This window comes from Nocardia grenadensis NBRC 108939, from assembly GCF_001613445.1.
Taxonomy (GTDB): domain Bacteria; phylum Actinomycetota; class Actinomycetes; order Mycobacteriales; family Mycobacteriaceae; genus Nocardia; species Nocardia grenadensis.
The window spans coordinates 57672-98756 of the sequence record NZ_BDCJ01000030.1 but is presented as its reverse complement, the minus strand read 5'-3'; the positions used below and the strand labels follow the sequence as shown (position 1 = coordinate 98756).

Genomic DNA, 41085 nt, shown 5'->3' with positions numbered 1-41085 from the left:
GCCGGCTGGGAAGTCGATGTCGCCGCCGACGGCACCCGTCCGGATTGGGCGAAGGCGCTGCCGGAGGAGATGCTGGGCGCTCCGGCCGATTCCAATATCGCGACACCGGTCTTCGACGGTGCGCGTGAGGAGGAACTGACCGGGCTGCTGGCGTCGACTCTGCCCAACCGTGATGGTGAGCGCATGGTCAACGACGACGGCAAGTCGATGCTGTTCGACGGTCGTTCGGGTGAGCCGTTCCCGTACCCGGTGGCGGTGGGCTACATGTACATCCTGAAGCTGCACCACCTGGTCGACGACAAGATCCACGCCCGCTCGACCGGCCCGTACTCGATGATCACCCAGCAGCCGCTCGGTGGTAAGGCGCAGTTCGGTGGTCAGCGCTTCGGTGAGATGGAGTGCTGGGCCATGCAGGCCTACGGCGCGGCCTACACGCTGCAGGAACTGCTGACCATCAAGTCCGACGATGTGGTGGGCCGGGTGAAGGTCTACGAGGCGATCGTCAAGGGCGAGAACATTCCGGAACCGGGCATCCCGGAATCGTTCAAGGTTCTGCTCAAGGAACTCCAGTCCCTGTGCCTCAATGTCGAGGTGCTGTCGTCGGACGGCGCCGCGATCGAGATGCGCGACGGCGACGACGAGGATCTCGAGCGGGCGGCGGCCAACCTGGGCATCAACCTGTCCAGGAACGAAGCGGCCACCGTCGACGATCTGGCGAACTAGGGCGTTGGCCGGGTGCCGTGACGAATTACGGCGCGGCACCCGGCCAACGCGTTCGAATCCAATAGAGAACTTTTGCTCGTATTCGACCCGCACAGGGGAAAGGAAGTTACGTGCTAGACGTCAACTTCTTCGATGAACTCCGGATCGGCCTGGCCACCGCCGACGACATCCGCCAGTGGTCCTACGGCGAGGTGAAGAAACCGGAGACCATCAACTACCGCACGCTCAAGCCGGAGAAGGACGGCTTGTTCTGCGAGAAGATCTTCGGTCCCACCCGGGACTGGGAGTGCTACTGCGGTAAGTACAAGCGCGTCCGCTTCAAGGGCATCATCTGTGAACGCTGCGGCGTCGAGGTGACCCGGGCGAAGGTGCGCCGTGAGCGGATGGGCCATATCGAGCTGGCTGCCCCCGTCACCCACATCTGGTACTTCAAGGGTGTGCCGAGCCGCCTCGGCTACCTGCTCGACCTGGCGCCGAAGGATCTGGAAAAGATCATCTACTTCGCCGCCTACGTCATCACCGCGGTCGACGACGAGATGCGGCACAACGAGCTGTCGACTCTCGAGGCCGAGATGGAGGTCGAGAAGAAGACCGTCGCCGATCAGCGCGACGCCGACCTCGAGGCCCGGGCCCAGAAGCTCGAGGCCGATCTGGCCGAGCTCGAGGCCGAGGGCGCGAAGTCCGATGTGCGCCGCAAGGTCAAGGACGGCGGCGAGCGGGAGATGAAGCAGCTCCGCGACCGGGCCCAGCGTGAGCTGGACCGGCTCGAGGAGATCTGGAACACCTTCACCAAGCTGGCTCCCAAGCAGCTGATCGTGGACGAGGTCCTCTACCGCGAGATCACCGATCGCTACGGCGAGTACTTCACCGGCGCGATGGGCGCGGAGTCCATCCAGAAGCTGATGGAGAACTTCGATATCGAGGCCGAGGCCGAGAGCCTGCGCGAGACCATCCGCAGCGGTAAGGGCCAGAAGAAGCTGCGTGCGCTCAAGCGGCTCAAGGTCGTCGCGGCATTCCAGACCAACGGCAACTCCCCGATGGGCATGGTGCTCGACGCCGTTCCGGTGATCCCGCCGGAGTTGCGGCCGATGGTCCAGCTCGACGGTGGCCGCTTCGCCACCTCCGACCTGAACGACCTCTACCGTCGCGTCATCAACCGCAACAACCGCCTCAAGCGACTGATCGACCTCGGTGCCCCCGAGATCATCGTCAACAACGAGAAGCGGATGCTGCAGGAATCCGTCGACGCGCTGTTCGACAACGGCCGTCGCGGCCGGCCGGTCACCGGCCCGGGTAACCGCCCGCTGAAGTCCCTGAGCGATCTGCTCAAGGGTAAGCAGGGTCGTTTCCGGCAGAACCTGCTCGGTAAGCGTGTCGACTACTCCGGCCGTTCGGTGATCGTCGTCGGCCCGCAGCTGAAACTGCACCAGTGCGGTCTGCCCAAGCTGATGGCGCTGGAGCTGTTCAAGCCGTTCGTGATGAAGCGGCTGGTCGACCTCAACCACGCGCAGAACATCAAATCCGCCAAGCGGATGGTCGAGCGGCAGCGGCCGCAGGTGTGGGACGTCCTCGAAGAGGTCATCGCCGAGCACCCGGTGCTGCTGAACCGTGCGCCCACCCTGCACCGCCTCGGTATCCAGGCCTTCGAGCCGCAGCTGGTCGAGGGTAAGGCCATCCAGCTGCACCCGCTGGTTTGTGAGGCGTTCAACGCCGACTTCGACGGTGACCAGATGGCCGTGCACCTGCCGCTGTCCGCGGAGGCGCAGGCCGAGGCCCGCATCCTGATGCTGTCCTCGAACAACATCCTGTCCCCGGCGTCGGGTCGCCCGCTGGCCATGCCGCGTCTGGACATGGTGACCGGTCTGTACTACCTGACCCGGCTCGACGAAGGCGCCAAGGGCGAGTACCGGCCCGCGACGGCCGACGGTCCGGAGCAGGGCGTGTACTCCTCGCCGGCCGAGGCGCAGATGGCGGTGGACCGCGGTGAGCTCACCGTGCGGTCGACCATCAAGGTGCGGCTGACCGATCAGCGTCCGCCCAGGGACGTCGAGGCGGAACTGTTCCCGGAGGGCTGGCGGCGCGGCGACGCGTGGACCACCCAGACCACCCTGGGCCGGGTACTGTTCAACGAGCTGCTCCCGGGTGACTACGCGTTCATCAACGAGCCGATGCCGAAGAAGCGGCAGGCGACGATCATCAACGATCTCGCCGAGCGCTACCCGATGATCGTGGTCGCGCAGACCGTCGACAAGCTCAAGGACGCCGGCTTCTACTGGGCCACGCGTTCGGGTGTCACCGTCTCCATGTCGGACGTGCTCGTTCCGCCGGAGAAGGCCGAGATCATGGAGCGCTACGAGGCGCAGTCCGATCAGATCGAGAAGAAGTACCAGCGTGGTGCGCTCGATCATCAGGAGCGCAACAACGCGCTGGTCAAGATCTGGCAGGAAGCGACCGAAGAGGTCGGTCGGGCGCTGCGCGCGCATTACCCGGCCGACAACCCGATCATCACGATCGTCGATTCGGGCGCCACGGGTAACTTCACCCAGACCCGTACCCTCGCGGGTATGAAGGGCCTGGTGACGAACCCGAAGGGTGAGTTCATCCCGCGGCCGATCAAGTCCTCCTTCCGTGAGGGCCTGACGGTGCTGGAGTACTTCATCAACACCCACGGTGCTCGTAAGGGTCTGGCCGACACCGCGCTGCGTACCGCCGACTCGGGTTACCTGACCCGTCGTCTGGTGGACGTCTCGCAGGACGTGATCGTGCGCGAGCACGACTGCGGCACCGAACGCGGTATCACCGTGCATATCGCGGAGAAGCAGCCGGACGGCCTGCTCATCCGTGACCCGCACGTGGAGACCTCGGCCTACGCCCGCACCCTGGCCGCGGACGCGCTCGACGAGAGCGGCAACGTCGTGGTCACCAAGGGCGCGGACCTGGGCGATCCCGCGATCGAGGCGCTGCTGGACGCCGGTATCACCGAGGTGAAGGTCCGCTCCGTGCTGACCTGCACCACCGGCACCGGAGTCTGCGCGACCTGCTACGGCCGCTCGATGGCCACCGGCAAGCTCGTCGATATCGGCGAGGCCGTCGGTATCGTCGCCGCCCAGTCCATCGGTGAGCCCGGTACCCAGCTGACCATGCGTACCTTCCACCAGGGTGGTGTCGCGGGTGACGACATCACCGGCGGTCTGCCCCGTGTGCAGGAGCTCTTCGAAGCTCGTGTGCCCAAGGGCAAGGCACCGATCGCGGAGGTCTCGGGTCGGGTACGGCTGGAGGACGACGACCGCTTCTACAAGATCACCATCATTCCCGACGACGGCGGGGACGATGTGGTCTACGACAAGCTGTCCAAGCGCCAGCGGCTGCGCGTGTTCAAGCACGACGACGGCACCGAGCGGCTGCTCTCCGACGGCGATCACGTCGAGGTCGGCCAGCAGCTGCTGGAGGGCGCGGCGGATCCGCACGAGGTGCTGCGCGTGATGGGCCCCCGGCAGGTTCAGATCCACCTGGTCCACGAGGTCCAGGAGGTCTACCGGAGCCAGGGTGTGTCCATCCACGACAAGCACATCGAGGTCATCGTTCGCCAGATGCTGCGCCGGGTGACGATCATCGATTCGGGTGCCACCGAGTTCCTGCCCGGTTCACTCACCGAGCGTTCGGAGTTCGAGGCATCCAACCGCCGCGTGGTCGCCGAGGGCAATGAGCCCGCGGCGGGACGTCCGGTGCTGATGGGTATCACCAAGGCGTCGCTGGCCACCGATTCGTGGCTGTCGGCGGCGTCCTTCCAGGAGACCACCCGAGTCCTGACGGACGCGGCGATCAACTGCCGCTCCGACCGGCTCATCGGCCTCAAGGAGAACGTGATCATCGGTAAGCTGATCCCGGCCGGTACCGGTATCAACCGGTACCGCAACATCCAGGTTCAGCCGACCGAGGAAGCGCGTGCCGCGGCGTACGCGGTGCCGTCCTACGACGACACCTACTACAGCCCGGAGGGCTTCGGCGCCACCACCGGTGCCGCGGTCCCGCTGGACGATTACGGGTTCAGCGACTACCGGTAATCGGTAGGTAGCAACAGCATTCGGCCCCGCACCGTTTCGGTGCGGGGCCGAAGTGCGTTCCGGGCCCGTTGTTCGCCGGCCGGGGCCGGGAGCTTTTCCGCAGGCCGTCCGGCAGCGCGGCCGGGCGGAATTCGAAACTGCTGTCGGGTGCGGCGTGGTATCCGGCCCCGGCCGCGGCCGGATCGGTTCAGCAGTGGGAATATGAACCGGGCATTTCGATCACATTGCGTACAAACGTCGTTGGGTCGAACAGTGGTGAATACCGTGGCAGCGCACTGTCTGCCGGAGTCGTCGAACAGTTGCCGAACCGACGACCGCCGGAGGGCCCATGACATTCCGAATCACCCAGCTCGTGCGCGGTACTCGGGCACGCGCCGGGCGTGCGCAGGATGCCGGTGTAAAGGTTACGAAGCCGGCACGTCGCCGCCGATGGTTCCGGCGGCTCGCGGTGCTCGGTTCAGTTCTGTTCGTGCTCCCCGCAATGCTCGGGGCGGCCGCGCTGGCCGCGGCCGGGGACACCGAATCGGTAGCGACCGCCGGTTTTCCGGCACTGAACTGGATGAACGTCCGCGATTCCAGCGGCGTCGAACTGACCCACTATCGGTTCGTCACCACACACGGCAGTCTGTTCGAGCCGTTGGAAACGGCCATCTCGGTGGTACTCGGACTCGAATTCGCCGGCTATATCGTCATTGTGACAGGTGCGATCTGGGTGATCGGCTACACGATGAGCTTTCACTGGCTGGATCCGTTCGGGGACGCGCTATCCGGAGTCGCCCGAAGCCTGCACGCGCAGATCGGTATCCCGATGGTGCTCATCGTCGCGGCTTCGCTCGGTGCGTTCATTGTGGCGTGGTTCGTGTTGCGCGGCCACTACGCGCGGGCGGCCACCCAGGCGGTGACCATGGTCGGGGTCGCCGTGATCGGGCCGGCCTTCATGGCCCAACCGCTCGAGGATGTCCTCTCTTCGCACGGGCTGATGTCGCAGGGGCGGGATCTCGGTATCGCGGTCGCGGCCGGGCTCACCGGGCATATGCACAGCGACCCGACCGGGCTGGTCGCGACGATGCAGGTGAATCTGGCCGATAATTTCGCCCGGCGGCAGGTCCAGGTGTGGAACTTCGGGCATGTGCTCGACGACCGGCCGGGCTGCGCGGCTGTCTGGTCGGCCGGAATGCGGTCGGGTTCGGATTCGGCCCTGGCCTCCGGGCTGCGTGCCTGCGGTGATGCGGCGGCGCACCAGGCCGCGCTGAACCCGACCATGGGACAGGTGGGCTCGGGGCTGGTCGTACTGATCTGCGCCGGTATTCTGCTCGCGTTCGGGACCTACCTCTCGATCAAGATCATCTGGTCGGCTCTCGATTCGATCTTCCACGGTTTCGCGGCGATATTCGGTTTCGCGGCGGGTGGTTTCGTCTACGGTCCCACGCAGACGTTCCTGGTCCGCAACCTCGTGGACAGCTTCTACGGTGCCGTGGTGATGGCGGCCTATGTCATTTATCTGGGTTTGTATGTACTGTTCCTCGGCAACCTGTTCGACCAGGCGGGCGATCAAGCGACCTTGGTCCTGATCCTCGGCGCGGTGGTGGAAATCGTCGGCCTGCTCCAGTTCCGGCGGTTCTCCGCCGCGCTGCGGCAGGGCAACGAGTGGATTGTCGATCGGTTCTCGCTCGCTCTACAGCAGGCGCCGGGCGGTGGTGCGGGCGGTGCCGGCGGCGGTTCGGCGCTCGGCATGGGTTCCAGCGGCCTGTCCAACTCCGGTGTTCCGGGACTCGGATTGATCGCCGGGGCCGCCGCGCTCAGTACGTTGAACAGCACCCCGGCGGCGGCATGGCTGTTCGACCGGGTCGCGCCGCTGGAACCGCATTCCCGGAAACGGCAGAGCGCCATGCTCGACCAGTGGGGTGCGTGGAACATGCGGTGGAACGACGAGAAGATCGGGGGCCCGGACGGTCTGTTCACGCACGCCTTCCTCGATCGGCTGCACCTCTCCCATGCCGCCAGGGACGCGACCGCAGTCGCCGATATGGCCGGCCGGGGCGGGGTGAACACGGTGCGGGGCGCGGCCGCCGCGGTCGACGGGGTGCTCGTCGGCGGTGGCGGATTCCTCGGGCAGGTCGCCGCATCGTTGCGCGGCGCCGGCTTCACCGACGAGAACATGATCCAGCGCGCGGTGGAGGCACGAGGTTATGTGGTGAAACACGGGGGCGATGTGTCGCTGGCCGATAAGAACCTGGCCGAAGTGGTCGCGGCCTCGAATTACGCTGCGGCGATGAACACTCCGGCGGCCCATGCGGAACTGGAGCGGGCTGTGCTCGCCTACTCTCTCGGACGGGAGGGGATCCAACTGCGCGGCGCGGCGCGGCGGGCCGGCGAAGAGTATCTGTCCGCGCCGGCCCGGGCGAAGCTGAACCGGATCCAGAGGGTGGCGACCGGCGAGGAGACGGCGGAGTACTCCGAGGAAGAGGCGGCCCGGATCCTGCGCTGGATCGGTGACGAACACGCGCAGCGGGTCTCCACTGCGATGACCGCCTTCGTCGTCGACCCGGCCGATATCGAGAATCGCCGCCGCTTCTTCGCGGCGCAGAACGCGGCCGTCGACACCGACTACTGGGCCGCCGAAGCGACCCGCGCGCCCGCGTCGGCCTTCGCCGCCGGCTGAGTCTCGGCATCCCTGGTGGCCACCGCGGAGTTGGTACCGGTGGTTTCGGTCGGCCGGGGTCGCGGCGTGGCGGTGCGCGCATGGGTGGCGTAGAGCGTCAGGCCGACGAAGGCGAGACCGCCCACCAGATTGCCGATCACCGTGGGGATCTCGTTCCAGATCAAATAGTCGCCGATCGAGAAGTCACCACCGAGCAGCAGGCCGGACGGGAAGAGGAACATATTGACGATCGAATGCTCGAATCCCATGTAGAAGAACAGCATGATGGGCATCCACATGGCGATGACCTTCCCGGACACCGAAGTCGACATCATCGCCGCGACCACCCCGGTGGAAACCATCCAATTGCAGAGCACACCGCGGATGAAAAGCGTGAGCATGCCCGCGGCACCGTGGTCGGCGTAACCGACCGTGCGGGAAACGCCGATTTCGCCGAGTTTCTGTCCGACTTCATTGGGATCCATCGAGAAACCCATCGTCACGATGACCGCCATCATGACCGCGACGGTGAACGCGCCGAGAAAGTTACCGGTGAACACCAGACCCCAGTTCCGCAGCAGGGCTCGCCAGGTCACGCCGGGGCGCCGGTCCAGCCAGGCCAGCGGTACCAGGGTGAATACGCCGGTGAGCAGGTCGAACCCGAGTAGGTAGAGCATGCAGAAACCCACCGGGAACAGGACCGCGCCGAGCAGCGCCTGGCCGGTCTGGACCGTGACGGTGACCGCGAAGGCTGCGGCGAGCGCCAGGATCGCCCCGGCCATATAGGCGCGGATCACGGTGTCGCGCGTGGACATGAATGCCTTCGCTTCGCCGGCGTCGATCATTTCTTTTACGAAGTCCGCTGGTTTGAGATAAGACATGGCACGCCCTTCGGTTGTGGTCTTCCGTGCCGAAGTGTGCGATGCCGAGATTTCCCGCCGGTATCGCGCCGAGCGCACCCGTGTTACCGAGCCCTCACCGGAGCCGCGCGGTGTGTGTGCCTCGCGCGTGACCTCGAGTGACGGCCACGCCGACCGTGATGTCTCGGAGGTAAACATTGTGATACCGATTCGGTTCGGCGCGTTCGGCGATGGGAGGCTTTCGATGTTTCCCGATGCTAGGAGTCTCGTATGGAACCGATCATGAGCAAGCGCGCGGCCGCCGACCTCGTTGTCACCGCCCGTATCCGCCAGGGCTTGTCCTGGGCCGATATCGCCGACGCTCTCGGTGCCCCGCTGGTGTGGACGACCGCGGCGTTGCTCGGGCAGCATCCGATGACGGCGGAGCAGGCGGGCACGGTATGTGGACTGCTCGGGCTGGACGATACGGTGGCCGAGAGCCTGGCCTTACAGCCGGCCCGCGGCGCCGATCCGGCACTGATGAGCGATCCGACGATCTATCGCTTCGTGGAGGCGCTCTCGGTGTACGGGCCCGCGTTGAAGGAACTCATCCACGAGGAGTTCGGTGACGGGATCATGAGTGCCATCAACTTCAAGGTCGACTTCGCCCGCCGTCCCGACCCCGACGGCGATCGCGTGGTCATCACTTTCGACGGGAAGTTCCTCGACTACCGGTGGTGATCCGGGACCGCCGCCCGACCGGTTCTCATTGGTTGTGCGGTAGTTCGTCGGCCAGCCGCTGGAGGTAGCCGGCGAACCGGCGGCGGTCGGCGGGGGACCAATCGCCGGTGAGCCGGTCGAATACCTGCCGTTGCCAATTGTGCGCGTCGGCCAGCAGGCGGGTACCTGCCGGGGTGAGGTGCAGGGCGGTGCGGCGCCGGTCCAGGTCGGATTCGCGGCGTGAGAGGTAACCGGCGGTGGTGGCGTCACGGACCATCCGGCTGGCTCCGGAATGATCGAGACCGAGCTGGTGGGCGACCGCGGTGATGGTCGCCTCGGCGGGGGCCTCGGCGGCACCTGCCACCGCCTCCACGACCTGGACGTGCTGGGCGTTGCCCAGCTCCGCGCCCTGTCCCCCGGCGGCGCGCTGTATCCAGCGCCGGGACCAGAACCGGACCAGGCGGAACAGGGCGGGCCCGCCGTCTGCGGGGGTGGAGCTGCCGCTCATATGGACCAATCTAACCTCTTCGAGAATTTATGTGTGATGTGCATGTAAATTATATGTGTAATACATGCAATTGAGGAGGAGGGGTCCCATGTCCGGCCCGAATAACACCCCACGCATCGTGCTCGACCACACCATCGTGCCCGTGTCGGATCGTGTGGCGGGGGCCACGTTCTTCGCCGAGCTCATGGGGTTGGCGGTGGGTGATCCGGCCGGACCGTTCGTGCCGGTTCGGGTGAACGAGGATCTGACCTTCGATTTCGACGATCGCGGCCGGGTCGAGCCGGGTCATTACGGCTTCCAGGTGGACGAGGTCACCTTCGACGCGGTGCTGCGAAGGCTGGCGCGATGGCCCGGGGTCGAGTACGGGTCCGGGCCCGAGAACGGCTGGGACCGGGAAATCAACCATCTGAGCGGCGGCCGCGGTATGTACGTCCGATCGCCGGAAGGGCACAGCTACGAAATATTCACCGTCGCCGGTTGGCAGGGCGCGCCGGGCGATCAATTCTGAACTAGATGGTTCAGTATGAGTCCATGGACGCTTCCTCCGGGGCGCTCGCGGACCCCACCCGGCGGGGCATCCTCGAGCTACTCGGCTGTGGCCCGGCCACCGTCAGCGAGCTGGCGCAGGACTTCTCGATGACCCTCACCGGCATCAAGAAGCATCCGGTTGCTAGAGGACGCGGGCATGGTGTCACGGGAAACAGGGCCGGATCCGGTACTGCCAGGTCGGGCCCGATGTTTTCCGACTGAGGTGGCCTGGCTGCAGGTCTACCGGCAGATGCTGGAGGCACGTATGGACCGTCTCGGCGAATTCCTGCAACGAACGGAGCACAAACCATGAGCACTGCCACCGGAGAAGCCGTTGTCACCGCGGCCGCGGATCGCGAGATCAGGATCGAGCGGGTTTTCGACGCCCCGCGCGAACGGGTGTGGGACGCCTACACCCGCCTTGAACAACTCACCCAATGGTGGGGCCGGGGCAATCGAATCGATGTCGAGCGCTGGGAGTTCCGGGTCGGCGGACACTGGCGGTTCGTCGAAGAGGCCGACGGGCAGTCGCACGGGTTCGAAGGACGGATCCGCGAGATCGTGCCGCAGGAGCGGATCGTGCAGTCCTTCGAATGGGACGGGATGCCGGCACACGTCGCCATCGACACCGCAACCTTCGAGGATCTGGGTGACGGGCGGACCCGGGTGGTCACGGTCAGCCAGTTCCATACTCCGGAGGAGCGGGACGGCATGCTGCAATCCGGGATGGCCGACGGGCTCAATGCCAGCTACCGGGCGCTGGACGCACTGCTGGCGAAATGAGTCCCTCGTCGCGGGCCCCGGCCGTCCGCCGGGGCCCGCGACGAGGCGTCTCGGCCAACCGATCCGGGTCGGGTGCCGGGGCTCCGCTCCGGCGTCGGCCGGTTGTTCGAGGTGAGGTGCTCTTGCCCGATCGGGTCCCTTTCCCGCTCGGCCGGGTTCAGCGCTCGCTGTCGAGTGCGCTCATCTGGGCCTCCGCGTACCGGCCACCCGCTACCGCCGCGGCCGGAGCCGCGGCCTCGATCGCGGCGACATCGGCCGCGGTGAGAGCTATATCGAGCGCGCCGAGGGCCTCCGACCAGCGGGTGCGGGTGCGCGCCCCGATCAGCGGAACGATATCGTCGCCGCGGCTCAGTACCCAGGAGATGGCCAGCTGGGCGGTGGAAACGCCCTTGTCCCGCGCCAGCGCGGCCAGCGCTCCGACCAGTTCCAGGTTCGCGGTGAGGTTGTCGCCCTGGAAACGCGGGGTGTGGGCGCGGTAATCGGCCGGACGGAAACCGGCGGTGCGGCCGGGCGCGGTATCGCTGAGCAGGCCCCGTGAGAGCACAGCGTAGGCGGTGATGCCGATGCCGAGTTCGCGGCAGACGGGCAGGATCTCGGTTTCGATTCCGCGGGAGAACAGCGAGTACTCGATCTGCAGGTCGGCGATCGGGTGTACCGCCGCCGCCCGGCGCAGGGTTTCGGCGCCCACCTCGGACAGGCCGATATACCGCACATACCCCGCGTCGACGAGTTCGGCGATGGCGCCCACGGTGTCCTCGATCGGTACCGCCGGGTCCAGCCGTGCCGGGCGGTAGATGTCGACATGCTCGACCCCGAGCCGGCGCAGACTGTAGCTCAGGAAGTTGCGCAGTGCCGCCGGACGGTTGTCGAACCCTTGCCAGCTGCCATCCGGTCCGATCATGCCGCCGAACTTCACGCTGAGGATCGTCTCCTCCCGCGGACGGTCGGCGATGGCCCGACCCACCATCAACTCGTTGTGGCCCATACCGTAGAAATCGCCGGTATCGACGAGTCGGGCGCCGGAATCGAGTGCGGCGTGCACGGTGGCCGTCGATTCGGTCTCGTCGGCGGGGCCGTAGGATCCCGACATTCCCATCGCGCCGAGACCGATCCGCCCGACCGTCGGCCCGGTGCTGCCGAGTTGTGCGACCGCGATCTGTGTATTCGTCATACCGACCACGGTGGTGGACGGGGCGCGCCCGTGGCAGAGACGCTTTATCGGGGGAGCGGCGATCCCTGGCCGACCGCGCGGCGGTGCGCGACAGTGGAGGTATGGATCGCAGCGAACTCGCCGATTTTCTCCGTCGCCGCCGGGAGCAGTTGACTCCCGAGTCGGTCGGCCTGCCGCCGGGAACCCGCCGCCGCACCCCGGGCCTGCGCCGTGACGAAGTGGCGCAGCTGGCCGGGATCTCCACCGACTACTACACGCGGCTGGAGCAGGCGCGCGGCCCCCGGCCATCGACCCAGGTGCTCGCCGCCCTGACCCGTGCGCTGCGCTGTACCGCCGACGAACGCGATCACATCTATCTCCTGTGCGAACACGCGCCGCCCGGCGGCAGCCGGACCGATAAGCACGTCGGGCCGGGACTGATGCACGTACTCGCGAAACTGGACGATATCCCGGCGGCGGTCATCACGGACCTCGGCGAATGCCTGGTGCAGAACCGGATGCACACTCTGCTGTTCGGCGACCAGGCCGAACAGCAGGGCTGGGGCCGGTTCTACGCCTGGCGGTGGTTCACCGAACCGGAAGCCCGCGCGCTCGCCCGGGTACAGGACACCGACGGGCTCGCCCGCCGGCAGGTGGCCGACCTGCGGGCGACCGCCGCGCGCCGGCCGAAGGATCCCGACGTCATCGAGTTCATCGGCGCGCTGCGCGCGAACAGTCCGGAGTTCGAGCGGCTATGGAACGAACACGAGGTGGCGGTCCGGCACTCCGACACCAAGAGCGCGGTGCACCCGGAGGTCGGCGTGATCGACATGTTCTGCGAGACCATGCTGACCCCCAGCGCCACCCAGCGGTTGCTCATCTACTGGCCGCTGCCGGGTACCGATGCCGCGGAGAAGATGGAACTGCTGCGCGTCATCGGCAACCAGCGGCTGGGGGAGCCGGAGCAGCCGTCCTACTCGCGACCGGCCGAGGTGAACGACATATCGGCGTAGCGCGGTCCGGCCACCTGCGCGGCGATCGGCTCCAGCCGATCCAGTTCCGCCGCGGTCAGGGTGACCGCGGCCGCGGCGGCGTTCTCTGCGAGCCGGGTCCGGCGGCGGGTGCCGGGAATGGGTACCACCGGCAGCCCGTGCACCTGTCCTCGCGACTGCACCCAGGCCAGCGCGATCTGGGCGGGCGTGAGTTCGCGCGCTTGCGCGATAGCGTGCAGCGGTGCGAGAAGGGCGGCGTTGTGCGCGGCATTGTCGCCGGTGAAACGCGGCATCTGTCGCCGGAAATCGCTGTCGCTCAGGTCGTCGGTGCCGGGCAGGGCGCCGGTGAGGAAACCCCGGCCCAGCGGTGAATAGGGCACGAAGGTGACACCCAGTTCGGCGGCGGCGGGAACCGCCGTGCGCTCGACGTCGCGGGAGAACAGCGACCACTCCGACTGCACCGCCGCGATCGGATGGACCGCGTGCGCGGCGCGCAGTTCCGCCCCGGTGACCTCGGACAGGCCGAGCGCGCGCACCTTGCCCACGCGCACCAGCTCCGCCATCGCCCCCACACTGTCCTCGATCGGTACCCCGGGATCGCGTCGGTGCATGTAGTACAGGTCGATGGTGTCGGTGCCGAGGCGGCGCAGGCTGGCGTCGACGGCCTGCCGGATGTAGTCGGGGGAGTTGTCGATGCCGCGATAGTGCGGGTCGTCGGCCCGGCGGACGATCGCGAACTTGGTGGCCAGCACGATCCGGTCCCGGTTCGCGCGGACGAAATCGCTCAGGAATTCCTCGTTGTCGCCGGAACCGTAGATATCGGCGGTGTCGAACAGGGTGATGCCGAGTTCGAGGGCGCGGTCCAGGGTCGCGCGGGATTCCGCGCGGTCGGTGGGGCCGTAGAACTCGCTCATACCCATGCAGCCCAGCCCTTGGACACCCACCCGGATTCCGGTGGTGCCCAGCGGGGCGGTCGGCAGTACTTCGGTCATGGTCTCGGATATCCCTTCACGATGCTGCGTTATCGGGTGACCGGGTGGCGTCGCCGGGGACGTGCTGCTCGTAGAGCGAGATCTTGTGATCCAGCACCGCCACGGTTTGTTCGAGTTCGGCGATACGTTCGAGGACGTCGGCGCGGGTCTTGCGGAACATCGCGAGCCGTTCGGGGATGGTGCTCGAGCCGGCGCGGACCAGTTCGGCGTAGCGGATCATGTCCGCCACCGTCATACCGGTGGTACGCAAACGGGTGATCAGCGTCAGCCAGTCCAGGTCGCGGTCGCTGAACCGGCGTTTGCCGGTGTGGTCGCGGCCGATATGCGCCAGTAGGCCGATGCGCTCGTACCAGCGCAGCGTGTCCTGGCTCAGGCCGCAGTGCCGGGCCGCCGCCCCGATCGAATGCCGGGGAAGTTCCCGAGCCGGATCGGTGAGGTTCGGGCCGGGGTCGGAGATACTCACGCCGCCTACTCTCCTTGCCGAAAATACTGCACCACAATGCTTTCCGTGTGGCGCTCGATATCCTCTCGTCGAACGAGGACAACGTTATCCACCTGGAGTGCACTCCAGGCAAGCATTGCTCGGCGGATCAGCTGCCGTGTGGTCGCCGGGCCCGGGGTTTCAACTGCCCACCGGGCATGGGTGGCGCAGGAATGCGCTGGTCCGGGGTATGGCCGGTGATATCACCGAAACGCTCGGTGTTGTGCGACTCCCAATCCGCGCGGGCCGCCACGATCTCCGCGTGCTCGCGCGCGACGAAGTTCCACCACATCACCAGTTCCTCCGCCAGCGGCTCCCCGCCGATCAAGGCGAACCGGCCGCCGGAGTCGCTGGACAGGTCGAGGCTGTCGCGGCCGGTGCCCAGATACAGCAGCGGGCCCGGCGTGAGCTCGCACCCGGCGGCGGTGAACGTGCCCTCGATCGCCAGCAGCGCGTACTCGTACTCCGGCTCCAGTGGCAGCGTGGCCGCGGTCGCGGGATCGATCTCGATATCGGCTCCCACCAAGGGGGTGTAGATCGTCGCCGGCGAGGTCACCCCGGCCAGCGAACCCAGCAGCACGGTCGCGCGTAGACCCGGGGCGGTGCGGACGGGTAGATCCCGATGCTGTTCGAAATGGGGCGCGATATCGCGGTGCCCCTCCGGCAGCGCGACCCACAACTGCAGCCCGCGCCCGGCGGGCGCCTCGGGCACCGTGTACTCCGAGTGGGCGATCCCGCGCCCGGAGGTCATCAGATTGAGCTGGCCGGGTTCGATGCGCACATCCGAGCGCACCGAATCCCGGTGCCGGATCATTCCCTCGAACGGCCAGGTGACGGTCTGCAGGCCGATATGCGGATGCGGATCGATATCCGGCGGCGCGTCGGTGACGGTCACCGTCGGAGCGCCGAAATAGTCCAGGAAGCACCAGGCCCCGACGGTCGGCAGCTCGCGCTGCGGCAGGGTCCGTTCCACATAGGTGCCGCGCACACCGCCCAGCGGCACTTCCCGGGCCGGATACAGCCGCGTTATCGGCCCCGGCCCGGTCCCCGGCTCGCACAGGGTCTCGGTGGGGTGCGGATCGAGGTCACTCACCGCCGACCACGTGCTCGTTGTACTGCGGATGCTTCTCCAGATAGCTCCGGATGAACGGGCACTCGGGCCGGATCTTGCGCCCGCGGTCCACGGTGTCGGAGATCGCGAACTCGGCCAGCCGGCTGCCCAGCCCCTTACCGCCGAACTCCGGCCCGATCTCGGTATGGGTGAAGACGGTTTCCCCGCCGCGCTCGGTGTACTCGGCGAACCCGGCCAGTTCGGCGCCGTACCACACCTCGTAACGGTTCTCGCCGGGGTTGCGCACCACCTTGCTCTGCTCGGTCGCTTCGGTCATCTCCGCGGCTCCTTTCCGTGTCGGGCTATCTGCGCATGGCGCCACGACGCGGGGCCGTACCGCCGAGCGCCAGCGTACTCAGCCGTCGAGACCCGACGCCGCGCTCCGACGGGCCACATGGCCGGGTTTGTCCAGGGGGTCACCGGCCGGAACACGCACGTGCCAGCGCATCCGGGGTTCGGCACGTAGCCTGGGAGTATGGCCAAGGAAATCGACCGGGTCCGGGCGCGTTCGGCGTGGGCCACGGTCCGGGAGAGCCCGGTGATCACCGCTATCGCGGTGGCGCCGGTCGTGGTGGTGTTCGGTCTGGTCTGGTGGCTGATCGGCGGCTGGGCGGCGTTCCTGCTGCTCGTCGTGCTCGGCGCCGGCGCGGTGTTCGGCGGTAAACTGCTGCGCTGAGTGTCAGCGCGGTACGTGGAAGCCCACCAGGTCGCCCGTACCCGGGCCGACCCGGTTCCATGCGCCGGGTATACGCAGCACCGCCAGCGCGGACGTGGGGAACTTGCGGCTCAACCGCACGGCGTCCTCGGTATCGCGCGCGGCGGCGAGTTCCCACGCCGTCCACGGCAGACCGGGTGCGTGCCCGATCACGAGCAGGGTGGAGACAGCGGGGTCGGTGAGCCCGACCAGTTCGATCAGATAGTCGGTCGTGGCCTCGTAGATCCCGGACTCGAACGCGACCGGCGCGGTGATACCGGTGGCGGTGAGCGTTTCCCGGGTACGGGTCGCGGTGGAACAACGCACCGCCTCGATCGGCGGCTGGTTCGCCCGCAGCCAGGTGCCCGCCAATGCCGCCTCTCGCTTCCCGCGCGGCGCCAGCGGGCGCTCGTGGTCCTCGATTCCGGCCGGGTACGCCGACTTCCCGTGCCGCATCAAGATCAGAGTCCGAACCATGGCTCCACCGTAGGCACCCTCGGTGCGGAGATCCACAACACACTCGAGGCAAACTGAAAGCGGCGTCACAATGGAGGGAGGCCCGGTGATCCCGGTCCATGCTCAGTCGTCACGCCCTGCCACCCGCGACCCGGACGGCACCAGTCCGCATATAAGTCTCGAGGATCTGCACAAATATGGCCTACGTAATCACGCAGCGTTGCTGTAACGACGCGAGCTGCGTTTCCGAGTGCCCGGTCGACTGCATCCGCCCGACTCCGGATCAGCCGGAATTCGCCACGACCGAAATGCTCTACATCGACCCCGACACCTGCATCGACTGCGGCGCCTGTGTCGACGCGTGCCCGGTGGAGGCCATCTTCTCCGAGGACGATCTGTCCGCGTCGCTGGCCCGCTTCCGGGAGATCAACGCGGCCTGGTTCGAGCGGCATCCGCTGGAGTCGAACCTGGATCCGATCGCGACCCCCGTGCGGCCGCCCAAGGATCTGGGTACGTTGCGGGTCGCCATCGTCGGCGCCGGCCCGGCGGCCGCCTACGCGGCCGACGAACTGTTGCGGCGCTGCGATGTCCAGGTGGAGATGTTCGACCGGCTGCCCACGCCGTGGGGCCTGGTCCGCGCCGGGGTGGCCCCCGACCATCCCGGCACCAAAACGGTCGCGGGCATGTTCGAATCGGCATTCCGGCGCGACACCCTGCAGTACTACCTGAACGTCGAGGTCGGCAAGCACATCACCCACGAGGAACTGCTGGCCCATCATCACGCGGTTCTCTACGCGGTGGGCGCGTCCTCGGATCGGCGCATGGGTATCCCGGGCGAAGATCTGCCGGGCAGCCATTCCGCGACCGAGTTCGTGGCCTGGTACAACGGGCATCCCGACTACGCCGACCGGGTCTTCGACCTCTCCGACGAACGGGCGGTCATCGTCGGCAACGGCAATGTCGCGCTCGATGTCGCCCGCGTGCTGACCGTGGATCCCGACGAGCTGGCGAAAACCGATATCGCCGACCACGCCCTGGCCGCCCTGCGCGGCAGCAATATTCGCGAGGTCGTGGTGCTGGGCCGGCGGGGTCCGCTGCAAGCCGCCTACACCTCACCGGAGTTCCTGGCGCTGGCGCACCTGTCCGGAGTCGATATCGTCATCGACCCGGCCGAACTGGAACTCGATCCGGCCTCGCAGGCGCTGCTCGACCACCCGGACGTCGAACCCTCGCTGAAACTGAAGTACGCGCTCGCCGAGGAATTCGCCGCGAAACCGCCGGCCGAGGGCAACAAGCGGATCGTGTTCAAGTACCTGGCCGCCCCCACGGCGCTCACCGGTACCGACAAGGTCGAAGCACTCGAGTACGCCCGCAACGAACTGGTGGAAGAGGACGGAATCCTCAACGCCCGCCCCACCGGTGAGGTCGGTAGCCTCCCGGCGTCGCTGGTGCTGCGGTCCATCGGCTACCGCGGACGGCCGGTCCCCGACCTGCCCTTCGATGACAAGCGCGCGGTGGTCCCCAACGAACACGGTCGCGTGATAGGCGCCGACGGTCGGCCTCTCACCGGGGTGTACGTGAGCGGCTGGATCAAACGCGGCCCGCGCGGTGTCATCGGCTCCAACCGGGTCGACTCCGAGGAAACGGTCGAGGGCCTGATCGCCGATTTCATCGCCGGCAAGCTGGCCGCTCCGACCGCCGACCGGGACGCATTGCGCGCCCTGGTCCGGGAACGCCAGCCGGACCTGGTGGACCGCGTCGGCTGGAAGGCCATCGACCAGGCCGAACGCGGCGCCGGCAAGGACGCCGGCCGGCCTCGGGTCAAATTCACCACCCTCGCCGACCTGCTCCAGGCGGCCAAGGGCGGTAGCTGACGGCGAGTCGCGGCGGCGGGCCGGTTACCGGGCCGCGCGGCGGAGTGGGTCCGTGCCCCCTCCCGGTCGTTCGCCGCGACCGAAAGGCTCGGGGTCGGACGCCCCGACCCCGAGCTTCCCGGTACACCGCCACCACCGCCGACTCCCGGCCGGTTCTCGTGGTCTACAGCGGCGCGATACGGACGATCGTGGTGGTGATCCCGTCCACCACGAACCACAGGCGCAGGGTCGGCCGGCCCGTGGTCCGGTCTCCGGGTTCGTATCGGCTGCGGATGCTGATGTGCTGCCGGGCCAGGACCGGCGCAACGTATTCGATGACCGCGCGGTGCGGGCCACTGACCAGTTTGGGGTAGTCGACCAGATACTGCTCGACGGCCTGCCAGTAGCAGGTGTTGTTCACATGGTTGTACTGGTCGATATCGGTGGCCCGCAGTGGGAACGGCAGGTCGGTGTCGGATTCGGGTGGCGCGGGGTCGGTGAGCCAGGGGCGCCAGCGGAGTCGTTGTTCGGCGGTGGTCCGGGCGAGGTAGGCCAGGCCCGCATCGCTGATCCGGGCGGGCATATTGTTCGACTCGTTGATATTGATCCAGAAACCTTCGGTTTCGATCAGACCGCCCCGGTCGCTGGTGATGCGCACTCGCATATTCGCCCAGCGGGTGGACATACTCGAACACCAGCGTCGCAGGTGGACGTGGTCGGGCCAAAAAACCGGGCGGACCACGTCGATGACCGTGCGCCGGATAATCCAGCTCGGGTCGCTCTGTTCCAGGATCGACTGCTGGAGGTCTTCCCAGGCGATGTCCTGGAGGTAGCGGGCGACACCGTCGAGGCGCACACGGTTGTACGGGTCCACGTCGCCGGCTCGCACCGGCCACGCTGTAGCGAACCCCGTGCCCTCCTGGGGAAGCGGGGCGAGCGGCTGATCGAGTGACACTTGTGCTCCTCGCGCGGCGGGTTGGGCCGCGGTACTTCTACGTGTTTCCTGTGAGACGACTTTACGGGGCCTGTGTCACCGCGCCACGCCGAGCCGTCGGTTCGCCGTGCTCGGCGGGTGGCGGCGGTCAGTATCCGACGTAGCCGGTGCCGTTGGACACGCCGACCACTCCTGGCACATTGCCGAGCGAACCGTACCGGTCGATGGCGTATCGCGTACCGGCGATGATGTTGTCCACCGGGTTCCAGATATCGCCGTGACCGGGCAGCGAATAGGAGTTGAAGGTCGGGTCGATGGTCTGCATGAGGCCCTTCGACGGGATACCGGCCGCGGCGTTGCTGTCCCACAGATTGATCGCGTTCGGATTGCCACCGGATTCGCGTTCGATGATCAGCGCGATGGTGGCGGCCTCGGAATCGTCGATGTCGTAGCCGTTCTCGCGCAGCACCCGGATGGCTTCCTCGATCCATTCGGCCCGGTCCCCGGTGGGCATGGTGGTGGGGGCGGTGCCGGAGGAGAGCGCGGGGCCGCCGCTGTCGGTGGCGGTGCCGCCCATCAGCGAACTCGTCGGCGAGCCGCTGGTGGTGGGGTATCCGGCGGCGGTCTGCGGATTGTCGCCTGTGGACGGCGGCGCAGTGGCGGCCGGGACCGTGGGCGCGGCGGTGGGTGGGGTGCCCGGTTCGCCCAGGGTGGCGTAGGCGTTCTCGAGTTCGGTGACGGCCTGCTGTACCTGGTTGGCGGCCCGCTCGGCGGTGTCCTCGGCGGTTTTCAGGGCGTTCACGAGATGCCATTGATGCGAGGCCGCCACGAGTCGCTGACCGAGTTCGGTGCGCTGCATCTCGGGGGAATCGGCGGTATCTCCGGCGGCTCGGCGCAGGTAGTCGATCCGGGCCTGGGCGCTGACGGTGCCGTCGTCGGCGACCTCGAATGCCGGTAGCGGTGGTTGTGCGGTATCGCGAGCGGTATCACGCCACCGCAGGACCTTGTTCCTGGCCTCGATCAGATTGGTCAGTTCGGCGCGCAGGGCGGTATCGAGTTTCAGCAGCGCCGCGCTCACCGCTCCGGTGCGGGTCCGTTCGGTGTCCATCCGAGTATTCGCGGCGGCCCCGGCGGGCCCGGCCCAGTCCATCGCCCGGGTGTCGGTGACCGCGCCGCCGGTGAGCTGGTCGAGCCGGCCGGCCAGGGTGGTCGCGTGGGTGGCGGCCGCGGTGAGGTGATCGGTCTGCCACTGTTCTACGTTGCCGAGGGTGAGGGTCATACCGAGGTCTCCATTCCCACGGTGGTGAGCGCCTCGGTGACCTCCGCTTCGGTCATCTCGTAGTCGCCCGCGCTGGTGCGCAGGGTGTCGGCGATGGTGGTGAGCCGGTCGCTCACCCGGCGCAGGCAGTCGGCGGCGAGGTCGGCGGCGCGTTGTGCGGGCGGGCCGAAACCGGTGCCGGGTAGTGCGGTGGCCGCCGCGGCGAACACCCCGGCGGCGTCGAGTGCGGTGACGGCGTCCGCCTCGGTGTCGAGCCGACCGGCGAAGCCGCGCAGCAGCCCGGGATCGACCCGGACCGTGGTACCGGGTGTGCTCGCCTCTTCGTTCATCTGTCCCCCAGGGATTCCCGCCCGTTGTTCGTGGCCGAGCCTAACAAAACGACGCTTTCCCCGAGGCGTGCTCGACCAGCGGTGATCGGTCGACGCCGTTGCTCGTACGCGCCGGCGCGGCCCGGCCCGGCCCGGGCGGGGATGGACTCGGGCCGGTGGCGCCGATTAAGTTGATGAGGACGGGCGGATTGGTACATATCGACTGGCGCGTATCTATAACCGCCGGTCGGCGAACAGAGAGGTCGGCATATGCGCGCAGCTCAGGTCAGCAAACTCGGGGGGCCGGAGGCAATCGAGATCGTCGACATCCCGGAACCGCAGCCGCTGCCCGGCGGTGTGGTGATCGATGTGCACGCCGCCGGGGTGGCCTTCCCCGACGTACTGATGACCCGCGGGCTCTACCAGATGAAACCCCAGCTGCCATTCGTGGTCGGTGGCGAGGTCGCGGGTGTGGTGCGCGAGGCGCCCGAGGGATCGCATGTGAAACCCGGCGACCGCGTCTGTGCCCTCACTATGCTCGGCGGCGCCATGGCCGAAGTCGCCAGTACCGCCGCCGAGATGGTTTTCAAACTCCCGGACAACATCTCCTTCGAGGCGGGCGCCGGAATCCTGTTCAACGATCTCACCGTGCACTTCTGCCTGCGCAACCGCGGCCGCCTCGCCGAAGGTGAATCCGTGCTGGTCCACGGCGCTGCCGGCGGGATCGGCACCTCCACCCTGCGGCTGGCGGGCGCACTGGGCGCCGGCCGGGTGATCGCGGTGGTGAGCACCGAGGAGAAGGCCGAGATCGCTCGTGCGCACGGCGCCACCGATGTCGTACTCACCGACGGCTGGCTGGACCGGGTCAAGGAACTCACCGACAACCGCGGGGTCGATATCGTGCTCGACCCGGTGGGCGGCGATCGCTTCACCGACAGCATCCGCTCGCTGGCCCGCGGCGGCCGGCTGCTGGTGGTCGGCTTCACCGGCGGCGATATCCCGACGGTGAAGGTGAACCGGCTGCTGCTGAAGAATGTCGAGGTCGTCGGCGCGGGCTGGGGTGAATGGATGCTTTCGCACCCGGGGTATCTGGCCGAGCAATGGGCCGAGGTGGAGCCGCTGTTCGCCGCCGGCGAGATCGCCGCGCCGCAGGCGGTGCTGTTCCCGCTGGAGCAGGCCGCGCAGGCGGTGGCCTCGCTGGAAAAGCGTGCCGCCACCGGCAAAGTCGTGGTCGCCGTTCGCTGAATACCTCCGGCCCGCGGTGCGAGCCGCGGGCCGGACCACCCGGCCGCAAACCATCGGCGACCTGCACCGCCGCCGGGAGCGATCTTTCGTCGGTATTGTGCACGGCATGCGGATCAGGTCGGCGATAGTCCTCGGGTTAACCGCGGCGTTTGCTCTGACGGGCTGCGGATCCGACCAGGGCTCCGAGGAAGCCGACGGGCCGCGCGGTCCGGCGCCGAAGGTGGCCGCGCTCGGTCCGTTCGTGGGGGAATGCGGACATGTCACCGACAACGAGGTGCGTGACCTGGGGGGCCTGCGGCAGATCGTCCAGTCGTACAAGAACGCGGTCGGCTGCAACTGGCAGTCGGGTGGACTGGGCGGTGCCTCGATCACCTTCGCCTCCTACCGCGGTAGCCCGCTGGAAAGAGAGAAGGCCTGGGTCACCACGCACGGCCGGCCGCCGGAACCGATCACCGTCGGCGGCCGGAACGGTTTCGCGGCACTCGATCCCACCGGCACCATCTGCGATCTCGCGGTCCAGTTGGACGACGATTTCTTCGAATGGTCGACCTCGCTGGGTTCGTTCGGTACCGACCGCGGCAATCCGTGCGATCGCAGCCGAGCGCTGGCCGAACTGACCATCGAGCGGCTGGGGTGAAGAGGATGCGACGTCTGCGAACCCGCCACCGGCGACTGCGCACCGCCGCCGCGGCACTGGCCCTGCCGGTGATCACGGTGCTCGGTGTCGGCTGCGGCACTACCGTGGAAGGGACCGCGCTACCGGTCGGTGGCGGCGAATCGGTCAATACCGACCACATCGACAAGCTGCTCCGTGAATGCGATGTGGTGACCGACCAGCAGATCATCGACGCGCTCGGCGGCAACACCTATATCAGCGACTCGTTCTTCGGGGCCGTCTGCATGTGGGATATCGGCGGTGGCTCGGGAATGCTCACGCTCAACTGGTACGAGAACGGGTCGTTGCGCACCGAACAGGCGACCAACGACAAACTCGGTTACACCAGCACCAAAACCACCGTGCAGGGGACGATCGCACTGGAGATCCGGCGGCCGAACGATCCGAGGTCGTGCGGGATGACCGCGAGTGCCGCCGATTCCGGGGTGATCGGCTGGTGGGTGAACTCCTCGGGCGGGACGGCCGACCCGTGCGCCGCCGCCAAGAAATTGCTCGAGCTGACGCTCAATATCGCCCGTTAGCTGCTCCGATGTGCGGCGCGGTACGCGCCCTGCGAATCCGGGCAGGTCGGGGAACAAGCGGCGGGTGTTCGGCGGTTGAGAAGGGATCGCGAGAATGCCCGGGGAGGGCCGAGAGCCGGAATCCGAGGGGCCGACAGCGGCCCGCCATATCACAACATCACCCCGGTTTTGACCCTATTCACCACGCCCGAGTACAGTGGACCGCTGTGCCCGGAAGGATACGGGCAAGTTCGAGCGTAGACGTAGGCCAGCGAGAGCGGCTGACGATTCCAGCGTGCCTGTAAATCGGGCGCTGAACTGCGCGCGACACGCCCGACCTCGGGACGCGAGAAACGTGGTTGGACGTGCGGGTGAAAGCTCGATGAACAGCCCTGACACCGCCATAACCGATAAAAGGAAAGCCGGTATATGCCAACCATCAACCAGCTGGTCCGCAAGGGTCGCCGCGACAAGGTCTCCAAGACCAAGACCGCGGCCCTCAAGGGGAGCCCGCAGCGTCGTGGCGTGTGCACCCGCGTGTACACCACCACCCCCAAGAAGCCGAACTCCGCGCTGCGGAAGGTCGCGCGTGTGAAGCTGACCAGCGCGGTCGAGGTCACGGCTTACATCCCCGGTGAAGGCCACAACCTGCAGGAGCACTCGATGGTGCTCGTGCGCGGCGGTCGTGTGAAGGACCTTCCGGGTGTGCGCTACAAGATCATCCGGGGCTCGCTCGATACCCAGGGTGTGAAGAACCGCAAGCAGGCCCGCAGCCGTTACGGCGCCAAGAAGGAGAAGAGCTGATATGCCTCGCAAGGGCCCCGCTCCCAAGCGTCCGCTGATCAACGACCCGGTCTACGGGTCGCCGCTGGTGACGCAGCTGGTCAACAAGATCCTGCTCGACGGCAAGAAGTCCACCGCCGAACGCATCGTCTACGGTGCGCTGGAGCAGGCGCGCGAGAAGACGGGCACCGATCCCGTCGTCACGCTCAAGCGCGCGCTGGACAACGTCAAGCCCGCCCTCGAGGTCAAGCCGCGCCGCGTCGGTGGCGCCACCTATCAGGTTCCGGTCGAGGTCCGTCCCGGACGGTCCAACACTCTCGCGCTGCGCTGGCTGGTCAACTACTCGCGGGCGCGCCGTGAGAAGACCATGATCGAGCGTCTGGCCAACGAACTGCTCGATGCCAGCAACGGTCTGGGCGCCTCGGTGAAGCGCCGTGAGGACACTCACAAGATGGCCGAATCCAACCGGGCCTTCGCGCACTATCGCTGGTGATGTCTGCCCGGCCCATCGCTCCGGGGTCGGGAGGCTTACGGAAGCTCTGCTTCCGCTTTGACGACATATGACGATCGCGAGGTCGTCTGCGAGAATCCCAACTAGCTACGAGCGGGGAAGATTTCCGTGGCACAGGACGTGCTCACCGACCTGAACAAGGTCCGCAACATCGGCATCATGGCCCACATCGATGCGGGCAAAACCACTACCACCGAACGCATCCTCTTCTACACCGGTGTGAACTACAAGATCGGCGAAACCCATGACGGGGCGTCGACCACCGACTGGATGGAGCAGGAGCAGGAGCGCGGTATCACCATCACCTCCGCGGCGGTGACCTGCTTCTGGAACCAGAATCAGATCAACATCATCGATACCCCGGGCCACGTGGACTTCACCGTCGAGGTGGAGCGCAGCCTGCGGGTTCTCGATGGCGCCGTGGCCGTCTTCGACGGCAAAGAGGGCGTGGAACCGCAGTCCGAGCAGGTGTGGCGGCAGGCGGACAAGTACGACGTGCCGCGGATCTGCTTCGTCAACAAGATGGACAAGCTCGGTGCCGACTTCTACTTCACCGTGCAGACCATCAAGGACCGCCTCGGCGCCAAGCCGCTGGTCATCCAGCTGCCGATCGGCGCGGAGGACTCCTTCGAGGGCATCGTCGACCTGGTCGAGATGAACGCGAAGGTCTGGACCGGCGAGACCAAGCTCGGTGAGAAGTACGAGGTCCAGGAAATCCCGGCCGACCTCGCCGAGAAGGCCGAGCAGTACCGCCAGGAACTGCTGGAGACGGTCGCCGAGTCCGACGAGGCCCTGCTGGAGAAGTTCTTCGGTGGCGAAGAGCTCTCGATCGACGAGATCAAGGGCGCCATCCGCAAGCTGACGGTCAATTCCGAGCTGTACCCGGTGCTGTGTGGTTCGGCGTTCAAGAACAAGGGCGTGCAGCCCATGCTCGACGCCGTGGTGGACTACCTGCCCTCGCCGCTGGATGTCGAATCCGTGCAGGGGCATGTGCCCGGCAAGGAAGACGAGGTCATCACCCGTAAGCCGAGCGCCGACGAGCCGTTCGCGGCACTGGCGTTCAAGATCGCGGTGCACCCGTTCTTCGGCAAGCTGACCTACGTCCGCGTCTACTCGGGCAAGGTCGACTCCGGTGCCCAGGTCATCAACGCGACCAAGGGCAAGAAAGAGCGGCTGGGCAAGCTGTTCCAGATGCACTCCAACAAGGAGAACCCGGTACCCCAGGTCGGCGCCGGCCACATCTACGCGGTCATCGGTCTGAAGGACACCACCACCGGTGACACCCTGTGCGATCCGAACAACCAGATCGTGCTGGAGTCCATGACCTTCCCGGACCCGGTCATCGAGGTCTCCATCGAGCCCAAGACCAAGTCCGACCAGGAGAAGCTGGGCACCGCGATCCAGAAGCTCGCCGAAGAGGACCCGACCTTCACGGTGAAGCTGGACCAGGAGACCGGCCAGACCGTCATCGGCGGTATGGGCGAGCTGCACCTGGACATCCTGGTCGACCGGATGAAGCGCGAATTCAAGGTCGAGGCGAACGTCGGCAAGCCGCAGGTGGCCTACCGCGAGACGATCACCAAGAAGGTGGAGAAGCTCGAATTCACCCATAAGAAGCAGACGGGTGGGTCGGGTCAGTTCGCGAAGGTCATCATCGCGCTGGAGCCGTTCGTCGGTGAAGACGGCGCCACCTACGAGTTCGAGAACAAGGTCACCGGTGGCCGCGTGCCGAAGGAATACATCCCCTCGGTCGACGCGGGCGCGCAGGACGCCATGCAGTACGGTGTGCTCGCCGGTTACCCGCTGGTCAATCTGAAGGTGAGCCTGCTCGACGGTGCGTACCACGACGTCGACTCCTCGGAGATGGCGTTCAAGATCGCCGGCGCGCAGGCCCTGAAGGAAGCGGCCCGTAAGGCCGGTCCGGTGATCCTCGAACCGCTGATGGCGGTCGAGGTCATCACGCCCGAGGACTACATGGGCGATGTGATCGGCGACCTGAACTCCCGCCGTGGCCAGATCCAGGCCATGGAGGAACGCAGTGGTGCCCGTGTCGTCAAGGCGCTGGTTCCGCTCTCGGAGATGTTCGGTTACATCGGTGACCTGCGGTCGAAGACCCAGGGCCGGGCGAACTACTCCATGGTGTTCGATTCGTACGCGGAGGTTCCGGCCAACGTGTCGAAGGAGATCATCGCCAAGGCGACCGGCGAGTAATATCGCCCGGTCGTCTGCACGACCCTTGTAAATCAATCCGCACTGCTGCAACTGCAAGCAACAACAAGTCCAGGAGGACACCACAGTGGCGAAGGCGAAGTTCGAGCGGACGAAGCCGCACGTCAACATCGGCACCATCGGTCACGTCGACCACGGCAAGACCACGCTGACCGCGGCGATCACCAAGGTGCTGGCGGAGAAGTATCCGGATCTGAACGAGAGCTTTGCCTTCGATCAGATCGACAAGGCGCCGGAGGAGAAGGCTCGTGGTATCACGATCAACATCTCCCACGTCGAGTACCAGACCGAGAAGCGTCACTACGCCCACGTAGACGCCCCCGGTCACGCCGACTACATCAAGAACATGATCACCGGTGCGGCGCAGATGGACGGCGCCATCCTGGTGGTCGCGGCCACCGACGGCCCGATGCCGCAGACCCGTGAGCACGTGCTGCTCGCCCGTCAGGTCGGCGTGCCCTACATCCTGGTCGCGCTGAACAAGTCGGACATGGTCGACGACGAGGAGATCCTCGAGCTCGTCGAGATGGAGGTCCGCGAGCTGCTGGCTTCGCAGGAATTCGACGAGGACGCCCCCGTGGTGCGCGTTTCCGGCCTGAAGGCGCTGGAAGGCGACGAGAAGTGGAGCGAATCCATCGTCGAGCTGATGAACGCGGTCGACGAGTCCATCCCGGACCCGGTGCGTGAGACCGACAAGCCGTTCCTGATGCCGATCGAGGACGTCTTCACCATCACCGGTCGTGGCACCGTCGTCACCGGTCGTGTGGAGCGCGGTGTGGTCAACCTCAACGAGGAAGTCGAGATCGTCGGCATCCGCCCGGAGAAGACCAAGACCACCATCACCGGTATCGAAATGTTCCGCAAGATGCTGGACACCGCGCAGGCCGGTGACAACGCGGGTCTGCTGATCCGTGGCATCAAGCGCGAGGACGTGGAGCGCGGCCAGGTCGTCATCAAGCCGGGCACCACCACCCCGCACACCGAGTTCGAGGGGCAGGCCTACATCCTGTCCAAGGACGAGGGTGGCCGTCACACCCCGTTCTTCAACAACTACCGTCCGCAGTTCTACTTCCGTACCACTGACGTGACGGGCGTTGTGACCCTGCCCGAGGGCACCGAAATGGTTATGCCCGGCGACAACACCGAGATGTCGGTGAAGCTGATCCAGCCGGTCGCCATGGACGAGGGTCTGCGCTTCGCGATCCGCGAGGGTGGCCGCACCGTCGGCGCCGGTCGCGTCACGAAGATCATCAAGTGATTCGCTGAATCGCTGCGAACGGCGTCGCTCCGAAAGGAGCGGCGCCGTTCTCGTTTCGCATGATGTGAACCGGGTTCGGAAGTAGCCCTACTCACGCAATTCTGATAATCATGAATCCATTGTGACCCTGTCCGCAGCCGAGGCGTCACGAAACTTCTCTGCTGTGCTCAGCCGTGCCGAGCACGGTGAGACGGTACGTATCGTCCGGCATGGGCGGGTCGTGGCGACCGTGACGCCGCCCGCGACGAGTACGGGCCGTTCGTCGCGGCTCGCGTTGGAGGAATCCGACGTACCACCGTTCGACGACGACTACGCAGCCGATATCGCGGCGGGGCTTGCCATGGTGTCCGACGATATGGAGGACTCGTGGGCAGGTGCTTGATTCTCGACACGGGTGTTCTGATCGCCTATGAGCGTGAAACGATCGACCGTACCGCTTACGACGACGACGATCTCGCGATAGCCGCGGCGACCGTCGCGGAGTTCCGGGTCGGCATCGAACTGGCCGACGCCGCCGAGCGTGCGGGTCAATGCTCCCGTCGACTCCCCTTGCTGCTGGCCGACCTCATAGCCTCGAGTACACCGACGCCACAGCCACTCGTCACGCCCAGCTCCTGGCACAGGTGCGGCGATCGGGTAGACCTCGCGGCGCACACGATCTGATCATCGCCGCGCATGCCGCGGAAACCGGTCGTGCCGTCGTTTCCCTCGGTACGAAGGCGAAGTTCGGCGATCTTGATGGCGTCACAGCGATAACGCCATGATGCTGTGCCGGCATGGGCGAGGGTCTGCGCTTCACGATCCGCGAGGGTGGCCGCACCGTCGGCGCCGGTCGCGTCACGAAGATCTCGAGTGATTCGCTGAATCGCCGCGAACGGTGTCGCTCCGAGAAGAGCGGCGCAGTACTCGTCTGGAATGCCGGTCACAGTTCACGCACCACGCACCACGCACCGGAAGCCGAGGTGGCAGGTGGCGGTGTCCTCGGTCTGCCCCTGCCGGGCGGCGGGCCGATAGCGCAGGCAGTAGTTCGCGGAGCACAGGTAGGAGCCGCCTTTTACGACGTGCCGGGGAAACCGCTGTGCGGTATCCGGATCGGGCCGGTCGAGGTGGGGATTGCCTGGGGCGCAGCAGGACGGCCGGGTGTGTGCGTTCCGGTAGCGGTCGCCGGTCCACTCCCAGACATTGCCGGCCATATCGGACAGGCCGTACCCGTTGGGCGCATAGGTGCCGACCGCGGTGGTGCTGGGGACAGGTTTCTGCCCGCGGCCGGGATAAAATTGCCAGGGGAATTCGCCGGTCCAGATATTGGCCATGCGCCGGCCGGTGGGTTCCGGTTCCTCGCCCCAGATGTAGGCGGCCGAGTCCAGCCCGCCACGGGCCGCGTACTCCCACTCTGCTTCCGTCGGCAGCTGTTTACCCGTCCAGGCCGCGTATGCCGCGGCATCGGCGTATGCCACCTGGGTCACGGGGTGCCGGTCGAGACCTTCCAGCGTGCTGCCGGGCCCCTGTGGCCGGCGCCAATTCGCGCCGGGAACATAACGCCACCAGCGTTGCCAGTTGTCCAGCGGCACAGGCCGCGAGGTAGGTCGGAACACCAATGCCCCGGCGACCAGGCTTCCGGGATCCGCCTCCGGATAGTCCTCGGCCGCCGGGGCGGTCTCCGCGACGGTCACGTACCCGGTCTGCTTGACGAAACGCCGGAACGCGGCGTTGGTCACCGGATGCGCGTCGATCCAGAAGGAATCCACCTGCACCCGATGGACGGGTCGCTCCTCGGGGAAGAAATCCGCGGATCCCATCGCGAACTCACCGCCGGGAATACGGAGCATCCCGCGGCGGGTTTCGGCACCGGGCCCGGCGGCCGGATCGTGGCTGCTCAATCGCGTGAGAATGCCGAGGCCACAATCATTTCCAGGTCCTGATACGGTTTTCCGCTCACATCCGCGACGACCTTGTGCACGATGCCACCGGTGAACGGAAACGGAGCCCGATAGCGTGTGGTCACCGACCGGCCGCCGTCCCGCCCGACGCGAACCCCCTCTCCGACACCGGAGAACACGGTGGGTTGAATGCGCATATCGGCGAACGAACCCACCGGCTCCTCGTCGATATAGAGAACGGCCTCGCCGGTGGGGGTGAAGTTGTCCGAGCGCGTTCCGCGCCGCTCGTAGCGCACTCCGAGAATGTGATCACCGGCCGGTACCGGACGATCGGCAATGATGACCTGGTCTTCTTCGCCGAGAAAGTTGTAGAGATAGTGGAGGATTCCGTTCTCCAGGAACAAAGTGTGCCCGCCGAGCCGCCCGCCGTGGGCGAACAGCACCCCCGCGGCTGCCGTGTCGGTGATCGTCGTCTCGGCGAGCAACGCGAACGACCGGCCACTGATCTCCAGGGCCGCCCCGGGTCCCACCTCTGCCGTGCCGGGGTAGTAGGCCACCTGGTCCCGTGCTTTGCCGTAGGTGGGGCGGTCACGCGTCATCATGGATACGACGTCGAGGTCGTTGAGCGGCATACCGTTGTACTTCTCCGCTTCGGCGAACCACAGCGCTTTCAACTCCGCCAGCTTCTCCGGGCGCTCTTCGGCGAGATCGCGCAGCTGGCTGCGATCGTTCTCGAGATGGAACAGCTCCCAGCGGTCGGTATCGAATTTCCCCCAACCGGACGGGCACGCCGCGTGCACGGTGTCGGCGAACCAGCCGCGATGCCAGATTCCGCGCGTGCCCAGCATCGAATAGAACTGCGTGTGCTTGCCGGTGTCGGCGTCCGGGTCGTCGAGCAGGGCCCGGAAGCTCACACCCTCGAGGGGACGCTGCGGTACGTTGCGGACCGTTTCCGGCGGGGTGATGCCGAGTAGCTCGTACACCGTCGGCGTGATATCGCAGACATTGAGGTACTGGTGGCGTAGTTCGCCCCGGGCCGATATTCCGGCGGGCCAGGACACCAGGCACGGGTCGGCGATACCGCCCTCGTGCGAGGCGTAGCGCTTGTACAGCTTGTACGGGGTGTTGAACGCCATCGCCCAGCCGATGCTGTAGTGGTTGTAGGTCGTCGGCGAGCCGAGTTCGTCGAGGCGCGCCAGGCTGTCGTCGGTGGTGTCGAGATAGCCGTTGAAGAACTTCATCTCGTTGGCCGAGCCGTTCGGGCCGCCTTCGCCGCTGGCCCCGTTGTCCGACAGGACGACAATGATCGTATTGTCCAGCTGACCGCTTTCCTCGAGGTAGTCCAACAACCGGCCGATCCGATCATCGGTGTAGGAGAGATACCCGGCGAATACCTCGGCCTGCCTCCGGAACAAGCGCTTCTCGTCCTCCGACAGCGAATCCCACGGTCGCACCGTGTCCAATGCCGGCCACGGTATGCCGTCCGCGCTCGTCGCGGACGAGTACGGATTCATGGGCGAGAGCTCGGTGTTCTCCGGCACCAGCCCCATACGCTTCTGGTTGTCCAGGACGGTTTCGCGGTATTTCTCGTAACCCATATCGAAGCGTCCGCGGTACCGGTCGGCCCATTCCGCGGGCGCGTGGTGTGGGGCATGGCCGCAGCCGGGACTCAGATAGAGAAACCAGGGCTTGGCGGGGGCGATCACCTTCGAATCGCGGATGAACCCGATGGATCTGTCCGCGAGATCCCTGGACAAGTGATAGCCGTCCTCCGGGGCGTAGGGCGGGGAGATCGGATGGTTGTCGTAGACGAGGCTCGGATACCACTGGTCGGCTTCGCCGCCGAGGAAACCGTAGAACCTCTCGAAACCGCGCCCCAGCGGCCAATTCCGCTTCGAGGCGGCGAGATTTTCTTCCTCCAGCGGAGTCAGATGCCATTTGCCGACCGCATAGGTGTTCCAGCCCCGCTCGGACAGGACCTCGGAGCACAGCGCCGTCTCTGCCGGAATCCGGCCGGACATACTGGGAAATCCGTCGGTGAATTCTTCGATGGTCGCCATACCCACCGATGTCGCGTTCCGGCCGGTGAGCAGCGAGGCCCGGCTCGGCGAGCACAGCGCGGTCGTGTGGAATTGCGTGAATTGGATTCCGCGGTCGGCGATCCGGCGCATATTCGGCATTTCGACCAGACCGCCGTAGCAGTCCCAGGTGCCGATGCCGATATCGTCCCACACCAGGTAGAGCACGTTGGGTGCGTCCTGCGGCGCGGTGGGCTCTACATATGGCGCCCAGTCGGCGACCGAATCACGGATATCGAGTGCGATACGTCCTCGGAACTGCTCGGACATGACGGCCTCCAAGACGGTGATGGGCCAACAGCGTGTACCACCGAGGTCCTCATGACCCGGGCGAATTATCGCGTCGATAGCAGATCTGCGCGGCTGTCCTCGGATACCGATAGACCCTGCGCAAGACTATCGGTCCCCCGCGCCCGGCTCAGGGCGCCGGGCCGAACAGTAGCCCGATATCGGCCGAACTGTGACCGGACCACAGCGAGGCAGGCTTGCGCTGACCCGAGGTATGAGTGGATCTTCCGCTGCCGGATTCACCCATTCGGCGTGCGGATCGACTCGAGGAAACTGCGGATCGCGGTATCCGCCGCGGCCCGGTCGTTCCCGTCGGTGAGCGCGAGCTCGAACAGCAGCCCACGCGCCATTGCGAGGGTCATCTGTGCCGACAGGGCCGCCTGTTCCGGATCGCGGCCGATCCGGGTGAACAGTATCGCGAGGGTGGTCTTCCATTCCATGATCCATTGCCCGAGTGGCGCGGCCCATGGCTTGTCCTGCATCGCCGCTGCGGCGACCTCGAAGAACAACGGCCCCAACTGCGCCGCTTGATCGGCCATTCGATCCCAGAGGGCGTAAGCGGCAGTGTAGGGATCTATGGGGGATTCGAGCAGGTCCGCCAGAGCGCGGTACTGCTGTCCCCACGTTGCGGTGACCACCGCCGTCAGCAGCCCCTCGCGAGAACCGAAATGATAGTTCAGCATTCGGTGGCTGGTACCGATACCGTCGGCGATCGTCCGCATGCTCGTATCACCCACGCCGTGTTCGGTGAACCAGGCGACGGCGCGGTCCAGGAGGGCTTCTCGTGCGCTGCTCATACCACTCGGTCGCCGCCGGTGAATCGCGCGAGGGCGCGGTGGACTTCGGTGAATTCGTTACCGCGATATGCCACGTGGCCGTCCGGGCGGACCAGGACGAACCCCCCGCCGCGCATCGAATACCGTTTTCGTGCCTCGCTCCGCGGATCTGTTTCGTCATCGATCGGTACCACGATCACCCGTTCGGTCGCGCCGGCGGCTTCCGGGAGTTCACCGGACTCCTCGATTCGGTTCCCGGAGCGGAAGTGCAGCAGCGTGAAATGCGTAACGGCCAGACGGTCGTGCACCGTTCCGTCTGCGAGGACGGCGTCGGGCGCGCGATCACCGATGGCCGGGCGGGGTGTGAACGGCCACCGTGACCGGTCGCCGTATCGCACCGTCAGTTGCGAGTTCTGCAGACTTGCCTGCCGGGCAGCCCCCGGAAACCCTGCCCCGAGCCGGAGTGCCGCGTCACGCAGGGAACGAACAACAGGATTGCGCAGAGCGTACATCCGCCGGCGCCTCTCGACGTCGCGAATGGTGGATACGGCTACCGGCCGACGCTCGGTTTCGTAGTCGTCCAGCAGATCCGGGGATGCGCCCGATTCCACCTGCGCCAGCCGCCATGCCAGATCGACCGCATCCTGAATACCCAGATTCATCCCCTGCCCGCCGAATGGGGGGAAGACGTGGGCGGCATCGCCTGCCAGGAAAACACGATTTCGCCGGTACTCATCGGCCAGGCACACCCGGGTACGGAAGATCGATGTCCACTCGACCTCGGTGATCCGCGTACCTCCGGTACCACGTTCGTCGACGAGACATTGCAACTCGGTGATGCCGGGCTCACGCAGTTCCGCTCGACGGGCTTGATCACTCATATCCGCGAATACCCGCCAGAGCCTGTCGCCACCGGGCAGACGCATCAGCATGAGCGGACCGGCCGGTCCGAGCCACATGGCACTGTCCTGAAAGGACATCTTCGATTCCAGGCGGATATCGCCGAGATAGTAGGTTTCACCGGTTGCGCCGCCGGTGAACGAGATGCCGAGCGCCTCGCGTACCGTGCTGCGAGCCCCGTCGGCGCCTACCAGCCACTCGCACTCGAGAAGACGTCCATCATCGAGGCGCACGCCTACACGCTCGTCGTCGTGGTCGAGGTACTGCACATCCGCGCCGTACTCGATCTCCACGCCGGCCGCGCGCAGTGCCTCGCGGAGTATGCTTTCGAGCCCGGGTTGCGGGAGAACATAGGTATAGGGGTAAGGGCTCCGCGGGGGTACCCACACCAACCGGGACAGTTCCGCGTCGCCCCGCATGATGGATGCTCCGCTGAGGCGATAGGCAACACGTTCGATCTCGTCGGCGAGGCCCAGCCCGGCGAGTAGCTCCATCGACCGGGCCTGCAACCCGAGTGCCCGGGAGCCGTCGCTCGGGCCGGTGCGCCGTTCCAGTACACGACACCGGATGCCGTTTGCAGCCAGCACGAGACCGGTCACCATACCGGTCGGGCCTGCCCCGACCACGAGAACGCTCATTGCACACTCCCACGGATACAACTGTCGACCACAGTGGAATACATCGACATGTACCAAATGGTACACCCGGGTGGGTGTGGGTGGACAGAATCGTAGGGCGCCGGTAAATCCTCGAGTCGGGCCTGTGGGTGAGCAGGCCCGACTCGATGGATCACCCGTGTCGCCGGACCCTGTCCCCTGTCCGGGCTTCTGCCGCCGGACGGTCGGCTCGGTGTCTGCGCCCGAGCCGATGGGCCGCGGCCAGCACCGGCGTCGCCGTCGCGGTGACAGCCGCGCCGAGCCGGGTATCGGTGGCTCGCATCCAGCGGACGGTCCGCATGGCCGCGACCAGGGTCTCGCTTCCGCGTATCCGCATCTCCGCCTCGAAACTGCTCACCGCCACCGGCAGCGTGGTCGTGCCGGACGCGACCGCGCGCAGGTTCGCGACCAGACTCGCGGCATCGCGAATGGCGGCTCCGGCTCCCATGCCCGCTGTGGGCGGGGTGGCATGGACGGCATCGCCGAGCGCTGTGACAGACCCGGCGGCCCATGGGGCCAGGTCCTGGGCCCGGGGCGATGCGGCGTTGAAGCGGAAGGCGGCGATACTGCTCGGCTCGGCTCGATCGATTACCTCGAGGGTGTGCCGACTCCAGCCGCGGTGTCCGAAAGCAGTGAGAAGCGCGGACCGCAATGCCGTGCCGCGGAGCGTGCGCATCGCATCGGTCGCGGAGGACTCGGGGAACATCGCGCCCCAGATATAGGTCGGCCCGGTCGTGATCGCCTCCCGGCCTGCGGGCGCGTCGAGCAGGGCATTACCCACCGGGTCGAGGAAACCGATGTACAGCGCTGTGGCGTGCGGGCCGATCGCCATCCCCGAACGGGCTCCGAGGCGCTGCCGCTCGGCCGCACTGAGGTGTTCGGCGCCGGTCCGCCCGGAGAATCCGATTATCCCGGTGGGTTCGTTGGTGGGGCCGCCTGCCAGATATCGGGCGACCATCGAGTGGGCACCGTCCGCGCCTACCAGGAGATCGCCTTGGTGCGCGGCCCCGTCTGCGAATACCGCCGACGGTGCGCCGTCCGCGGCGCGGGCGATCCCGGTGACCGTCCAACCCGGATGCAGGTCGGGTCCGACCGCGTCGGCGAGCACGGTCCGCAGGGTGATGCGGTCGATATCCACGCCGGGGTTGTCCTCGAGCCGCGGCCCAAATGCCAGCAGATGCCCGCGCCGGTCCCAGAGCGCGTCCCGGTCGCGCAGCCGCAACGCCGACGCCGATCGCAAGAGCCGTTCGAGGATCTCCGGTGCGACGAGTTCCCGGAGCGCCGCCTGTGCGCGGCCGTCGAGTGTGATGTGGTAACCCGCGGTCTCCGCGACATCGCGGTCGCGATCGAAAACCGATACCTCGAATCCGTGCCGGCGTAGTCCGGCGGCCAGCGCCAGACCGCCGATTCCGCCTCCGACGATGATGACATGCACTGTATTTCGGCCCCTCGAGCTGTTGTCGGATGATTGCCGGACCGACACTGCCATCGGTAGTGGCCGTCGAATGTCCACTACTTTGGTACGGTGGCCGATACCTCCCGGCGCGCACTGCGCCTACTGTCGCTGCTCGCCACTCGACGGAGCTGGTCGCTCGGCGCGCTCGCCGCCCGGCTGGGGGTCAGCGAGCGCACCACCCGGCGGGATATCGAAACACTGCGTTCGCTCGACTATCCGGTCGTCACGCTGCGCGGGCCGGCCGGGGGCTATCGGCTCGGGGCGGGCCACACACTGCCGCCGCTGCAATTCGACGAGGAGCAAGCACTCGCGGTCGCGGTAGCGCTACAGACCGCGCCGACCACGGTGTCCGGCCTCGCCGACGACGCCGAGCGGGCGCTGGAGTCCCTGGAACAGGTCATGCCGGTCAGGCTACGAGGGGCCGTGGCAGCGTTGCGGCTGACGAGTTTGCAGAACTACTGGGAGTTTCCGGCCCATCCCATCGATGCGGCCTCGTTGCCGGCCGCGGGCGGTGCCGTGCGCCGTCACGAGGTGCTCATCATCGAAATCCTCGGGCCCGACGGCGCCCGCCCCGACCCCGGTACCGCCGAGTTCGCCCCGGCCCGGCGCTTCGAACCCCATCACCTGGTGGTCTGGGCGGGCCGGTGGTACCTCGTCGGCTACGACCACGCCGATGCCGCCTGGCGCGTGCACCGATTGGACCGCCTCTACCTCCACCCGCCCACGGGTATCCGGTTCACTCCGCGCGAGCTGCCCGGCGGTGATATCGCCGCTCTGGTGATGAGCACCCACGATCGCGGGGACACTCCCGCCACGTGGGAATGCGTCGGAAGCGCGCGGCTGAATCTGCCGGCGAAGACGGTGGCGCGCTGGGCACCCGGCGGATCGGTTGTCGAGCACCTGGATTCCGACCATTGCCGGCTCACCCTCGGTGCCTGGTCCTGGGCTGGTGTCGCGGGTCTGCTCGCCACATTCGATACCGACCTGGCCGATGTCGAGCCCCCGGAACTGGTGGCCGCCTGCCGCCGGCTGGTGCGACGGTGGCAGGCCGTGGTCGGTGATGCCGAACCGGCGACGCACCCGTGATCGCGGGTACGCCGGAAAACCCGGCGCGCACCGTCGCCGGGACGTGGTAACTCCGGATCAGGTTTCGCGGGCGGCCTGGAGCAGGGCGTTGGCGAACTTCACCATCTGGGCCGGGCCGCCGTACCAGGCGGTGACCGCGGAGAGGACCGCGGCCCGGGCCTCGCGGGCCGCGCGGGCCACCTCCGCGGCCGACACCTCGCCGGTCTCCGCCTGTCCCGCCAGTACTTCGAGATCATCGCTCGCGGTCAGCAACCGCATGATGAGGTGGATATCTATGTCGGCGCCTTCCTCGCTGCGGCTGTGCCGGGATGTGGTGTCCTCCACGGGCGCCGGGCGCCGGGCTCCCGGCAGGGCCGATACAGGTTCCGGAGCGGGGCCCGGCAGTGCCGCCTCAGCGTGGTCGGGGACCGCGGAACCGGCGGCCTCGGCCTCGGCCGCCTCACGTGCCCGCCGGGAGCGGCGCGTTTCCAGCGGCGGCCGGGAATCGGCGCCCTCACCCGAGTCCGGGGCCTCACCCGCGGCGTCGGGTACGAGAGTCAGCGGCGATACGGCCGTGGCGGGGACTTCCGGCGCCTCCTCGGCCGGTTCGTCGGATCCGGCGGGCCGGGAATCCTCGGACTCCAGGATCCGGGTGAGCAATTCGGCCACCGGCGCGCCGGATTCGTCGTCGGAGTCGATACCGTGCGCGGGTTCGGAATCCAGCAGCCGGTCGAGGATCGGGGTGCCGTCCGGTGGGGACAGCCGCGGCGGAGCGGTATGCGCGCCGGTCTCGCCGGTCAGGGCCGCCTCTTCGGGCTGCGCCGCGAGCCGCAGCGCGGGTTGCTGGTCATCGCGGGTACCGGTTGGCTCGTCGTCGGTGTTGTACCGGGCCGCGGACCGCGGCAGCCGGCGCGGCGCCGGCAGTTCGCTGTCCGCGGCGGCGGCCGGTGCCGGCTCCGGCAGGCCCACGGAGTTCGCCGGAGGCGCCTCCTGTGCGGCGGGAGCCACCGTGTTCGTCTCCTCGGCGGGGGCGTGCCGGGCCGCGGACCGCGGCAGGCGCCGGGCCGGCAGTGCGGGCGCGGCGGATTCCTCCTCGGCGCCCGGGCCGGGTGCGGTGTGGCCACGGGTGGGCAGCCCGCGTGACGGCAGTTCCGGCCGTGCGGCGGGCTCGTGGTCGAGTGCGGGCTCGCGCTCCTCGCTCGGCGCCCCGGACAGCGCATGCGTATCGGTGACCGCGGCCGCGGGGCTCTCCTCGTGTCCGGGCACATGCTGGTCCTCGAACGGGTTGAAAGCATCCGCCGGTGCACCGGATTCGGTGAGATCGAGTTTGCGGCGCCGCCCGCCGGTTTCCAGCGGGTGCGGTACCGGTTCGTCCCCGATGGAGCTGAGCCAGCTCGGCAGCGACCCGGTATCCGCCTCGCCGTAGGTGCCGGGCCGCTGCGGTGTCTCCGGCGGCAGCGGATAGGCGTCCGCCAGCGAACCGGACGTGGATAATTGCGTGGTCGGGACGGAGAACGAATCGGCACCGGGCCGACCGGCTGCGGGATCGGCGGACAGCGCCGACTCGGCCGTGTACGGCGATGTGGGCGCGGGGATACGTGCCGAGGAGGCGAGTGCGGCCGAGTGTTCGCCGACCTGACCGGGGCCCGGCTGCGATAGGCGCGGCAGCGCCCCGGGATCGGTCTGCCCGGGATCGCTCATCGGCCCGGCGCCGTGGCGGGTGGACAACGCGGCGGTATCCGGACCGTTGGGATCATCGGGAGGTGCGGGGAACTGGGACGGGTCCGTCGGCGAGGTACTGAAGCGGGAATCCGGTTCCTGGTTACCGGATGTCATGACGCCGACCGCGGCGATATCACCGGCGACTCCGGGGGTGTTCCAGGCGGCGAACGGGTCCAGTGCCGCCGATCCGCCGGTGCTGTGCTGGTTCTGGGTGGGAGTGGACGGTGGTGCGGGGGTCCACGTGTAACCGTGATCCGGTACGGAATCGGATCGGTTCGTGGCGCCGTTCGTTCCATTCGCCGAATCGAATTCGTTCGATCCGAAGCCGGCGAAGCCCCTCGACTCGGAGTTCTGTTGCGCGTGGCCGTACTCCTCCTGGCGGCCGCGACGTTCGTCTCCGAGGCTGGCATTTTCGGCATCCATGGGCCCATTCTTACCCGCCGGGGTGGATTTCGTTCTAGTGTGCGAAGCCCATGAATGGTGCGTGACCCGCCCGCGGTGATCAGTATTACATCGCCTCCGAGAGTGGCCGGCGCACGGAGCCGCGTCCGGGATTTCCGGATACGCGGCTCTGACGTGCCCGGACGGCGGGATGTGCGGAAACCGGCCGGGAACGGTGCACCGGACGCCCGCTCCGCGCCGGGTCTGTCGGCCCCCCTCGAAATTTTCCCGCTGGTGTCGATGGCGCAAATGAGTCTGCCCGCCGGGCTCGGCCGGCGGGTAGCTCGTCGGGATGGTTGCGGATCAGTGGTGCGTCGCGGCCCCGTGCATCCGGCCCGCCACCGCCGGCAGCGCTGCCACGGCGAGTACGACGGTGACGATTCCGACGACCCACGACGTCCACGATGCCCCGTTGTAGCTGGTGTAGTTCATGGCCCACGGTGCGATGAACAGCAGTGCGCCGAACAGTGCCATTCCGTAGTCGGCCGCTGCCATCGCGGGCCGGTACATCTGGGCGAGTCCGGTGAGTGCGATGAGCGCTCCGAGCACGATCATCGTCCACACTGCCCGATTGTTGGTCGCCACCCAGATCGGAGAGAGGGCGGTGAAGACACCGAGCACCACGGCCAGGAAATCCTGAGTCCGGCTTTCTGTGAACATAATGGCCTCCTGAGACTGGAAAACAGGTCCGTAGAAAGGGCCTGACCTCGGTATAGCGTGTCCGGCCGCGACCGGTCGATATCGCGATGGACACGATTGCGCGGCGAAACGATGCGCAGCGGACGCGCTTCCGCCGCGGAGCCCGGCGGGTCCTGTACCCGCCGCGTGCGCTCTTCGGGTACCTCCGTTTCGCCGCGGCCGCGCGGATCGGGGGATGGGCTTCGCCGAGCTGTGCTTGTTAGGGTGGGCTACACGATTTTCTGTAACCTGTTCCAGGCGCGGCGCCCTGCCGCGGGGAGGGAGTTCGGTATGTCCGCACCGATCGTGATCGCCGGTGCCGGCCTGGCCGGGTTGCGCACCGCCGAGGAGTTGCGCCGCGCGGGGTACGAGGGCGAGCTGGTACTGCTGGGGGACGAGCCGCGCGCACCCTACGACCGTCCGCCGCTGTCCAAGCAGTTCGTCCGCGGCGAGACCACCGCGACGCCGTTGCGTCCGGACGAGTTCTACGACGAGAAGAAGATCGAGCTGCGTCTGGGTACGGCCGCGTCCGGCGTGGACACCGAGGCCAAACAGGTGCGGCTGGCCGACGGTTCCACGGTCACCTACGAGCATCTGATCGTCGCGACCGGACTGCGGCCCCGGCTGCTGCCCGGCGCGGACGAGGTGGCCGGGGTCCACGTCCTGCGCAGTCACGACGACGCGGTGGCGATCCGGGAGAGGCTGCGCGATACCACCGCGGCCCTGGTGATCGGCGCCGGTTTCATCGGCTGTGAACTGGCCGCGAGCCTGCGCGCGCAGAAGGTGCCCGTGGTGCTGGTGGAACCGCAGCCCGCTCCGCTGGCCGGGGTGCTCGGCGTGGCGCTCGGTGAACTGGTGGCCCGGTTGCACCGGGCCGAAGGCGTCGA

General features: G+C 67.2%; 38 protein-coding genes and 2 pseudogenes (1 of these 40 cut by a window edge). 22 read left to right on the top strand and 18 right to left on the bottom strand.

Annotated features, from left to right (window positions below; translation table 11 throughout):
• The 3 genes from NGR01S_RS27655 to NGR01S_RS27645 all read left to right on the top strand — a co-directional run.
• A partial coding sequence (locus NGR01S_RS27655) for a DNA-directed RNA polymerase subunit beta (RefSeq protein ID WP_444979990.1) occupies positions 1-723 on the top strand: 723 nt, incomplete at its 5' end.
• Between the two features lie 110 nt (positions 724-833).
• The gene (locus NGR01S_RS27650) at positions 834-4787 is read left to right on the top strand and encodes a DNA-directed RNA polymerase subunit beta' (RefSeq protein ID WP_063041920.1); all 3954 of its coding nucleotides are present in this window, start codon (positions 834-836) and stop codon (positions 4785-4787) included.
• Positions 4788-5115: 328 nt separating this feature from the next.
• The gene (locus tag NGR01S_RS27645) at positions 5116-7449 is read left to right on the top strand and encodes a hypothetical protein (RefSeq protein WP_063041918.1); all 2334 of its coding nucleotides are present in this window, start codon (positions 5116-5118) and stop codon (positions 7447-7449) included.
• Here NGR01S_RS27645 and NGR01S_RS27640 read toward each other — a convergent pair.
• Complete coding sequence (locus tag NGR01S_RS27640; protein ID WP_063041916.1) at positions 7395-8309, bottom strand: formate/nitrite transporter family protein; 915 nt, start codon at positions 8307-8309, stop codon at positions 7395-7397. The genes NGR01S_RS27645 and NGR01S_RS27640 overlap by 55 nt on opposite strands.
• A 249-nt stretch (positions 8310-8558) precedes the next feature.
• Here NGR01S_RS27640 and cynS point away from each other — a divergent pair, with 249 nt between their 5' ends.
• Positions 8559-9008 carry a cyanase gene (gene cynS / locus NGR01S_RS27635; RefSeq protein ID WP_063041914.1) on the top strand — a complete coding sequence of 150 codons (450 nt, stop codon included), beginning with the start codon at positions 8559-8561 and terminating at the stop codon, positions 9006-9008.
• A 25-nt stretch (positions 9009-9033) separates the two neighbouring features.
• On the opposite strand, the gene NGR01S_RS27630 is transcribed toward cynS, so the two are convergent.
• The gene (locus NGR01S_RS27630; RefSeq protein ID WP_063041912.1) at positions 9034-9495 is read right to left on the bottom strand and encodes a MarR family winged helix-turn-helix transcriptional regulator; all 462 of its coding nucleotides are present in this window, start codon (positions 9493-9495) and stop codon (positions 9034-9036) included.
• A gap of 88 nt (positions 9496-9583) precedes the next feature.
• Between NGR01S_RS27630 and NGR01S_RS27625 the strand changes: the two genes are divergently transcribed.
• The 3 genes and pseudogenes from NGR01S_RS27625 (at position 9584) to NGR01S_RS27615 (ending at position 10806) form a co-directional block, all read left to right on the top strand.
• On the top strand, positions 9584-10003 hold the full coding sequence (locus NGR01S_RS27625) for a VOC family protein (RefSeq protein ID WP_063041910.1): 420 nt from the start codon (positions 9584-9586) through the stop codon (positions 10001-10003).
• Between the two features lie 5 nt (positions 10004-10008).
• A pseudogene (locus tag NGR01S_RS27620) lies at positions 10009-10336 on the top strand (ArsR/SmtB family transcription factor).
• Positions 10333-10806: an SRPBCC family protein gene (locus NGR01S_RS27615; RefSeq protein WP_063041908.1), complete on the top strand. Its 474-nt coding sequence runs from the start codon at positions 10333-10335 to the stop codon at positions 10804-10806. Before NGR01S_RS27620 ends, NGR01S_RS27615 begins: the two are co-directional and overlap by 4 nt.
• Positions 10807-10963: 157 nt before the next feature.
• Here NGR01S_RS27615 and NGR01S_RS27610 read toward each other — a convergent pair whose 3' ends face one another.
• Complete coding sequence (locus NGR01S_RS27610) at positions 10964-11977, bottom strand: aldo/keto reductase (protein ID WP_063041906.1); 1014 nt, start codon at positions 11975-11977, stop codon at positions 10964-10966.
• A 101-nt stretch (positions 11978-12078) separates the two neighbouring features.
• On the opposite strand from NGR01S_RS27610, the gene NGR01S_RS27605 reads away from it, so the two are divergent.
• Complete coding sequence (locus tag NGR01S_RS27605; protein WP_063041904.1) at positions 12079-12969, top strand: helix-turn-helix transcriptional regulator; 891 nt, start codon at positions 12079-12081, stop codon at positions 12967-12969.
• Here NGR01S_RS27605 and NGR01S_RS27600 read toward each other — a convergent pair.
• The 4 genes from NGR01S_RS27600 to NGR01S_RS27585 form a co-directional block, all read right to left on the bottom strand.
• On the bottom strand, positions 12930-13940 hold the full coding sequence (locus NGR01S_RS27600; RefSeq protein WP_063041902.1) for an aldo/keto reductase: 1011 nt from the start codon (positions 13938-13940) through the stop codon (positions 12930-12932). The genes NGR01S_RS27605 and NGR01S_RS27600 overlap by 40 nt on opposite strands.
• A 16-nt stretch (positions 13941-13956) precedes the next feature.
• Positions 13957-14403 (bottom strand): MerR family transcriptional regulator, encoded by a 447-nt coding sequence (locus NGR01S_RS27595; protein WP_084481771.1) that lies wholly within the window; start codon positions 14401-14403, stop codon positions 13957-13959.
• Between the two features lie 127 nt (positions 14404-14530).
• Positions 14531-15514, bottom strand: a complete 984-nt coding sequence (locus NGR01S_RS27590; protein ID WP_063041900.1) for a pirin family protein — start codon at positions 15512-15514, stop codon at positions 14531-14533.
• Entirely contained in the window at positions 15507-15809 is a 303-nt protein-coding gene (locus tag NGR01S_RS27585; protein ID WP_063041898.1) for a GNAT family N-acetyltransferase, read from the bottom strand. Before NGR01S_RS27585 ends, NGR01S_RS27590 begins: the two co-directional genes overlap by 8 nt.
• Positions 15810-16007: 198 nt before the next feature.
• On the opposite strand from NGR01S_RS27585, the gene NGR01S_RS27580 reads away from it, so the two are divergent.
• Positions 16008-16208 (top strand): hypothetical protein, encoded by a 201-nt coding sequence (locus tag NGR01S_RS27580; RefSeq protein ID WP_063041896.1) that lies wholly within the window; start codon positions 16008-16010, stop codon positions 16206-16208.
• Between the two features lie 3 nt (positions 16209-16211).
• Here the strand turns inward: NGR01S_RS27580 and NGR01S_RS27575 are convergent, their stop codons facing one another.
• Positions 16212-16703, bottom strand: a complete 492-nt coding sequence (locus NGR01S_RS27575; RefSeq protein ID WP_063041946.1) for a SixA phosphatase family protein — start codon at positions 16701-16703, stop codon at positions 16212-16214.
• A 176-nt stretch (positions 16704-16879) separates the two neighbouring features.
• Here NGR01S_RS27575 and NGR01S_RS27570 point away from each other — a divergent pair, with 176 nt between their 5' ends.
• Positions 16880-18556, top strand: coding sequence for a 4Fe-4S binding protein (locus tag NGR01S_RS27570; RefSeq protein WP_063041894.1), 1677 nt, complete (start codon positions 16880-16882; stop codon positions 18554-18556).
• A 163-nt stretch (positions 18557-18719) separates the two neighbouring features.
• On the opposite strand, the gene NGR01S_RS27565 is transcribed toward NGR01S_RS27570, so the two are convergent.
• The 3 genes from NGR01S_RS27565 to NGR01S_RS27555 all read right to left on the bottom strand — a co-directional run bounded on the left by NGR01S_RS27565 (position 18720) and on the right by NGR01S_RS27555 (position 21077).
• Positions 18720-19490 (bottom strand): acyl-[acyl-carrier-protein] thioesterase, encoded by a 771-nt coding sequence (locus tag NGR01S_RS27565; protein WP_063041892.1) that lies wholly within the window; start codon positions 19488-19490, stop codon positions 18720-18722.
• A gap of 127 nt (positions 19491-19617) precedes the next feature.
• Positions 19618-20748, bottom strand: coding sequence for a transglycosylase SLT domain-containing protein (locus NGR01S_RS33040; protein WP_063041890.1), 1131 nt, complete (start codon positions 20746-20748; stop codon positions 19618-19620).
• A complete protein-coding gene (locus NGR01S_RS27555; RefSeq protein ID WP_063041887.1) occupies positions 20745-21077 on the bottom strand; it encodes a type VII secretion target in 333 nt (110 codons plus the stop codon). Before NGR01S_RS27555 ends, NGR01S_RS33040 begins: the two co-directional genes overlap by 4 nt.
• 249 nt (positions 21078-21326) lie before the next feature.
• Between NGR01S_RS27555 and NGR01S_RS27550 the strand changes: the two genes are divergently transcribed.
• The 10 genes and pseudogenes from NGR01S_RS27550 to NGR01S_RS33290 all read left to right on the top strand — a co-directional run.
• Positions 21327-22301, top strand: a complete 975-nt coding sequence (locus NGR01S_RS27550; RefSeq protein WP_063041885.1) for an NADPH:quinone oxidoreductase family protein — start codon at positions 21327-21329, stop codon at positions 22299-22301.
• Positions 22302-22407: 106 nt separating this feature from the next.
• A complete protein-coding gene (locus NGR01S_RS27545) occupies positions 22408-22938 on the top strand; it encodes a DUF3558 domain-containing protein (RefSeq protein WP_063041944.1) in 531 nt (176 codons plus the stop codon).
• A 5-nt stretch (positions 22939-22943) separates the two neighbouring features.
• Complete coding sequence (locus NGR01S_RS27540; RefSeq protein ID WP_063041883.1) at positions 22944-23498, top strand: DUF3558 domain-containing protein; 555 nt, start codon at positions 22944-22946, stop codon at positions 23496-23498.
• Between the two features lie 408 nt (positions 23499-23906).
• Entirely contained in the window at positions 23907-24281 is a 375-nt protein-coding gene (gene rpsL / locus NGR01S_RS27535; protein ID WP_063041881.1) for a 30S ribosomal protein S12, read from the top strand.
• 1 nt (position 24282) lies between these two features.
• Complete coding sequence (rpsG, locus tag NGR01S_RS27530; protein ID WP_030525248.1) at positions 24283-24753, top strand: 30S ribosomal protein S7; 471 nt, start codon at positions 24283-24285, stop codon at positions 24751-24753.
• Positions 24754-24879: 126 nt separating this feature from the next.
• Entirely contained in the window at positions 24880-26982 is a 2103-nt protein-coding gene (fusA, locus tag NGR01S_RS27525) for an elongation factor G (protein ID WP_063041879.1), read from the top strand.
• Positions 26983-27067: 85 nt separating this feature from the next.
• Positions 27068-28258 carry an elongation factor Tu gene (gene tuf, locus NGR01S_RS27520; RefSeq protein ID WP_063041877.1) on the top strand — a complete coding sequence of 397 codons (1191 nt, stop codon included), beginning with the start codon at positions 27068-27070 and terminating at the stop codon, positions 28256-28258.
• A 121-nt stretch (positions 28259-28379) separates the two neighbouring features.
• The gene (locus NGR01S_RS27515) at positions 28380-28640 is read left to right on the top strand and encodes a type II toxin-antitoxin system Phd/YefM family antitoxin (RefSeq protein WP_169811980.1); all 261 of its coding nucleotides are present in this window, start codon (positions 28380-28382) and stop codon (positions 28638-28640) included.
• Positions 28625-28921, top strand: a complete 297-nt coding sequence (locus NGR01S_RS27510) for a hypothetical protein (RefSeq protein ID WP_218020838.1) — start codon at positions 28625-28627, stop codon at positions 28919-28921. The genes NGR01S_RS27515 and NGR01S_RS27510 overlap by 16 nt, the downstream gene beginning before the upstream one ends.
• 113 nt (positions 28922-29034) lie before the next feature.
• A pseudogene (locus NGR01S_RS33290) lies at positions 29035-29106 on the top strand (EF-Tu C-terminal domain-related protein); the annotation flags it as partial.
• An 81-nt stretch (positions 29107-29187) separates the two neighbouring features.
• Here NGR01S_RS33290 and NGR01S_RS27505 read toward each other — a convergent pair.
• The 5 genes from NGR01S_RS27505 to NGR01S_RS27485 all read right to left on the bottom strand — a co-directional run bounded on the left by NGR01S_RS27505 (position 29188) and on the right by NGR01S_RS27485 (position 36271).
• On the bottom strand, positions 29188-30087 hold the full coding sequence (locus NGR01S_RS27505; protein ID WP_063041942.1) for a formylglycine-generating enzyme family protein: 900 nt from the start codon (positions 30085-30087) through the stop codon (positions 29188-29190).
• 47 nt (positions 30088-30134) lie between these two features.
• Entirely contained in the window at positions 30135-32486 is a 2352-nt protein-coding gene (locus NGR01S_RS27500) for an arylsulfatase (protein WP_063041940.1), read from the bottom strand.
• A gap of 257 nt (positions 32487-32743) precedes the next feature.
• On the bottom strand, positions 32744-33301 hold the full coding sequence (locus NGR01S_RS27495; protein WP_063041873.1) for a TetR/AcrR family transcriptional regulator: 558 nt from the start codon (positions 33299-33301) through the stop codon (positions 32744-32746).
• Positions 33298-34818, bottom strand: coding sequence for an FAD-dependent monooxygenase (locus tag NGR01S_RS27490; protein ID WP_063041871.1), 1521 nt, complete (start codon positions 34816-34818; stop codon positions 33298-33300). Before NGR01S_RS27490 ends, NGR01S_RS27495 begins: the two co-directional genes overlap by 4 nt.
• A gap of 151 nt (positions 34819-34969) precedes the next feature.
• Positions 34970-36271 carry an FAD-dependent oxidoreductase gene (locus NGR01S_RS27485; protein ID WP_084481769.1) on the bottom strand — a complete coding sequence of 434 codons (1302 nt, stop codon included), beginning with the start codon at positions 36269-36271 and terminating at the stop codon, positions 34970-34972.
• A 90-nt stretch (positions 36272-36361) separates the two neighbouring features.
• Here NGR01S_RS27485 and NGR01S_RS27480 point away from each other — a divergent pair, with 90 nt between their 5' ends.
• On the top strand, positions 36362-37378 hold the full coding sequence (locus NGR01S_RS27480; protein WP_063041869.1) for a helix-turn-helix transcriptional regulator: 1017 nt from the start codon (positions 36362-36364) through the stop codon (positions 37376-37378).
• A 57-nt stretch (positions 37379-37435) separates the two neighbouring features.
• Here NGR01S_RS27480 and NGR01S_RS27475 read toward each other — a convergent pair whose 3' ends face one another.
• Together NGR01S_RS27475 and NGR01S_RS27470 are read right to left on the bottom strand one after the other, a co-directional pair.
• A complete protein-coding gene (locus tag NGR01S_RS27475) occupies positions 37436-39502 on the bottom strand; it encodes a hypothetical protein (RefSeq protein WP_063041867.1) in 2067 nt (688 codons plus the stop codon).
• A gap of 321 nt (positions 39503-39823) precedes the next feature.
• Positions 39824-40180 (bottom strand): SPW repeat domain-containing protein, encoded by a 357-nt coding sequence (locus tag NGR01S_RS27470; protein WP_063041865.1) that lies wholly within the window; start codon positions 40178-40180, stop codon positions 39824-39826.
• A gap of 309 nt (positions 40181-40489) precedes the next feature.
• On the opposite strand from NGR01S_RS27470, the gene NGR01S_RS27465 reads away from it, so the two are divergent.
• On the top strand, positions 40490-41085 hold the 5' end (the start) of the coding sequence (locus NGR01S_RS27465) for an NAD(P)/FAD-dependent oxidoreductase (RefSeq protein ID WP_063041863.1). Its footprint extends 604 nt past the window's final position; 596 of the gene's 1200 nt are visible here — the first part of the coding sequence; it begins with the start codon at positions 40490-40492; the stop codon falls past the right edge of the window.

What these genes read in the sequence shown, in the direction of transcription:
- NGR01S_RS27540 (WP_063041883.1), top strand. Translation starts at nt 22,944, where the DNA reads ATGCGACGTCTGCGAACCCGCCACCGGCGACTGCGCACCGCCGCCGCG.
- NGR01S_RS27630 (WP_063041912.1), bottom strand. Translation starts at nt 9,495, where the DNA reads ATGAGCGGCAGCTCCACCCCCGCAGACGGCGGGCCCGCCCTGTTCCGC.
- NGR01S_RS33040 (WP_063041890.1), bottom strand. Translation starts at nt 20,748, where the DNA reads ATGACCCTCACCCTCGGCAACGTAGAACAGTGGCAGACCGATCACCTC.
- NGR01S_RS27490 (WP_063041871.1), bottom strand. Translation starts at nt 34,818, where the DNA reads ATGAGCGTTCTCGTGGTCGGGGCAGGCCCGACCGGTATGGTGACCGGT.
- NGR01S_RS27550 (WP_063041885.1), top strand. Translation starts at nt 21,327, where the DNA reads ATGCGCGCAGCTCAGGTCAGCAAACTCGGGGGGCCGGAGGCAATCGAG.
- NGR01S_RS27625 (WP_063041910.1), top strand. Translation starts at nt 9,584, where the DNA reads ATGTCCGGCCCGAATAACACCCCACGCATCGTGCTCGACCACACCATC.
- NGR01S_RS27610 (WP_063041906.1), bottom strand. Translation starts at nt 11,977, where the DNA reads ATGACGAATACACAGATCGCGGTCGCACAACTCGGCAGCACCGGGCCG.
- NGR01S_RS27505 (WP_063041942.1), bottom strand. Translation starts at nt 30,087, where the DNA reads ATGCTCCGTATTCCCGGCGGTGAGTTCGCGATGGGATCCGCGGATTTC.
- rpsL (WP_063041881.1), top strand. Translation starts at nt 23,907, where the DNA reads ATGCCAACCATCAACCAGCTGGTCCGCAAGGGTCGCCGCGACAAGGTC.
- NGR01S_RS27600 (WP_063041902.1), bottom strand. Translation starts at nt 13,940, where the DNA reads ATGACCGAAGTACTGCCGACCGCCCCGCTGGGCACCACCGGAATCCGG.
- NGR01S_RS27555 (WP_063041887.1), bottom strand. Translation starts at nt 21,077, where the DNA reads ATGAACGAAGAGGCGAGCACACCCGGTACCACGGTCCGGGTCGATCCC.
- NGR01S_RS27615 (WP_063041908.1), top strand. Translation starts at nt 10,333, where the DNA reads ATGAGCACTGCCACCGGAGAAGCCGTTGTCACCGCGGCCGCGGATCGC.
- NGR01S_RS27545 (WP_063041944.1), top strand. Translation starts at nt 22,408, where the DNA reads ATGCGGATCAGGTCGGCGATAGTCCTCGGGTTAACCGCGGCGTTTGCT.
- NGR01S_RS27570 (WP_063041894.1), top strand. Translation starts at nt 16,880, where the DNA reads ATGGCCTACGTAATCACGCAGCGTTGCTGTAACGACGCGAGCTGCGTT.
- NGR01S_RS27470 (WP_063041865.1), bottom strand. Translation starts at nt 40,180, where the DNA reads ATGTTCACAGAAAGCCGGACTCAGGATTTCCTGGCCGTGGTGCTCGGT.
- NGR01S_RS27645 (WP_063041918.1), top strand. Translation starts at nt 5,116, where the DNA reads ATGACATTCCGAATCACCCAGCTCGTGCGCGGTACTCGGGCACGCGCC.
- NGR01S_RS27475 (WP_063041867.1), bottom strand. Translation starts at nt 39,502, where the DNA reads ATGGATGCCGAAAATGCCAGCCTCGGAGACGAACGTCGCGGCCGCCAG.
- rpsG (WP_030525248.1), top strand. Translation starts at nt 24,283, where the DNA reads ATGCCTCGCAAGGGCCCCGCTCCCAAGCGTCCGCTGATCAACGACCCG.
- NGR01S_RS27580 (WP_063041896.1), top strand. Translation starts at nt 16,008, where the DNA reads ATGGCCAAGGAAATCGACCGGGTCCGGGCGCGTTCGGCGTGGGCCACG.
- NGR01S_RS27640 (WP_063041916.1), bottom strand. Translation starts at nt 8,309, where the DNA reads ATGTCTTATCTCAAACCAGCGGACTTCGTAAAAGAAATGATCGACGCC.
- NGR01S_RS27605 (WP_063041904.1), top strand. Translation starts at nt 12,079, where the DNA reads ATGGATCGCAGCGAACTCGCCGATTTTCTCCGTCGCCGCCGGGAGCAG.
- NGR01S_RS27500 (WP_063041940.1), bottom strand. Translation starts at nt 32,486, where the DNA reads ATGTCCGAGCAGTTCCGAGGACGTATCGCACTCGATATCCGTGATTCG.
- NGR01S_RS27575 (WP_063041946.1), bottom strand. Translation starts at nt 16,703, where the DNA reads ATGGTTCGGACTCTGATCTTGATGCGGCACGGGAAGTCGGCGTACCCG.
- cynS (WP_063041914.1), top strand. Translation starts at nt 8,559, where the DNA reads ATGGAACCGATCATGAGCAAGCGCGCGGCCGCCGACCTCGTTGTCACC.
- NGR01S_RS27495 (WP_063041873.1), bottom strand. Translation starts at nt 33,301, where the DNA reads ATGAGCAGCGCACGAGAAGCCCTCCTGGACCGCGCCGTCGCCTGGTTC.
- NGR01S_RS27585 (WP_063041898.1), bottom strand. Translation starts at nt 15,809, where the DNA reads ATGACCGAAGCGACCGAGCAGAGCAAGGTGGTGCGCAACCCCGGCGAG.